Origin of the sequence: Haloarcula vallismortis ATCC 29715, assembly GCF_000337775.1 — an archaeon.
Lineage (GTDB): Archaea > Halobacteriota > Halobacteria > Halobacteriales > Haloarculaceae > Haloarcula > Haloarcula vallismortis.
Window position 1 is genome coordinate 1 of record NZ_AOLQ01000031.1, and the last position, 55,975, is coordinate 55,975.

57 protein-coding genes, 1 tRNA gene and 1 rRNA gene (1 of these 59 cut by a window edge) are annotated in these 55,975 nt (G+C 64.1%); 33 read left to right on the top strand and 26 right to left on the bottom strand.

The features are described 5' to 3' along the window. Positions 1-57: 57 nt before the first annotated feature. From C437_RS07895 to C437_RS07905, 3 genes are all read right to left on the bottom strand, one after another. Positions 58-129 (bottom strand) — tRNA-Ala (locus C437_RS07895). A gap of 105 nt (positions 130-234) precedes the next feature. Next, a 16S ribosomal RNA gene (locus C437_RS07900) occupies positions 235-1,706 on the bottom strand. A 663-nt stretch (positions 1,707-2,369) separates the two neighbouring features. Then, positions 2,370-2,678: a non-histone chromosomal MC1 family protein gene (locus tag C437_RS07905; RefSeq protein WP_004516406.1), complete on the bottom strand. Its 309-nt coding sequence runs from the start codon at positions 2,676-2,678 to the stop codon at positions 2,370-2,372. A gap of 247 nt (positions 2,679-2,925) precedes the next feature. Between C437_RS07905 and C437_RS07910 the strand changes: the two genes are divergently transcribed. The 3 genes from C437_RS07910 to C437_RS21070 all read left to right on the top strand — a co-directional run bounded on the left by C437_RS07910 (position 2,926) and on the right by C437_RS21070 (position 4,446). Then, positions 2,926-3,123 (top strand): hypothetical protein, encoded by a 198-nt coding sequence (locus C437_RS07910; protein WP_004516407.1) that lies wholly within the window; start codon positions 2,926-2,928, stop codon positions 3,121-3,123. 105 nt (positions 3,124-3,228) lie between these two features. Further along, on the top strand, positions 3,229-4,281 hold the full coding sequence (locus C437_RS07915) for a quinone-dependent dihydroorotate dehydrogenase (RefSeq protein ID WP_004516408.1): 1,053 nt from the start codon (positions 3,229-3,231) through the stop codon (positions 4,279-4,281). A 39-nt stretch (positions 4,282-4,320) separates the two neighbouring features. Next, on the top strand, positions 4,321-4,446 hold the full coding sequence (locus tag C437_RS21070; RefSeq protein WP_275040381.1) for a hypothetical protein: 126 nt from the start codon (positions 4,321-4,323) through the stop codon (positions 4,444-4,446). 51 nt (positions 4,447-4,497) lie between these two features. On the opposite strand, the gene pheT is transcribed toward C437_RS21070, so the two are convergent. The 5 genes from pheT to C437_RS07940 all read right to left on the bottom strand — a co-directional run bounded on the left by pheT (position 4,498) and on the right by C437_RS07940 (position 11,637). After that, positions 4,498-6,249, bottom strand: coding sequence for a phenylalanine--tRNA ligase subunit beta (gene pheT, locus C437_RS07920; RefSeq protein ID WP_004516409.1), 1,752 nt, complete (start codon positions 6,247-6,249; stop codon positions 4,498-4,500). Then, the gene (pheS, locus tag C437_RS07925) at positions 6,249-7,760 is read right to left on the bottom strand and encodes a phenylalanine--tRNA ligase subunit alpha (RefSeq protein ID WP_004516410.1); all 1,512 of its coding nucleotides are present in this window, start codon (positions 7,758-7,760) and stop codon (positions 6,249-6,251) included. Before pheS ends, pheT begins: the two co-directional genes overlap by 1 nt. Before the next feature lie 275 nt (positions 7,761-8,035). Further along, positions 8,036-9,685: a tryptophan--tRNA ligase gene (locus C437_RS07930; protein ID WP_004516411.1), complete on the bottom strand. Its 1,650-nt coding sequence runs from the start codon at positions 9,683-9,685 to the stop codon at positions 8,036-8,038. 121 nt (positions 9,686-9,806) lie between these two features. Continuing rightward, a complete protein-coding gene (endA, locus tag C437_RS07935) occupies positions 9,807-10,832 on the bottom strand; it encodes a tRNA-intron lyase (RefSeq protein ID WP_004516412.1) in 1,026 nt (341 codons plus the stop codon). A gap of 82 nt (positions 10,833-10,914) precedes the next feature. After that, positions 10,915-11,637 carry a PDDEXK family nuclease gene (locus tag C437_RS07940; protein WP_004516413.1) on the bottom strand — a complete coding sequence of 241 codons (723 nt, stop codon included), beginning with the start codon at positions 11,635-11,637 and terminating at the stop codon, positions 10,915-10,917. Positions 11,638-11,755: 118 nt separating this feature from the next. Here C437_RS07940 and C437_RS07945 point away from each other — a divergent pair, with 118 nt between their 5' ends. Then, positions 11,756-12,412, top strand: a complete 657-nt coding sequence (locus C437_RS07945; RefSeq protein WP_049919687.1) for an HAD family hydrolase — start codon at positions 11,756-11,758, stop codon at positions 12,410-12,412. 171 nt (positions 12,413-12,583) lie between these two features. Here C437_RS07945 and C437_RS07950 read toward each other — a convergent pair whose 3' ends face one another. Both C437_RS07950 and C437_RS07955 read right to left on the bottom strand, forming a co-directional pair. Then, on the bottom strand, positions 12,584-12,823 hold the full coding sequence (locus tag C437_RS07950; protein ID WP_241431649.1) for a hypothetical protein: 240 nt from the start codon (positions 12,821-12,823) through the stop codon (positions 12,584-12,586). Between the two features lie 205 nt (positions 12,824-13,028). Next, the gene (locus C437_RS07955; RefSeq protein WP_004516416.1) at positions 13,029-15,398 is read right to left on the bottom strand and encodes a DEAD/DEAH box helicase; all 2,370 of its coding nucleotides are present in this window, start codon (positions 15,396-15,398) and stop codon (positions 13,029-13,031) included. A gap of 187 nt (positions 15,399-15,585) precedes the next feature. Between C437_RS07955 and C437_RS07960 the strand changes: the two genes are divergently transcribed. From C437_RS07960 to C437_RS08015, 12 genes are all read left to right on the top strand, one after another. Then, the gene (locus tag C437_RS07960) at positions 15,586-16,419 is read left to right on the top strand and encodes a class I SAM-dependent methyltransferase (RefSeq protein ID WP_004516417.1); all 834 of its coding nucleotides are present in this window, start codon (positions 15,586-15,588) and stop codon (positions 16,417-16,419) included. Positions 16,420-16,574: 155 nt separating this feature from the next. Next, positions 16,575-17,504, top strand: coding sequence for a lipoyl synthase (lipA, locus tag C437_RS07965; protein WP_049919688.1), 930 nt, complete (start codon positions 16,575-16,577; stop codon positions 17,502-17,504). A gap of 172 nt (positions 17,505-17,676) precedes the next feature. After that, positions 17,677-18,783, top strand: coding sequence for a pyruvate dehydrogenase (acetyl-transferring) E1 component subunit alpha (gene pdhA / locus C437_RS07970; protein WP_004516419.1), 1,107 nt, complete (start codon positions 17,677-17,679; stop codon positions 18,781-18,783). Further along, the gene (locus C437_RS07975; RefSeq protein ID WP_004516420.1) at positions 18,780-19,778 is read left to right on the top strand and encodes an alpha-ketoacid dehydrogenase subunit beta; all 999 of its coding nucleotides are present in this window, start codon (positions 18,780-18,782) and stop codon (positions 19,776-19,778) included. The genes pdhA and C437_RS07975 overlap by 4 nt, the downstream gene beginning before the upstream one ends. 3 nt (positions 19,779-19,781) lie before the next feature. After that, positions 19,782-21,410 carry a dihydrolipoamide acetyltransferase family protein gene (locus C437_RS07980; RefSeq protein ID WP_004516421.1) on the top strand — a complete coding sequence of 543 codons (1,629 nt, stop codon included), beginning with the start codon at positions 19,782-19,784 and terminating at the stop codon, positions 21,408-21,410. 51 nt (positions 21,411-21,461) lie between these two features. After that, entirely contained in the window at positions 21,462-21,860 is a 399-nt protein-coding gene (locus tag C437_RS07985; protein WP_241431650.1) for a hypothetical protein, read from the top strand. A gap of 39 nt (positions 21,861-21,899) precedes the next feature. Then, positions 21,900-23,318, top strand: a complete 1,419-nt coding sequence (gene lpdA, locus C437_RS07990; protein ID WP_004516423.1) for a dihydrolipoyl dehydrogenase — start codon at positions 21,900-21,902, stop codon at positions 23,316-23,318. Positions 23,319-23,458: 140 nt separating this feature from the next. Then, positions 23,459-24,088 carry a hypothetical protein gene (locus C437_RS07995; protein WP_004516424.1) on the top strand — a complete coding sequence of 210 codons (630 nt, stop codon included), beginning with the start codon at positions 23,459-23,461 and terminating at the stop codon, positions 24,086-24,088. A gap of 83 nt (positions 24,089-24,171) precedes the next feature. Next, a complete protein-coding gene (locus tag C437_RS08000) occupies positions 24,172-25,011 on the top strand; it encodes an aldo/keto reductase (RefSeq protein ID WP_004516425.1) in 840 nt (279 codons plus the stop codon). 75 nt (positions 25,012-25,086) lie between these two features. Beyond that, positions 25,087-25,902 (top strand): prephenate dehydratase, encoded by an 816-nt coding sequence (gene pheA, locus C437_RS08005; RefSeq protein WP_004516426.1) that lies wholly within the window; start codon positions 25,087-25,089, stop codon positions 25,900-25,902. 62 nt (positions 25,903-25,964) lie between these two features. After that, the gene (locus C437_RS08010) at positions 25,965-26,372 is read left to right on the top strand and encodes an Hsp20/alpha crystallin family protein (protein WP_004516427.1); all 408 of its coding nucleotides are present in this window, start codon (positions 25,965-25,967) and stop codon (positions 26,370-26,372) included. Between the two features lie 2 nt (positions 26,373-26,374). Further along, positions 26,375-26,827, top strand: a complete 453-nt coding sequence (locus C437_RS08015) for a peroxiredoxin (protein ID WP_004516428.1) — start codon at positions 26,375-26,377, stop codon at positions 26,825-26,827. 53 nt (positions 26,828-26,880) lie between these two features. Here the strand turns inward: C437_RS08015 and leuS are convergent, their stop codons facing one another. Beyond that, positions 26,881-29,559 carry a leucine--tRNA ligase gene (gene leuS, locus C437_RS08020; protein ID WP_004516429.1) on the bottom strand — a complete coding sequence of 893 codons (2,679 nt, stop codon included), beginning with the start codon at positions 29,557-29,559 and terminating at the stop codon, positions 26,881-26,883. A 151-nt stretch (positions 29,560-29,710) separates the two neighbouring features. After that, a complete protein-coding gene (locus C437_RS08025) occupies positions 29,711-31,102 on the bottom strand; it encodes a sensor histidine kinase (protein WP_004516430.1) in 1,392 nt (463 codons plus the stop codon). A 234-nt stretch (positions 31,103-31,336) separates the two neighbouring features. Between C437_RS08025 and C437_RS08030 the strand changes: the two genes are divergently transcribed. From C437_RS08030 to C437_RS08035, 3 genes are read left to right on the top strand one after another with little or no spacing between them, the layout of a single operon-like run. Next, complete coding sequence (locus tag C437_RS08030) at positions 31,337-31,522, top strand: hypothetical protein (RefSeq protein WP_004516431.1); 186 nt, start codon at positions 31,337-31,339, stop codon at positions 31,520-31,522. Next, on the top strand, positions 31,522-31,689 hold the full coding sequence (locus C437_RS20570) for a hypothetical protein (RefSeq protein ID WP_004516432.1): 168 nt from the start codon (positions 31,522-31,524) through the stop codon (positions 31,687-31,689). Before C437_RS08030 ends, C437_RS20570 begins: the two co-directional genes overlap by 1 nt. A gap of 43 nt (positions 31,690-31,732) precedes the next feature. Further along, positions 31,733-31,951 carry a DUF7535 family protein gene (locus C437_RS08035; protein WP_004516433.1) on the top strand — a complete coding sequence of 73 codons (219 nt, stop codon included), beginning with the start codon at positions 31,733-31,735 and terminating at the stop codon, positions 31,949-31,951. Here the strand turns inward: C437_RS08035 and C437_RS08040 are convergent, their stop codons facing one another. Continuing rightward, positions 31,952-32,947 (bottom strand): alanine dehydrogenase, encoded by a 996-nt coding sequence (locus tag C437_RS08040; protein ID WP_004516434.1) that lies wholly within the window; start codon positions 32,945-32,947, stop codon positions 31,952-31,954. A 76-nt stretch (positions 32,948-33,023) separates the two neighbouring features. Here C437_RS08040 and C437_RS08045 point away from each other — a divergent pair, with 76 nt between their 5' ends. Continuing rightward, complete coding sequence (locus C437_RS08045; protein WP_004516435.1) at positions 33,024-33,887, top strand: hypothetical protein; 864 nt, start codon at positions 33,024-33,026, stop codon at positions 33,885-33,887. A gap of 451 nt (positions 33,888-34,338) precedes the next feature. On the opposite strand, the gene thsB is transcribed toward C437_RS08045, so the two are convergent. Then, positions 34,339-36,018, bottom strand: coding sequence for a thermosome subunit beta (gene thsB / locus C437_RS08050; RefSeq protein ID WP_049919689.1), 1,680 nt, complete (start codon positions 36,016-36,018; stop codon positions 34,339-34,341). Between the two features lie 174 nt (positions 36,019-36,192). Further along, the gene (locus C437_RS08055; protein WP_004516437.1) at positions 36,193-36,582 is read right to left on the bottom strand and encodes a DUF7383 domain-containing protein; all 390 of its coding nucleotides are present in this window, start codon (positions 36,580-36,582) and stop codon (positions 36,193-36,195) included. Between the two features lie 136 nt (positions 36,583-36,718). On the opposite strand from C437_RS08055, the gene C437_RS08060 reads away from it, so the two are divergent. Continuing rightward, positions 36,719-37,468, top strand: coding sequence for a class I SAM-dependent methyltransferase (locus C437_RS08060; RefSeq protein WP_004516438.1), 750 nt, complete (start codon positions 36,719-36,721; stop codon positions 37,466-37,468). A gap of 332 nt (positions 37,469-37,800) precedes the next feature. Beyond that, the gene (mutS, locus tag C437_RS08065) at positions 37,801-40,638 is read left to right on the top strand and encodes a DNA mismatch repair protein MutS (RefSeq protein ID WP_004516439.1); all 2,838 of its coding nucleotides are present in this window, start codon (positions 37,801-37,803) and stop codon (positions 40,636-40,638) included. A gap of 3 nt (positions 40,639-40,641) precedes the next feature. Here the strand turns inward: mutS and C437_RS08070 are convergent, their stop codons facing one another. Continuing rightward, on the bottom strand, positions 40,642-41,352 hold the full coding sequence (locus tag C437_RS08070; RefSeq protein WP_004516440.1) for a helix-turn-helix domain-containing protein: 711 nt from the start codon (positions 41,350-41,352) through the stop codon (positions 40,642-40,644). Between the two features lie 121 nt (positions 41,353-41,473). On the opposite strand from C437_RS08070, the gene C437_RS08075 reads away from it, so the two are divergent. Next, positions 41,474-41,725, top strand: coding sequence for a HalOD1 output domain-containing protein (locus C437_RS08075; protein WP_004516441.1), 252 nt, complete (start codon positions 41,474-41,476; stop codon positions 41,723-41,725). Positions 41,726-41,806: 81 nt separating this feature from the next. Here C437_RS08075 and nucS read toward each other — a convergent pair whose 3' ends face one another. Further along, a complete protein-coding gene (nucS, locus tag C437_RS08080) occupies positions 41,807-42,526 on the bottom strand; it encodes an endonuclease NucS (protein ID WP_004516442.1) in 720 nt (239 codons plus the stop codon). 9 nt (positions 42,527-42,535) lie between these two features. Next, positions 42,536-42,973: a DUF6735 family protein gene (locus tag C437_RS08085; protein WP_004516443.1), complete on the bottom strand. Its 438-nt coding sequence runs from the start codon at positions 42,971-42,973 to the stop codon at positions 42,536-42,538. 184 nt (positions 42,974-43,157) lie between these two features. Here C437_RS08085 and C437_RS08090 point away from each other — a divergent pair, with 184 nt between their 5' ends. The 7 genes from C437_RS08090 to C437_RS08115 all read left to right on the top strand — a co-directional run bounded on the left by C437_RS08090 (position 43,158) and on the right by C437_RS08115 (position 48,070). Continuing rightward, the gene (locus C437_RS08090) at positions 43,158-43,445 is read left to right on the top strand and encodes a zinc ribbon domain-containing protein (protein WP_004516444.1); all 288 of its coding nucleotides are present in this window, start codon (positions 43,158-43,160) and stop codon (positions 43,443-43,445) included. A 109-nt stretch (positions 43,446-43,554) separates the two neighbouring features. After that, positions 43,555-44,850, top strand: coding sequence for a hypothetical protein (locus tag C437_RS08095; protein ID WP_004516445.1), 1,296 nt, complete (start codon positions 43,555-43,557; stop codon positions 44,848-44,850). Positions 44,851-44,880: 30 nt separating this feature from the next. Continuing rightward, on the top strand, positions 44,881-45,864 hold the full coding sequence (locus C437_RS08100) for a Gfo/Idh/MocA family protein (protein ID WP_049919690.1): 984 nt from the start codon (positions 44,881-44,883) through the stop codon (positions 45,862-45,864). Between the two features lie 118 nt (positions 45,865-45,982). Next, complete coding sequence (locus C437_RS08105; protein WP_049919691.1) at positions 45,983-46,777, top strand: aldo/keto reductase; 795 nt, start codon at positions 45,983-45,985, stop codon at positions 46,775-46,777. A gap of 6 nt (positions 46,778-46,783) precedes the next feature. After that, a complete protein-coding gene (locus C437_RS21185) occupies positions 46,784-46,969 on the top strand; it encodes a hypothetical protein (protein WP_004516448.1) in 186 nt (61 codons plus the stop codon). Positions 46,970-47,043: 74 nt separating this feature from the next. Then, positions 47,044-47,181 (top strand): hypothetical protein, encoded by a 138-nt coding sequence (locus C437_RS20575; protein WP_004516449.1) that lies wholly within the window; start codon positions 47,044-47,046, stop codon positions 47,179-47,181. A gap of 172 nt (positions 47,182-47,353) precedes the next feature. Beyond that, positions 47,354-48,070, top strand: coding sequence for a type 1 glutamine amidotransferase (locus C437_RS08115; RefSeq protein ID WP_004516450.1), 717 nt, complete (start codon positions 47,354-47,356; stop codon positions 48,068-48,070). Positions 48,071-48,093: 23 nt separating this feature from the next. Here C437_RS08115 and C437_RS08120 read toward each other — a convergent pair whose 3' ends face one another. The 3 genes from C437_RS08120 to C437_RS08125 all read right to left on the bottom strand — a co-directional run bounded on the left by C437_RS08120 (position 48,094) and on the right by C437_RS08125 (position 49,649). Continuing rightward, complete coding sequence (locus C437_RS08120) at positions 48,094-48,561, bottom strand: cupin domain-containing protein (protein WP_004516451.1); 468 nt, start codon at positions 48,559-48,561, stop codon at positions 48,094-48,096. Positions 48,562-48,653: 92 nt separating this feature from the next. Then, entirely contained in the window at positions 48,654-48,818 is a 165-nt protein-coding gene (locus C437_RS20580) for a DUF6757 family protein (protein ID WP_004516452.1), read from the bottom strand. Positions 48,819-48,872: 54 nt separating this feature from the next. Further along, positions 48,873-49,649 carry a PHP domain-containing protein gene (locus C437_RS08125; protein WP_004516453.1) on the bottom strand — a complete coding sequence of 259 codons (777 nt, stop codon included), beginning with the start codon at positions 49,647-49,649 and terminating at the stop codon, positions 48,873-48,875. A gap of 146 nt (positions 49,650-49,795) precedes the next feature. Here C437_RS08125 and C437_RS08130 point away from each other — a divergent pair, with 146 nt between their 5' ends. Then, positions 49,796-50,083, top strand: coding sequence for a DUF5789 family protein (locus tag C437_RS08130; RefSeq protein ID WP_004516454.1), 288 nt, complete (start codon positions 49,796-49,798; stop codon positions 50,081-50,083). Positions 50,084-50,195: 112 nt separating this feature from the next. On the opposite strand, the gene C437_RS08135 is transcribed toward C437_RS08130, so the two are convergent. From C437_RS08135 to C437_RS08150, 4 genes are all read right to left on the bottom strand, one after another. Beyond that, complete coding sequence (locus tag C437_RS08135) at positions 50,196-50,606, bottom strand: hypothetical protein (protein ID WP_004516455.1); 411 nt, start codon at positions 50,604-50,606, stop codon at positions 50,196-50,198. Then, on the bottom strand, positions 50,603-51,289 hold the full coding sequence (locus C437_RS08140; protein WP_004516456.1) for an RAD55 family ATPase: 687 nt from the start codon (positions 51,287-51,289) through the stop codon (positions 50,603-50,605). The genes C437_RS08135 and C437_RS08140 overlap by 4 nt, the downstream gene beginning before the upstream one ends. A gap of 73 nt (positions 51,290-51,362) precedes the next feature. Beyond that, positions 51,363-52,070, bottom strand: coding sequence for an Nmad3 family putative nucleotide modification protein (locus C437_RS08145; RefSeq protein ID WP_004516457.1), 708 nt, complete (start codon positions 52,068-52,070; stop codon positions 51,363-51,365). A gap of 66 nt (positions 52,071-52,136) precedes the next feature. Then, positions 52,137-53,042: an acyltransferase gene (locus tag C437_RS08150; protein WP_004516458.1), complete on the bottom strand. Its 906-nt coding sequence runs from the start codon at positions 53,040-53,042 to the stop codon at positions 52,137-52,139. A 130-nt stretch (positions 53,043-53,172) separates the two neighbouring features. Between C437_RS08150 and C437_RS08155 the strand changes: the two genes are divergently transcribed. Together C437_RS08155 and C437_RS08160 are read left to right on the top strand one after the other, a co-directional pair. Beyond that, the gene (locus C437_RS08155; RefSeq protein WP_004516459.1) at positions 53,173-54,186 is read left to right on the top strand and encodes a CPBP family intramembrane glutamic endopeptidase; all 1,014 of its coding nucleotides are present in this window, start codon (positions 53,173-53,175) and stop codon (positions 54,184-54,186) included. A gap of 24 nt (positions 54,187-54,210) precedes the next feature. Continuing rightward, positions 54,211-55,263 carry an aldo/keto reductase gene (locus C437_RS08160; RefSeq protein ID WP_004516460.1) on the top strand — a complete coding sequence of 351 codons (1,053 nt, stop codon included), beginning with the start codon at positions 54,211-54,213 and terminating at the stop codon, positions 55,261-55,263. Positions 55,264-55,641: 378 nt separating this feature from the next. On the opposite strand, the gene radA is transcribed toward C437_RS08160, so the two are convergent. After that, a protein-coding gene (gene radA, locus C437_RS08165; protein ID WP_004516461.1) for a DNA repair and recombination protein RadA crosses the window boundary here: on the bottom strand, positions 55,642-55,975 show its 3' end. 716 nt of this gene lie beyond the right edge of the window; 334 of the gene's 1,050 nt are visible here — the last part of the coding sequence; the start codon falls outside the window, past its right edge; it ends in the stop codon at positions 55,642-55,644.

A 55,975-nucleotide genomic window follows, 5' to 3' on the forward strand; every position in this document is an offset into this window, starting at 1 on the left:
CCATATCCCATCGCCGTCCCACACTTAAGGGGCACGGTTCGGGGCTGGCACGTCGTATGGACCCACTGGGATTTGAACCCAGGGCCTCCGCCTTGCAAAGGCGGCGCTCTCCCGCTGAGCTATGGGCCCGGCAGATCCGCACGGTTGTTAGCCCTGATAGTTCATAGGTGCCCGGTCGACGGAGTTCTCGAACACCGAAAGGTGGGTCAGGCCAGAGGCCTGATCCCGATCAGTAGGAGGTGATCCAGCCACAGATTCCTCTACGGCTACCTTGTTACGACTTAAGCCCCCTTGCGGAGCCCAGATTCGACCGTCGCATGACGGCCTCATCCGGACCCCACTCGGGTGCTTTGACGGGCGGTGTGTGCAAGGAGCAGGGACGTATTCACCGCGCGCTTCTGACACGCGATTACTACCGAATCCAGCTTCATGCGGGCGGGTTTCAGCCCGCAATCCGAACTACGACTCCGTTTGGAGATTAGCTCCGCCTCTCGGCGTCGCATCCCACTGTCAGAGCCATTGTAGCCCGCGTGTTGCCCGGTCCATTCGGGGCATACTGACCTACCGTTGCCCGTTCCTTCCTCCGCTTTAGCAGCGGCAGTCCTCCTAGTGTACCCAACTACCTCAAGGGTATTGCTGGCAACTAGAAGTGCGGGTCTCGCTCGTTGCCTGACTTAACAGGACGCCTCACGGTACGAGCTGACGGCGGCCATGCACCTCCTCTCAGTAGCGTCGGGTAAAGTCGTCAACCTGACCGTCATTACTACTGTCGGGACCGGTGAGATGTCCGGCGTTGAGTCCAATTAAACCGCAGGCTCCTCCGGTTGTGGTGCTCCCCCGCCAATTCCTTTAAGTTTCATCCTTGCAGACGTACTTCCCAGGCGGCTCGCTTCTCGGCTTCCCTAGGGCGCAGCGCAGGCTCGTAGCCTACGGCACACCTAGCGAGCATCGTTTACAGCTAGGACTACCCGGGTATCTAATCCGGTTCGAGACCCTAGCTTTCGTCCCTCACCGTCGGGTCCGTCTTCTTGAGGTGGTTTCCCCATTGGTGGTCCGTCCAGGATTACAGGATTTCACTCCTACCCCAGACGTACCCCTCAAGTCTTCCGGCCCCAAGCCGGACAGTTTCCGCTGGACGCCGACGCGTTGAGCGCGTCGATTTCCCAACGGACTTGTCCGGCCGGCTACGGACGCTTTAGGCCCAATAATATCGGCCATCACTTGGACTGCCGGTATTACCGCGGCGGCTGGCACCGGTCTTGCCCAGTCCTTGTTCCTGAACCACCTTACGGTTCAGAAAAGCGAGGGCTATATGCCCTCGCACTCGGAGTCCCCCTATCGCACTGTCGTGCAGTGTAAAGGTTTCGCGCCTGCTGCGCCCCGTAGGGCCCGGTATCTTGTCTCAGATACCGTCTCCGGGTTCTTGCTCTCACAACCCGTACCGATTATCGGCATGGTGGGCCATTACCCCACCATCTACCTAATCGGCCGCAGCCACATCCTACAGCGCCGGAACGTTTCTCACTCTCGGCACTCCAGCCTGAGAGTAATATCCGCTATTGGCCTCAGTTTCCCGAGGTTATCGCGGTCTGTAGGGTAGTTTGGCCACGTGTTACTGAGCTATATGCCACGGGTCTAAGCCCGTGCGACTAGCATGGCTAAATCGGACTCCGATAGCAATGGCCTCCGGCAGGATCAACCGGAATGTATCCCGGCACAATGCCGGGGGGTTAGGCGGGATCACACCCATATAATGGGTGTGGTCGCTATCGAAGGGTGTTCGAGGACACCCGTCGACCGAGTGTCACCGAACTATCAGGGCTAACATCAGATTCCATCTTGACGGCGGACCGCAGGGGTGGAATCCTCATTTCTTCGGACCTGATCATTGTCTCGAAGCCATCATAAAGGCTTCGAGTTTCGTTGGCGAGTCGGTCCCGCCTGGCCCGTGTCGGCAGGGGTTCGATGCCCCGACCGAACGTCGTTCGCGTTCATTCCGAACACCCTGTTACACTTAAGGGCATCGGATCATAGCCCGCGTCGAACCGCACGACGCGAGCGACCTTCGCGTTCATTCCGAGCGCCCTATTACACTTAAGGGCATCGGAACGAGTGCGTTCGTTCGGGGGGCGTCGCCCCCTGACCGCGTTCGCATTTCATTCCGATGAGTGAGCCACACTTAACCCCGTCGAAGGAAGTCGCCTGCGAGACAGAATTACACGGGTGTGGGTGTCCCACACGTGTACAAACGGAGAGTTCGGCTCACAGGACAGCAGTGACTGAGAAACTGGTACCATCGCTCGCGCGCATGTGAGCGCGCGACCGGGCATCGTCACACGAGAAGCAACCGAAAATGTCGGGACCGCGGCCTAGATTTCGTCTAGGTGTTCGACGCCCTGCTTCGAGACGTTCCCTTTCGTGATGTCGCCGGGCATCCAGTCGGGTTTGTCGTCCGGTGCCTCCTCGACCCATGCCCACGCTTCGTAGATATGGACCTTGTGAGTCCCCTTTTCCCGTAGTCGTATCTCCTCAGGGTCAGCCTGATCTTCACCATCTGCGGGTTCAAGTCGACGTGCTGCCTTCAGTGCAGCCTGTCGAGGTGTTCCGCCCGAGAAGACGCTCGATTCGTCACCGTCTTCGCGCAGTGCGAAGTTGCGCTTGTCACTGTCGGGTGCCATGGATTTCACCGCTCCATGCCAATTCAGCACATGGCAGAACATAAATATACCCCCCAATCCGCCCTCCGTCAGGGGGTGGTTTTTATACACTGGTTCCGTCGCGTGACGCTTCGACCCTCCAAACCGACCGATTCAAGCCGAATATTCGGGCTGGAATCGTCACGCGCGTTCGAAACCGCCAGCCAGCGACCGGCGGCACGGTAGACTTAAGTGTATCCTGCAGTGAAGTGCGGAGTAGGATAGCGCGATGGTGCGAAAGAAGAAGCTCAGCCCGAGTGGCGCCAAAGATGAGGACGGCGAGTACCACAACGTACATATCAACATTCACGAGGACGAGCTGGCCGTCGCCGGGATGGAGATCGGCGACGAAGTGTTCGTTCGCGTCCGCGATAACAAGATTATTATCCAGAAAGCCGACCCCGAAGAGGTCGAACACGACTTTTGAGGCACCATCGACGGTGACACAGTGCCACTGGGCGGGGCTATTGGGACCAACGCCCGATATCGGTCGTTCACCACCGTTCCTCGAGCCAACCGGAACACCCACACAATGAGACCCTACGATATCGCGAAACCACTCCTGTTTTCACTGCCAGCAGAGACCGCTAACCGGAGCGTCCACCGACTGCTGGAGACAGTCGACGGAACGCGGGTCGCCGACGTGATGGCCGACCGCTACACCGTCGCTGACGACCGACTCGCAGTGGAAGCGTTCGGCTACACGTTCGACAACCCCGTCGGCGTCGCCGCCGGCTTCGACAAAAATGCCACCATCCCCGAAGCGTTGGCCTCACTCGGCTTCGGCTTCGCCGAAGTCGGCGGTGTCACTGCCGAGCCACAGACCGGGAACGCTCGCCCGCGGATGTTCCGGCTCAGGGAGGACGAGGCAATCATTAATCGGATGGGGCTGAACAACGACGGAGCCATCGTCATCGGCGAGCGGCTGAAAAACGTCGACGCGCCGTTCCCGATCGGCGTCAACATCGCCAAGACGGAACACGTCGGAACAGACGAGGCTCCCGACGACTACCGGACCACGTACGAACACGTCGCCGAAGGCGGGGACTTCTTCGTCGTCAACGTCTCCTGTCCCAACTCGGAAGGATTCGAGGAGCTCCAGAACCGCGACGCGATGGAGGCCATCCTCGGCGAGTTGCAGGACGCGGGCGCGGCCCCGCTGCTCGTGAAGCTCTCGCCGGACCTCCCCGAGCCGGCAGTCGAGGACGCGCTGGACATAGTGACCGAACTCGGTCTAGACGGCGTCGTCGCGACGAACACGACGACGGAACGGCCAGCCAGCCTACGCTCGCCAAATGCCGTCGAGACCGGCGGCCTCTCGGGCAAGCCAATTGAGAACGAGGCGACCGAGATGGTCAGGTTCGTCGCCGAACGGGTCGACGTACCCGTCGTCGGCGTCGGCGGCGTCTCGACGCCGGAGGGCGCGTACAGAAAGATCCGCGCCGGGGCCTCGCTCGTCCAGCTGTACACCGGCCTAGTCTACCGCGGTCCGTCCATCGCCCGCGAAATCAACGAGGGGCTGCTGGACCTGCTCACAGAGGACGGCTTCGACTCTGTCGAGGACGCCGTCGGCGCGGACCTATAACTGGCGAATCGTGAATTACGCTTGCGGCAAACTAGCGGTATGGCTGCCACTCCCCGCACCCACCACATCCTCGCCTTGGACGACCGCTTTCTCGCGTGGCTCCTCGACAGACTACTCGTCAGTGCGAAACCGACGAAGCAGACACGACAAAACCGAGCGACGTAGAGTATGTGTTCCGAACGGCAAGTAGAACAAAGCGGAGAGAGCCGTCGGCCGCTATTCTAGCGCGTCCAGCCGGAACTCGAACGCCGCTACAGGCAGTTCCAGATCGTGTTCGACGAGCACCTTCGGATGAATCTCGCCGATAACGCCGACCGACTCACCGTCGAGGACTACTTCGGCGGCGCGGCCGTCGATGAACGACGGATGCGTGGTCGGCGGCGTTTCGAGGTCCTTGTCGAAGGCGTCCGCGAGCGCCTGCAGGCGGGCCTTGGCGTCCTCGTAGGAGGCGTCTGTCCGCGCGAGCGCGGCAGCGACGGTGCGGTGTTCGGCGACACCGGTGTTCTCGGAGTCGTCGAGACCCGCGGCCAGCCCGATCTCGGCGAGGTCCTGCGGGTAGCTCCGGTGGGTGTTGCTCTCGAGCACCATCATGATCGAGGGGAGCGCCCACGTCCGGAGGATGGTGTAGTCCTCGCTGTAGGGTTCCTGTATGGTGATTGGGTCGGCCAAGCCGACGGCGTCGGCGGCCTGCTCATCGGTCCCCGGGACCGGCAGCCCCATCCGCTCGAAGTTCTCGACCTCGTTTATCATGTGGAAGTTCAGCAGGTCCTCGAAGCCCAAGCCGACGAGTGCGTCCCGAGCGGCGTCCTCCAGTCTGGACCGTTCGTGGCGGCCGCCGACCGTCGATACGTCGGGATAGGTCGGTTCGAGGCTGTTGAACCCGAGCGCCCGGCCGATGTCGTCGATGATATCGAGCGGGTGGATGACGTCGACGCGGTAGGGCGGAACCTCAACCTCGTAGGCCACGCCGGCATCGGATTCCGTCTCGGTCGCATCGAGGCCGGCACGCTCGGCGTAGTCAATGACCTCGCGGCTGTCCAGCGAGACGCCGAGGATGGATTCGATGCGGTCGTGTGTAACCGTCTTCGTCCGTACCGAGAAGTCCGGCCGCTCCAGGGTCTTACCGGCGTACTCACCGGGCGCATCGTCGGCGTAGGACACGTCGACCCTCTCGACCTGGCCGCCGCGGGCGGCGAGCGCGTAGCAGACGATGTTACACATGTGATCGATGGTCCACTGGTCGGTCCCGGTCATCTCGATGAACAGGTCCCGGGAGTCAACGCTGACCTCGGTCCGGCGGCCGTTGATGACCGGTGGGAACGAGAACAGGCCGATGGCGTCGTAGATGGCCGGCACACGGTCGAAGTCAGCCACGAGGTCGCCGTAGGTCTGGCCGGTCTCGTGGGACGCCATGACCTCGCTGGGGGTCATCTCCGCGTCGGCGTCCAGCGGCACGAACGTCGCCTCGTCGGGGTCGGCGCTGGTGTAGGTGATTGACTTGCCGGTCTCACCGGTGGCGGAGTCGCCTTTCAGCATCGTGAGGTCGTGGACCCCAATCGCGCCTTTCGCCCGCTTGCGCCCCATCGTCGCGTGAAGCTTCTCCTGAAGCTGGATGAGCGACTCCAGTGCAGCCTCGTCCATATCCAGACCGCGGACGATAGCGCCGGTGACGTACGGGCGCTCGTCGGGCTGATCCTCGACCTCGATAGTCCAGTCGGCGCTGTTCGTGTTGGGAACCTCGACCCCGCGGTCGTCGCCGTAGTGGTAGCGCAGCGACCGCGCGACGCCTTCGACGGAGAGGCGGTCGAGTCGGTCCGGCGCGAACTCCAGTTGGAACTCGTCGTCCTCGGTCCAGCCCTCGAACTCAAGGCCGAGGTCGAACAGGTCCGACTTGAGTTCGTCGTCGTCTTTCTCGTCGTGGCCGGTCAGATACCGCAGTTCGTCCGGGTCGACATCGACGACCGGCATTAGCGCATCACCTCCGTCTCCCGCAGCAGTTCAAGGTCACACAGCGTCCCGTGCACGTCGCGGATGTCTTCGAAGCCGTACATAAGCATGAGTAGTCGTTCGAGCGAGAGGCCCCACGCCATCACGTCACAGTCAACCCCAAGGGGCGTGAGCACCTCGTCGCGGAAGATTCCGGAGTTGCCGACCTCGACGACCTCGCCGGTCTCGGGGTGGGTGCCGAACAGCTCGAAGCTCGGCTCCGTGTAGGGGTTGTAATGGGGCTTGAACTCCAGGTCGGTGATGCCGAACTGCTCGTAGAACTCCGTGAAGGTGCCCATCAGGTCCCGCACAGAGAGGTCCTCGGCCATCACCCACCCCTCGATCTGGAAGAACTCCAGCAGGTGGGTCGGGTCAAGCGTGTCGTTGCGGTACACCTTTTCGACGCTGAAGTAGCGTTCGGGCGGGTCGAGTTCGCCGACCTGATGGCCCGAGAGATAGCGCATCGACAGCGAGGTGGTGTGACCGCGCAGGTCCATCCCGCGGGCGATGTCCTCGGTCCACGGCGAGTGATACCCCTCGCCGTCGGGGCCGACGCCCTCCTTGTGTGCCGAGCGGACCCGTTCGACGAGGTCCGGGGGGAGGTGGCCGATCTCCTCGGGTTCCTCCAGAGCGAACTGGTCCCAGTGGGTCCGGGCCGGGTGGTCCTGGGGCATGAACAGGCAGTCGTTGATCCAGAACTGCGCGTCGGCGTGGGGGCCTTCCATCTCCGAAAAGCCCATGCCGACGAGCGTGTCCTTCACGCGGTTGGCCGTCTGGCGGAGGATATGCTCCTTGCCGTGGCTCACGTCCTCGGCGTCGGCCTCGACGTTGTACTCGGTGAAGGCCACGTCTTCCCACTCGCCGCTCGTGAGCAGCTCGGGGGTGAGCTGGTCGACGGTCTCGGCGGCTTCGACGCCCTCCATCAGCGCGGTGACGCCGTCGTCAGTGAGTTGGATCGAACGAACAGTCTCCTCGCGGAGGTCGACGAGTCCACGCCGCGCAAGCTGGTCGAGCGCGTCCGCGTCGGCGTCTTCGACGCGTCCGTCGGCGACGGCTTCCAGCGCCAGCATTTCAGGGTCGGAGCCGGGGTCCGCGTCGGCGTTAGCCGTGATTTCGCCGCTGTCGATATCGCCGTAGGCCTTGCGAGCGTAGTTCGAGAGCGCGATGTCGACCGCGCCGCCTTCAAGACCGGATGCGCCGATGACCTGTCCCATCTGGACCGGGGCGTCAGCCGCGCCAGCGTCGATAGCGGCCTCGTAGAGGTCCTGTTCGGGCAGACTCTCCCGAACATACCGGTCGCCTTCCTCAGTCAGTTCGTAGTGTTCCAGCGTCTCCTCGGAGACGGCAAGCAGTCCGTCAGCTTCGAGTTCGAACGCCGCTCTGGTGGCCGCTTCCGGCTTGAGGTCAGCCTCCGCAGCCACGTCGTCGATGCGCCTGTCTTCCTGTGCGTCGGCGGCCTGCAGGACGGCCACCTGTGCCTGTGGTCGTTTCATACGGGTGTCTCGGTCTTGTGGGGATAACCGCGGGTCGCTCAGTTAACGGTTCTCACTTCCCGCTCGCGGTTTCGTCCGAGGAGCGTCTCTCGACGCCGTCGAAGTCCACGCGCGGTCAGGGAGCGAAAAAGAAGCCGAACCCCGGACAGTCTGGTGGCTGGCGAGCAACAGCGGCACAGTGGGATTCGGATGCCATGTCTGAGCGGTTGTGACTGGTGAATATAAACGTTGTGCGTGTACTTCTCTCGACACGAGAAGGGGTCTCGGCCCGGTTCTTAGTCCGCGCTCGTCGGCGCGCGGTCGGAGTCGAGATCGATGTCGAGCTCGTCGAGCTTGTCCGCCCACTCCTCGCGTTTCTCCTGATGGTCTTCGAGGAACTCGGCCATCAGTTCGGCGGCCTGCTCCTTGCAGCCGCCACAGAGCCGTTCGCCGCCGACGCACTCGTCGTACACTTCCTTGGCGAACTCGTCGTCGTCGCCCGACAGCAGGTACGCGTACAGTTCGTACACCGGGCACTCGTCAGCCTTCCCGCCCTTCTCGCGCTGTTCCTCGGCCGTGGAGCGGCCGCCAGTGGTCGCCGACTTGACTTTGTCGTAGCCGTCCTCCGGGTCGTCCAGCAGGGAGATGTGCGAGGCCGGAATCGAGGAGGACATCTTGCCGCCGGTGAGGCCGGTCATGAACCGATGGTAGATAGACGACGGTGGCTGGAAGCCGTAGCCGCCGTTGTCGAGTTCGACCTGCCGGGCCAGTTCCTCGGCCTCAGCGTGGTCCAGGTCGAACGTGTCGATGTGTTCGTCATACACCCGCTTCTCCCCGTCGATAGTCTCGATGAGCGCCTCGAAGGCCTCGGCAGTCGCGTTGCGGTCGAGGAACCGGGTGCGGGGGCGAAGCGGTTCTTTCCCTGCCTCGTCGAGTTTGGCGACGACGGACTCGCGGGCGTCGGCGGGCGCTGGCTGGTGGTCGCGCAGCCAGTCGGCGGCCTCGCCACAGCGGGGCCGGTCTGGCTCCTCGGCGTACTCCTCGCGGGCGTCGTAGGCCTGCCGGAGCAGCGTCCGTTCAACAGCGTCGGCCTCGAAACTGGCGAAGGCCTCCGTCACGCCGAAGTACCGCATCCGCGCGGCGAGGTCTCGCGCCAGCCGCATGTGCGGGTCTTGGTCCGGACCGACGGGGATAACCGTCGGCTTCGGCCCATCCAGTTGCGGGTAGAGGATGTCGGCCATCTGTGTGACGACCGACTGCATGTGGGAGACATCCGTCTCGCCGTCGAAGTCGTAGATGGCCTGCAGCTCCGAGAAGTTCGCCTCCGCGCCGAGTTCGAACGCGAGGTCCTGCACTTCACGGTTATCCGACTGACGGTACAGTGTGCCCTCATCGGGGTCGAAACCGAGCGCAAGCAGCGAGAGGATGTAGTTCGTCGCGTGCTCGTCGATTTCGTCCCACGAAAGCCCGCGGGCGCTGTGGGCTTCGAGGTCCGCGATGAGCGCGAACGCGTCCCCGCCCTGCTGTTGGTGCCAGATGATCTCGTCGAAGACGAGCTTGTGGCCGATGTGCGGGTCGCCGGTCGGCATGAACCCCGACAGCGCGGCGAAGGGGTCGTCGTTGCGCATCGCCTCGGCGACGGGTCGGTAGTCCCGGTGGCCGAAGATGACGCCTCGCCGCATCAGGTAGTGCGGGTTGGGGACTTCGGGCAAGACCTCGTCGAACGCTTCGATGCCGAACTGCTCAAACAGCTTGCGGTAGTCGGCGATGGTCGATGAGCCCCACGGGTCGAGCGTCGCCTCGTCAGCGCCTTCGGCCTCGGTGCCGCCGTCCGGAAGCACCGGCTCGTCGACGGCGCGAGTGTCGGACTCCCGCCACTCTCCGCCCGACTGGCGGCGGTCCTCGTCGGGCGATGCGTCGTCGTGATGGGAGTCGTCCGTTGTCATGGATGTGCTCGGCTCGCGGTGAGCCACGTTACAGGTGCTTTGGTTCCGGTCGGCGCAAAAAGGGTTCGTTTCCGAGCGCCGCCCGCGAGACGGTCGCGGGCTCTGACCCCGCGTGCGCCACTCAGGGCGTCAGTCGCTCGACGGCTATCCACTCGATACTGTCGCTATCGGTACCTTCACCGCCGCTATCTGCCGTTAGCGCAAACATCATCGTCTTCCGGACGCCGTGGGCCAGGCGCACGTCCAGCGCGAGGTCCCGCGGCTCGAATCGGTGGCCGGCCGGCAACACCCGAACCAGAAGCTCCGAGTGACCCAAGTTCTCGGCGCTCTCGACGTCGGCGTAGGTCCGGAAGTCAGCGCCGAACTTGAACCCAGTCTTCGGGGCGACGCCACTCCCTCGCAGGGCCGCATAGACAGCCAGCCGGCGGTCGAATCGGTCACCTTCGACCTCGCGGCCGCGCTCGACGACGGCGGCGGCCCCGCCCTCAACCGTGAGCAGTCCCTCCCGGGCGAGATAGGCGGCCTCGACGAGCGAGAGCTGGACCGCGCCTTCGTCGTCGAGTCGCTGGCCGTAGAACGCCTGTTCGTACAGCTCCGCCGGCGGTTCCCAGCACACCACCCGCTCTTCCAGCAGTTCGCCCTCCGTTGTCGGGACGACAGCGTCGCTGGTCCCCGCAACGTCGCGCCGCTCGGTGTCGAGATAGGTCACTTCACTCTCCTCGTCGACGACCGCCAGCACGCAGTTGCCCAGACCGGTGGCTCCAACGGTGTCGCGCTCACCGACGACCCGGACGCGATAGGCCACCTCGTTGTCCCACGGCCCCTTACCGCGGGGGTAGACCACGAAGTCCGTGCCTGCGGCGTCGTCGACCCATCCCTCGCGGGCCGGCGTGAGGTAGAAGCCGCGGTCCCGGAGGTCTTTGTAGACGGCGAAGGCGACCTCAGAGACGGCCGCCGACCCGAGAAACGCCCGGAAATCCATCCCGTCGATGCTCTCAATATCCCCACGGTAGAGGAGGTGTGCGGCCTCCACCGGAGCCAGGTCGATGTCGCCGTTTCGGACCTTCCCGTACCCGCGCGAGTCGTAGAACCGCTCGCGCGCCTCGTAGCCGGCCCGCACGACATCACCGTCGAGCGTCAGTTCCATGCTCTGACGTGGCCCCCGCGGCGACAAAGCCCCTGCGGGTCCGAACCGGGAGCGAAGGTGGACGGGTGTGGAGGGTGAGTGCTCACTCCCGTTGTGTGCATGAACTGTCCAGACACCGCGTTCCGCCGGCGGTTTCGAACAGCGGCAGGCCACAGTCACAGTGACCGACGACGACGCCGGACGGCATCGAGAAGCCGGTGTCACAGTCGGGGTAGTGCTCACAGCCGGCAAGCAGGCCGCCCCGGCGGAGAATCAGCAGGTCGCCGTCGCAGTCCGGACAGTCCCATTCGCGGTCAAAGGCCGCGGTGACAGCGTCGTCTAGTGAGTCACAGTCCCGGTCGAGACACAGTTCGAACGCCCGCCCACGTTCCACCCGAAGCGTAGGGAGTCTACAGTCGTCACAGCGGCCGCCAGTAACTGCGGCATCGCTCGGAATCCCGTAAGCGGCGTCACAGCCGGTACAGGTGACCTCACTCCGGGTGCGGACCAGCGTCCCGGCGCAGTCAGGGCACTCGCGCACTGGAACGCCGGCGTTCGAGGCCGGATAGCGACCACTGCCGTGTTCCTCGTGAGTGACCACCCGGAGAAGTTCATCACCGTCGCGGGCGGTCACCGCTCCGTCGTCGATAGTGACGCTTTCAGCGCGGGTGAGCCACGCGACCGGCTGATATCCCTCGGCATCGTGAACGAGAACAGTGTTGTCCGGTTTGATGACGACAAGCACGTCGCCGCGTTGCTCCCGCTCGCGGGTTCCCTCGAATACGGTCGTACACTCACCAGCTATCACACGGGTTCCGTCGTGCATGGGCCGACCTGACCGTGCTCCGGTATTTAAACCCTCAGACGGTGGACGGGGCTTCACAGAGTGGTCGTCAGTGCCGGAGTCGGAACAGCCAAAGCCGTCGGCGAGTGACAGCAAGGCAATGAGTGAACCACCGGTCGGGGTCTGTTTCGATATGGACGGCGTGCTCGTCCAGTCCGAAGATTACTGGGTCCGTGCCCAGCGCGATGATATCCTCCCGACAGCCGCACCGAACGATGACATCCCGCTCTCGGCAATTACCGGTCGGAACTACCGGGAGGTGTATCCGGATCTGGACGGCGAATACGACCTCGAAATCAGCCGCGAGGCGTTCGAGGAGCTGTTCGAGGAGCACGGGGAGCGGATCTACGGCAACGAGGCGACGTTCCTCGATGGGGCGCACGAACTGCTTGACGAGCTGCGGGAGGCCGGCGTGGCGCTAGCGCTGACGACCTCCGCACCGTGGGCCTGGATCGACGTGGCCGACGAGCGCTTCGACCTCCTCTCGAAGTTCGACGTTGCGATCAGCGCAAACGACATCGACGGCCCCGGTAAGCCGGAACCGGACATCTACGAGCAGGGCGCGGCGGAGTTGGGCGTCGCGCCCGGAGACTGCTGGGCGGTCGAGGACTCCACCGCGGGCGCACGCGCCGCCGTCGCCGCCGGGATGACGACCGTCGGGTTCCGTGGCGACGGCGACGAGACGGATCTTTCGATGGTGCACGAGATCGCGGACGACGCTACGACACTGCGCGAGGTACTGTTAGGCGGTGTATAACAGCCGACTATCTGTGCGGAGTGAGGAAGACAGACTCAGCAGCGGTGCGTAATGCTCACCGAGACAGGATTGAGCCAGAAACCGTCTGGTGGTAGTGCGGTGTGCAGGCGTTCGAGAGCAGCAAAACAGTGTACAGAATGCCAGCGTGGAGGGGAGGAAGACCCGGCCAGGTCAGGCAGGGTCACCGTATCCACGGCCCGCGAGGAGGCCGAAGACGTTGAGGGCAACGACACCCACGAAGATGAGGAAGCTCTGACTGTCCAGCCCGCCCAGCAGCAGCGGCGGATATGCCAGTGGTGTGATGATAGCCAGCCAGAACGCCATGAACTGCAGGGGACGAGTGAGTGATCGGAGGGTGACGCTACTGGGGGCGGCTTCCATCGGGGAACGGAAGGGCGATGCACTGGACATTGTGGGCTTCCTCAGTTCTTCGTAAGAACCCATACCCCCATATAAACGCCAGACCCTTGAGGAGAATTCGTACTCTTTTCGGAATGGTAACCGGATTTCAGCACCTTTCAGCGATATTTCACGGATTGGTATAACGCTTCGAAAGACGTTTATAAATTTTATCGAGCGGTCTGAGAGTGTTTCAGAGCAGTAGCCGAAGCGGCAGTTATCGGACAAGCACGGACCGGGTTTCGGTAATCGTCGGGAGCGGCAGCGCGGGGAACGCGACCTCGACGGTGAACGTGAGTTCCTCCGCGTCCGCGCCGAAGACGGCTACCGGAAGCGTGGCTTCGCCGAGATACGACGGCTTGGCGGTCATCTCACGACCGTTAACCGTAACACGCAGGCCCGCACGGGCACTGCCGCCGGTGTTCCTGACCGTTACCTCCCGCATATCGTTGTCGCCGGGCGCGATAGTCTCGGGGAAATCGCCCCAGTCGATAGAGACGACGGGGAGGTCCCGCGCGTTCGCGAGCACCTGTTCGGCGACACCATCGGAGAGTCCGGCACGGACGAGACCGTCTTCGCCGGCTTCGACCACGTCGGCGGGCGAGGAGAGCCCCGCAGCGGCGAGTTTGCCAGCGCGACCGCTGGCGACGCCGTCGATGGCCGTCAACCCGACCGCGTCAGCACTGATGCCGTGTTCGACTCTGGCCTCAACGCGACAGGCGAGATTCGCGTAGCGGGCTGGTCCCAACGTGTCGACGAATTCCCGCATCGCCGCGAGCAGGCGAAGGGCATTCTGCCGGATAACCCACGCGTCGCTTTTGAGTTCCGTCGGCGTCGTCCCGGTCATGCCCGAACGGAGGATGGCCAGCACCTTGCGCTGGCCGGCGTCGAGGCTCTCGTCCACGCTGTCACCCAGAACGGCGTGGACAGCGTCCTCCTCATCAGACCGGGCGCTGACGCTGTCGAACTCGGTTGCACCCGCCACCGCAGTCAGCAGGTCGTCCGCGTCGACGGTGACCCCGGAGTCGGGGTCAGCAGCCTCCTGACAGCGCTCGGCGACGTCCGCGAACCGGCGCGCAGTCGAAAGCCGGAGGTAGAACTTCGACGCCAACTGGCCCAGCCGCGTCGGTTCGACGTTGAGGCCGTCCTGTTCGACAAACCCCTCATCGACGAGCGCTGAAAGCGTATCGCTGACCCGACTCCGGAGGTCGCTACCAGCGTCGTACTTGTCAGGGGCCGACTGTGAGCGGGCATAGTAGAAGGTCGTCGCGAGCCAGTCCATCACGTCGTCCACGTCGTCGATGGTCCCGAGCGCAATCTCGGCGTTCAGGTGGGCGTCGAGTTCCGCCGCGAGCCGGGACTCGATCTCCTTCCCGTCCCGGAGCAGGCGGCGGTACTTGTCGGCGTCCGAGCGGTCACAGACCACCCAGGCATAGCCCATGTCGTCGTAGCCGGGCCGGCCCGCGCGGCCGAGCATCTGGAGCACGTCGAGCGGGCTCATGTCGACCTCGCCCTCCAGCGGGTCGTGGAGTTTGGTGTCGCGGATGACGACACAGCGAGCGGGGAGGTTTACACCCCACGCCAGCGTCGACGTCGAGAACAGGAGCTGAATCTTGCCCTGCTTGAACCACTGCTCAATCTTATTTTTGTCCTCGCGTGCGAGACCAGCGTGGTGGAAGCCGACGCCGTCCAGCACTGACTGGCGGAGCGTGTCGTTCGAGAGGTCGGCGGCGTCGTTGTGGAAATCGTAGTCCCCGCGTGCGCCCATCGGAATGTCGCGCTCGACAATTTCGTCGCGGGCCTTCTTTGCTGCCTGTACCGTGTCCTGACGCGAAGAGACAAACACGAGCGCCTGCCCCTCCTCGCAGATGTGTGGCTCGGCGAGATCAAGCGCCCGGTAGAGCCGGCGGTACTTGTCGGCGAAGGCGTTCTCGCCGTGGGAATACGTCTTCACGTCGGCGTTCAGCGGCACGGGCCGGTACTCCTCGCCGAAGGCGAAGGTCGTTTTGTCGGGCGCGTCGAGCCAGTCAGCCACGTCGTCGATGTTCGGCATCGTCGCCGACAGCGCCACCACGCGCGGGTCACAGAGCCGGCGGAGTCGCGAGACAGTGACTTCGAGCACCGCCCCCCGTCGGTCTGAGTCAAGCAGGTGGACCTCGTCGATGACACAGCAGTCCACGTCAGTGATGAAGGAGTAGCGGCTGGTCTCGTGTTTCCGGGTGGCCGAATCGGCCTTTTCCGGTGTCATCACGAGAATATCCGCCCGCTCGGCGCGGCGAGGGTTCAGGTCCCGCTCGCCGGTGACGACGTAGACAGAGTACCCCAGCTCCTCGAACCGCTCCCACTCGCTCTCCTTCTCGTTGGTGAGCGCGCGAAGCGGCGCGAGAAACAGCGCGGTCCCGTCCTCGGCGAGCGTTTTGCAGATGGCCAGTTCGGCCAGCGCCGTCTTCCCGCTGGCCGTCGGCGCGCTGACGACGACGTTGTCGTCGCGGTTCAGCAGGGCCGGCAGGGCCGCCGACTGCATCCGGTTGAACTCCTCGAAGGGAAAGGCATCGGCAAAGTCGGGGAGCACCTCCGCGACCGCCACAGTCGGCTCGCTGTCGGTTCGGGATGGCACGTCACAGTCGCAGTTCCGCGACGGCAAAGGCGTTTCTATGGGGGAGCGAAAGTGCATGAGCGAGGCCATGTGTTTCAGGGCCACGGTGTGGCTGCTCATTGGGGCTGTCCCACATTCCTGCCCAAAGATTAACTCAGCCGGCTGACAGTGCGCAAGCATGCCTATCAGCGACCCTGAGGACTATTACGACGAGAACAGCCAGAGCGAGTGGGACCGCCTGACGGCCACGCTGCACGGGCAGCTAGAGTGGACGGGGACCGTTGCACAGCTCGAAGCGACCCTCCCCGAGGCGGGACACGTCCTCGACGTGGGCGGCGGCGCTGGTCGGTACGCCGTCTGGCTGGCCGAACAGGGGTACGATGTCACGCTCGTTGATCCCAGCAGGGGCCAGCGAGCTATCGCACGGGAGAAAATCGCCGAACACGGGCACGAAGGGCAGGTGACCGTCGGGGCGGGCGACGTACGCGACCTCGGGTTTGACCGGGACGCGTTCGACGCGACGCTGTGTCTGGGTGGGCCGCTCTCGCACGTGCTCGACGCCGGCGAACGGGCGGCCGCCGTGCGGGAACTCCGCCGGGTAACAAAAGCTGGGGGTCCAGTGTTCGCGTCCGTTATGGGGCGGCTCAACTGGCTCGTTCTCTCACTTGTCGGCGAGTCCGAACACCTCACGGATGCGGCCGAACTCGCCCAGACAGGCGATTACGACCGTCAGTTCGTGGCCCAATCCGGGCACGACGCGGCGTTCACAGAGACACACTTTTTCCGCGCCGCCGAGTTTGAGGCGCTGTTAGAGGCGAATGGATTGACCATCGAGACGCTGGTCGGACTGGAAGGACTGGCGTCAGTGCTCGCCGCCGCCCCACTCCGGCAGACGGCTGACGAACTATCAGCAGACGAACGGGCCGGTGTTCAGGCGCTCGTAGACGAACTCCGCGAGGATCGGACTGCCGTAGACATGTCTGCACACATGCTTGCCGTCTGTCGTGTGTGAGCCGGCAACGCGGACAGTTGGGTGGGCACTCGCAAGTGCGCGGGTGGTTGTTAGTTCGATTCGGCCGCCGGACCAGCCGATTGTCCGTCCGGACGCTACGCGGGAAACCACGCGACCCCCGCACGTTTTTGACCGGGCGAACCTAACTCCGAGTAATGAGTCGTTCGCGCAAGCCTGACTGGCTGAAGATGCGGCCACCGTCGGGCGAGCGGTTCACCGACATCAAGCAGTCGCTCCGGGATCGGAACCTCAACACGGTCTGTGAGGAAGCCAACTGCCCCAACCTCGGGGAGTGCTGGAGCGGGCGTGACGGCCCGGGAACAGCGACGTTCATGCTGATGGGCGACCGTTGTTCGCGGGGCTGTAACTTCTGTGACGTGGAGACGGGCGGGATGGACCCGCTAGACGCCGACGAGCCACAGCAGGTGGCCGACGCCGTCGCGGAGATCGGGCTGGACTACGTGGTGCTGACCAGCGTCGACCGCGACGACCTGCCCGATCAGGGCGCGGGCCACTTCGCCGAGACGATCCGGGCCATCAAAGAGCGTGACTCGTCAATCCTGGTCGAGTGTCTCATTCCCGATTTCCAGGGCGAGTCGGACCTCATCCGGAAAATCATCGACGCCGACCCGGACGTTATCGCCCATAACATCGAGACGGTCGACCGCCTCCAGTGGCCGGTTCGGGACCGCCGGGCAGGGTACGAGCAGTCCCTCTCGGTGCTTCGGCAGGTCGACCGCGAAAGCGACTGTTACAGCAAGACCAGCCTGATGCTGGGCGTCGGCGAGTACGCCCACGAAGTGTACCAGACGCTGTCGGACCTCCGACAGGCCGGCGTCGACGTAGTGACGTTCGGCCAGTATCTCCAGCCCTCCCGCTCACATCTGGAGGTCTCGGAGTACGTCCATCCCGACGCCTTCGACACCTGGCAGCAGGTCGCCGAAGCGGAGTTCGACTTCCTGTATTGTGCCTCGGGACCGATGGTCCGGTCGTCCTATCGTGCCGGTGAACTGTTCGTCGAGAGCGTCCTGCGTGAGGGTCAGAGTGCAGACGAGGCGCGGGCGGAAGTTCGTGCGAACGACTGATACGTCGGAGTTATCGGTGATAAATTAGGTAGAATTAAAGCCGACTTAGAATTGCTGAAACACCCATATTTTCAGTAATACCCACGTCGGATACATTCTGTAGCGCCGCGAAAGCTCTAAACGTAGTGCGAGTGAACAGTCGTCGTATGCCACTTCGAGGGAGGCGGTTTCTATGAGTGTCCTCCAGCGCGACCCAACAGATAAGGTACAGATTCTCGATGAAGACGGGACGGTGGTCGACGGCGCAACAGTGCCGGACCTCTCTGACGACGAACTGGTGAAGATGTACCGACATCTGAAACTCGGCCGGCACTTCGACCAGCGGGCGGTGAGTTTGCAACGACAGGGTCGGATGGGGACCTACCCCCCAATGTCGGGACAGGAAGCCTCGCAAGTCGGTAGTGCCTTGGCCCTGCGAGACGGCGACTGGGCCTTCCCAAGCTACCGGGAGCATCTCGCCATGTATGTCAAAGGGTGGCCGTTGTCCGATGACCTGCTGTACTGGATGGGGTCCGAGGCAGGGAATTCGCCGCCGGAAGACGTACAGGCGTTCTCGTTTGCGGTCCCGATTGCGACACAGATTCCGCACGCGACCGGAGCCGCGTGGGCATCGAAGCTCAAAGGCGATGACACCGCTGCCCTCGTGTACTTCGGGGACGGTGCGACCTCCGAGGGCGACTTTCACGAAGGACTGAACTTCGCGGGCGTGTTCGACGTGCCAGCGGTGTTTTTCTGTAACAACAACCAGTGGGCGATTTCGGTCCCGCGGGAGCGCCAGACGGCCAGCGAGACGCTCGCCCAGAAGGCCAACGCCTACGGCTTCGACGGCGTGCAAGTCGATGGAATGGACCCGCTGGCGGTGTATCAGGTGACTCGTGAGGCCGTCGAGAAGGCTCACGACCCGCCCGAGGATGGGCTTCGACCGACGATGATCGAGGCCGTGCAGTACCGCTTCGGTGCGCACACGACTGCTGACGACCCGTCGGTGTACCGCGACGACAGCGAGGTCGAACACTGGAAGCAGAAAGACCCCATCCCGCGGATGGAGGCATTCCTCAGAGACCAAGGCCTGCTCGACGACGAGCGGGTCGACGCCATCGACGAATCGGTGCAGGAGGAGGTCGCCACAGCCATCGACGAGGCTGAGGCGACCGAGCGACCGAAACCGGAAGAGATGTTCGCTGACGTGTACGCGGAGATGCCACAGCGACTCGAACAGCAACTGGACTACCTCGAAGAACTGCGCGAGCGACACGGCGACGAGGTGCTACTGGAATGAGTACACAGGACGCAGACACACAGAGTTTGACGCTCGTACAGGCCGTCCGTGACGGGCTCTACGGCGAGATGGAGCGAAACGAAGACGTGGTCGTAATGGGTGAAGACGTCGGGAAGAACGGCGGCGTCTTCCGGGCGACACAGGGACTTCACGAGGAGTTCGGTGACCAGCGAGTCATCGACACGCCGCTCGCGGAGGCCGGCATCGTCGGAACGGCCATCGGCATGGCCGCTTACGGGCTTCGACCGGTGCCGGAGATGCAGTTCTCCGGGTTCATGTACCCCGCGTTCGACCAGATTGTCAGCCACGCCGCCCGGCTTCGGAACAGGAGTCGCGGCCGGTACAACTGTCCGCTCACCGTTCGCGCGCCCTACGGCGGCGGCATCCGTGCGCCGGAACACCACTCCGAATCCAAGGAGGCGTTCTACGTCCACGAGGCGGGACTGAAGGTGGTCGTCCCCTCGACGCCAAAGGAGACCAAAGGACTGCTCACGGCGGCTATCCGTGACCCGGACCCCGTCATCTTCCTCGAACCGAAGCTCATCTACCGGTCGTTCCGCGAGGAGGTCCCCGACGACCCCTACACCGTCGAACTGGGCACGGCAAAGACCCGGCGGGAAGGGACTGACGTGTCCGTGTTCACCTGGGGCGCGATGGCACAGCCGACAGTCGAGGCCGCCGAAGAGCTGGCCGAGGAGGGCATCGACGCCGAAGTGATAGACCTGCGAACGCTGTCGCCAATGGACACCGACGCGATTGTCGAGTCATTCAAGAAGACCGGGCGAGCGGCCGTCGTCCACGAAGCGCCCAAAACCGGTGGGCTGGCCGGCGAGATTATCGCCACCATTCAAGAGGAAGTCCTGCTGTATCAGGAGGCCCCGGTCACGCGGGTGACGGGCTTCGACGTACCCTACCCGCTGTACGCTCTAGAGGACTACTACCTCCCCGAACCCGCCCGCATCAAAGACGGTATCAGAGAGGCAGTCGAGTTCTGACATATGTTTGAATTTAATCTCCCGGACCTCGGTGAGGGGGTCGCAGAGGGTGAGGTGCTGACCTGGCACGTCTCGCCCGGCGACACCGTCACCGAGGACCAGGTCCTCGCAGAAGTTGAGACCGACAAGGCCGCCGTCGACGTACCGTCGCCGGTCAACGGCATCGTACGGGAACTGCACGCCGAAGTCGGCGAGATGGTCCAGACCGGCGAGGTGCTCATCACCATCGAGGAAGAGGGCGACGCCGAAGCGGCCGACGCGGCGGCTGGCAGTTCGGAGGGTGCCGAATCGGCAGAAGCCGATACAGCGCAGACCGATAGCGATGCAGGCGAAACCACAGCGGTCGATACGTCGGACCAGTCGGACGCCAGCACGGCCGACGGTCGTGTATTTGCCTCCCCGAGCGTACGTCGACTCGCCCGTGAGAAGGGGGTCGATATCGCGGCCGTCGATGGCAGCGGGCCGGGCGGCCGCGTCACCGAGGGAGATGTCGAGGCGGCCACGACAGCAGCCGGCGAGACGACTGACAGTGACGAGAGCCCTACGTCGGTTGTCTCGAAGGCGTCCGACGACGGGGACGGCCCGACCACAGTAGTTTCGCAAGTCGACGATGCGGGCGACACAGACGACGGAGGCGCTGTCAAGTCTGTCTCCGGGGACGGACAGGCGGCGGCCAGTCGCGACCAGACGCTGGCGACGCCGGCCACCAGAAAAGCCGCCCGCGAGCTCGACGTGAACATCGACGCTGTCCCGACCGACCAGACGCGGGACGGCCAGCCCTACGTCGACGAGGCGGCCGTTCGGACGTACGCGGAGGCACAGCAGGCCGCACAGGCGGCCGATGCCGAAGCCATCAGCGACGAAGGAGGCGCAACAGGGACGGCGGCCGAGGCGGGCGGCGCTAGAGCCGAAGCGACGGCCGTTGAGACAGGTGGCGGCGAGCGCCGCGAGCCGTACCGCGGCGTCCGTCGGTCCATCGGCGAGCAGATGGCTCGCTCCCGCCGAGAGGTGCCCCACGCGACCCACCACGATCAGGTCGTCGTATCCGGCCTCGTTGAGGCCCGTGAGCGACTCGCGCCACTCGCCGAGGAGCGCGATGTCACGCTGACGTATACGCCCTTTGTAGTGAAATGCGTCGCCGCAGCGCTGGAGCAGCACCCGGTACTCAATACGGCGCTGGACACCGAAAACGAGGAAATCGTCTACAGGGACGTTCACAACATCGGCGTGGCGGCAGCGACCGACCACGGACTGGTCGTCCCGGTTGTCAACGACGTGGACGGGAAGGGGCTGGTCAAACTCGCCGACGAGATCAACGACCTCGTCGGGCGGGCACGCGAGCGCGACATCGAGCGGTCGGAGATGCAGGGCGGGACGTTCACCGTCACGAACTTCGGCGTCATCGGCGGGGAGTACGCCAGTCCGATCATCAACGTCCCAGAAACAGCGATTCTCGGCATCGGGGCGCTGAAAGAGCGCCCGGTTGCCGAAGACGGCGAAGTCGTCGCGAAACCCACGCTCCCGCTCTCGCTTGCAATCGACCACCGCGTCATCGACGGGGCCGACGCCGCGCGCTTCGTCAACACGCTCAAAGAGTATCTAACGGACCCAACGCGACTCCTGCTGGAGTAGCCCCCTGCGCAACCGAAACCGAAACAAGTCGCTGGAGCGACAGGAGACGTAATGCCCTCCGCGAGAGACACATGGATCTGGTACGGATTAGCCGCGCTGTTCGTCCTGTCGCCGGTGTGTGTAGCCCTCTCACAGATGTCAATGCGACTGTTCATTTCGGCCACCTCAACGGGGGAGGTGAATGCCGGTACGTCCCTCGGCATGTTCGCCCTGACTGTGCTCACAAACTGGGCGGCGGTGCTGTTCAGCGTCCTTCTCACAGTCGGCCTCTTCCTCGATAGTCGGCGGCTCCGGCGGACCGATGGGGGCTGGCAGCCGACGCCGCTGTATGCGCTCGCCGGCATCGTCCACGGGGTGGGGTCGACACTGCTCGCAGCGTTTGCGGTGTCGGTACCGGTCATGGGGTACTACCTGTATCGGCGGCGCAGGCGAGACACGACAGCGAGGTGAAGGGCGATAGCTTTTCACGGACCCGGACGAGGCACCGCTATGGTCGTCGGAGATGTCACGACGGGAACGGAACTGCTTGTTATCGGCGGCGGTCCGGGCGGCTACGTCGCCGCGATCCGGGGCGCACAGCTGGGACTGGATACGACGCTTGTCGAGCGGGACGCCTACGGCGGGACCTGCCTGAACCACGGCTGTATCCCCTCGAAAGCGCTCATCTCGGCCTCCGACGTGGCCCACGATGCCCGGCAGGCCGAGTCGATGGGCGTGTTCGCGGACCCGGCCGTCGACATGGCCGGGATGACAGAGTGGAAAGACGGCGTCGTCACACGGCTGACACGCGGCGTCGAGTCGCTGTGTAAGAGTGCTGGCGTCAATCTGATTGAGGGGACCGCCGAGTTCGTCGACGACGGGACGGTCCGGGTCGCCCATGGCGGCGAGGGGCAGGGCTCAGAATCGCTGTCGTTCGAACACGCTGTCATTGCAACGGGGAGCCGGCCGATGGCAGTCCCGGGCTTCGAGTTTGACGGCGAGCATATCCTCTCCTCGAAGGACGCGCTCGCACTCGAATCGGTCCCCGAAAAGCTGCTCGTCGTCGGGGCGGGCTACATCGGTATGGAGCTCTCGACGGTGTTCGCAAAGCTGGGTGCGGAAGTCACCGTCGTGGAAATGCTCGATGACGTGTTGCCCGGCTACGAGGACGACATCGCGGCGGTCGTCCGCGACCGCGCCGAGGAGCTGGGGATCGATTTCAACTTCGGCGAGGCGGCCGACGACTGGGAGGAGACAGACGAGGGCATTCGCGTCCAGACCGTCAACGAAGACGACGCAATCACCGAGTATAACGCCGAGAAATGCCTGGTCGCGGTCGGCCGAGAGCCGGTCACGGACACACTTGCGCTGGAGAACATTGACCTCCAGACGGACGAGAACGGATGCCTCCCGACTGACGACCAGTGCCGAACTGCGTTCGAATCGGTGTTCGCCGTCGGAGACGTGGCAGGCGAACCGATGCTTGCCCACAAGGCGATGGCCGAGGGTGAAGTTGCCGCGGAAGCCGCCGCCGGTGAGCCGGCCGCGTTCGATCATCAGGCGATTCCGGCGGCAGTGTTTACCGACCCCGAAATCGCCACCGTCGGCATGACAGAGAGCGAAGCCGAGGCGGCGGGCTTTGCCCCAGTCGTCGGGCAGATGCCGCTACGAGCTAACGGCCGCGCGCTCACCGTCAACGAGAAGGACGGGTTCGTCCGCGTCGTCGCCGACGCCGACGAGGAGTTCCTGCTCGGGGCCCAGATCGTCGGCCCGGAGGCGTCAGAGCTCATCGCCGAACTCGGGCTGGGCATCGAGATGGGTGCGCGGCTCGAAGACATCGCTGGAACGATTCACACGCATCCGACGCTCTCCGAGGCAGTCCACGAGGCGGCCGCGGCCGCTCGCGGCGAGGCCATTCATACGCAGTGAAATCGTTCCGGGGCGGTTCGTGAGGGGTCAGTAAACACAACTCAATCGGTGTTCACAGACAGCGAATCTGAATCTTGCGCCGTGCAAAAAGGTTATATCGCGGATTGAGTAAACTCCCGGTAGACAGGAACCGGTAACGTATGTCTACTGATTCACAGCCCGACGACACCATCGCTCAGGCGATCATTTCAGGGTCGACCTACGAGCGACTCCGCTACGAACGCCATTCGTATCTCAGACAGACCGTGCCACGGACGCTTGCGCTCCAGAGCGCCCTGCTCGGCGCGCTGGCACTGTTGTTACCGATCTACGGTCTGTATCCGGACAGCACCGCAGCGTATCTCCCATCGGTCGATCCCGCCGTCGCCTCGCCGAAGGTACTGTTGCTCGGGCTGTTCGGCGGGGTCCTGGAGCTTTTCGGTGCGATGTTGCTCGTCGGCTCAGTCCTCTACCGGGTCCGGCTCGCTCCGCTGACTGAGCGACAGGCACATGCGGCCCTCAACGCTGAGGACTTCGCGCGGTACGTCGGGCTCGGGACGGGCGGCCTGGCCATCGGCATTTCGCTTTGCCTGTTCGCTGTGGGGCTGGGCGGCGGTGACGCAGTGTCCGCATACATCGCGTTCACAGGTCGAAACCCGCTCGTTGACTCCGGGTTCGGCCTGTCGGTTGCGACCGTCTCGCTGCTCGCCTTCGTCGCCAGCGTGACAGTTTTTTACGCCTCGCGATATCTCCTCGTTCACCTCGCGCTGTTCCATCTTAGCGAGGAGTAAGCTGGCAGTGCGAGGCGTTGACAGTAGCAGCACCGGCTGTAACATGCGCGGCTGTTTTCAGGGGTGCGGACGACCGTGTTCATATGGTCACAAACGAGAGTGACACCTTCGATATCGGCGGGGAACTCACCGTTCACCGGCTCGGCTTCGGCGCGATGCGGCTCACCGGCGAGGACATCATCGGAAAACCGGACGATGAATCCGAGGCCCGCGCGGTGCTGGAGCGGGCGGTCGAACTCGGCGTCGATTTCATCGACACGGCGGACTCGTACGGCCCGGGCGTCTCCGAACGGCTCATCGGCGAGGCACTGGACACCGAGCGTGAGGACCTCGTCATCGCGACGAAGGGCGGCCTGCTCCGCAACACCGACGCCGACTGGCTGGCCCACGGCGACCCGGACTACCTCCGCAACGCACAACTGTGCTCGCGGGACCGACTGCGGATGGACCCCATCGACCTGTATCAGTACCACCGGCCGGACCCTGACACGCCGTTCGAGGACTCGATACACGCACTCGCCGAGATGAAAGACGAGGGGCTGATCCGCCACGTCGGCGTCTCGAACGTCTCCGTCGAGCAACTGGACCGCGCCCGCGATATCGTCGACATCGCGACGGTCCAGAACCAGTACAACGTCGCCCACCGCGACGACGAGGACGTGCTGGAAGCCTGCGAGGAGTACGGTATCGGCTTCATCCCGTGGTTCCCGCTGGGCGCTGGCGACCTTGACGGCGTCGACGGTATCGACGAGATAGCTCAGCGCAACGACGCCACGCCCTACCAGATTGCGCTGGCGTGGCTACTGGGTCATTCGGACGTGACGCTGCCGATTCCTGGCACGAGCAGCCTCGACCACCTCGAACAGAACGTCGCCGCAAGCGCCATCGACCTGACCGACGAGGAACTGGCGCGGTTGTCCTGAACTACGGTAGACCGCAACGCGACAGCGCTTGCCGATGACCACCGTTCTTTTGGTTCCTACCGCTGTACCCCGGGTATGACCACTGTTACCCTGGGTCCTGAGGGGACCTACTCCCACCGCGCCGCACAGGCAGTCACCGACGACGAAATCGGCTTCTCTGAGTCAGTGACCGCCATCGTCGAGGCGGTCGCGGAGGGCGAGGCCGAGCGTGGTGTCGTTCCCGTCGAAAACAGCATCGAAGGCTCCGTCACGGAATCACTCGACGCTTTCGCGGAGTACGATATCGCCGTCGTCGAGGAGATCATCACGCCCATCCGTCACGCCCTGCTCGCACAGGACGACTCCTTCTCGTTGGTGGCCAGCCACGCACAGGCGCTGGCACAGTGTCGCGGCTGGCTCGACGAGCACTACCCTGGCGTCAATGTGGAGGCCGTCGCATCGACCGCCCGCGGCGTCGAGCGCGCCCGCGCCGACGCGGACATCGCCGCTATCGGTCACCCAGAAAACGCGACCAACGGCACCGAACTGAAGGTGCTCGCCGAGGACATTCAGGACCGGTCTTCGAACGCGACCCGCTTCGTCGTCGTTGCCCCGACAGGCGAGCGCAGCGAGGCCGGCGGGAAGAGTTCCTTCATTGTCTATCCCGACGTTGACTACCCCGGCCTGTTGCTCGAACTGCTGGAGCCCTTCGCCGACCGCGATATCAACCTCACCCGCGTCGAGTCCCGGCCAAGCGGCGAGCGACTGGGCGACTACGTCTTCCACATCGACATCTCGGCGGGGCTGTACGAGCAGCGCACGCAGGCGGCACTCACCGATATCGAGGAGATCGCCGAGAAGGGCTGGGTCCGCCGGCTTGGATCGTACGACTCGCGGACGGTCGTCAACTGAGCCGGTGGGACATCGCCGACCGCGGTTCAAGCGTTAAGTTCCGGGCACGTGTACCCCCGCGTATGTCAGATCGCGATCCGTTCAGCGAAATCGAGCGCGCGTTCGATATGCTGGGAGAGCAGTTCGGCGTCGACATGGGCGCTGTCCCGGTCGACGTCGTCGACGAGGGCGACGCCTTCGTCGTCCACGCAGACCTGCCCGGCTACGACAGCGAGGACATCGACGTCCAGCTCGTCGAGGAACGGGAGCTCACCATCAGCGCTACGTCAAGCCAGGAGCAAGAATCGAGCGACGGCCAGTACGTCCAGCGCGAGCGCCGCCAGCAGTCACTGAGCCGGTCGGTCCGCCTCCCCGAAGCCGTCGATGACGAGGGGACTACTGCGAGCTACGATGACGGCGTCCTCACGGTCCGGCTGGCGAAGGTCGTACACAGCGAGGACGACGACGGCACAGATATCCCAGTGAACTGACGATGGTGCTCGAACCCGGCACGGACGTGCCGACAATCAGAGCGACGAACCAGCGCGGCGACGCGGTCCAGCCAAGCTTCGAGCAGCCGACGGTACTGTACTTCTATCCGGCGGACGACACCCCTGGCTGTACGACAGAGGCTGCACAGTTCGAGGAACATGCACAGCGGTTCGCGGACGCCGGCGTCTCGGTGTACGGCGTCTCGACGGACGGGGTGGAGAGCCATCGTGACTTTGCCGAGGCCAACGACATCAGCTTCGACCTGCTGGCCGACCCCGAAGGGCGGCTCTGTGAGGCCTTCGACGTGCCGCTCGTCGACGGGCGGAGCCAGCGGACGACGTACATCATCGCAAACGGGCGTGTCGTCGGCGTCTACGAACGGGTCGCTCCCGATGGGCACGCGACGAACATCTTCGAAGATCTTGTCGACACCGGCGTTATCGCTGTCGAGTAAATAGTCAGCAAGCGGTCAGCAGGCGACACCAGCCCGTAGCTGGCGTCGACAGGCTATTCTTCGATATCGATAGCCGGGCGGCCCGGTCCGGCCTTGCCGACGAGGTCGGGGTCTGCCTCCTCGGGACCCTGAACGACGACGTCAGCGCCGAACTCCCGTTCGACGAGCCACGCGGCCCGTTCGAGCGCGTCCTGTTCGCGCTCGGGCGGTAGTTGCTCGTCCAGCGACTGTGCGCGGCCAGCCAGTTCCTTGGCGAAGTCCGCGGCCGCCTCGCCCTGCTCGCGCAGGTCCTCGTCCTGCATGACAGTGCCGACGACGTTGCCGTCGGCGTTTCGGGCGAGGTCGAGGACACGATGCTTCCACTCCGGCGCGACCGCGAGCGTGATAGTCTGTGGGTCCTCGATGCCGACCGTGTCGACGATGTCGCGGATGTCCTCGCGGGTGTTCTCGACCAGTTGGCGCTCCGTCTCGTAGTCTTCGGGGGCCTCGGCTGCCGGCCACTCGGCCTCCGCGAGGAGGTCGTCGTGGCCCAGTTCGGCCCACATCTCCTCGGCGGCGTGGGGGGCGACCGGGGCGAGCAGCTTCGCCGCCGTCGCCAGCCCGCGCTCGAAGGTGTCGGCGTCGGGGTCGGTGGCTTCCTGATACCGGCGCAGCAGCGACACCAGCTCTCGCACAGCTTGCAGCGCGTGGTTGAACCGGAAGTCCTCGAACTCCGCCGTCGCGTTCGCGGCGGTGGCATCGATTTCACGGGCGACGTAGTCGGCGATGTCGCCCCCGTCCGTCGTGGTCCCTGCCTCATCATCCGCGTACTCCGAGACCAGCGTGTACACGTTCTGGAGGAAGCTGTGGGCGGACTGGACGCCTTCGGGACTCCAGGCGAACTCCTTCTCGGGCTGGGCGGCTTCCATGATGAACAGCCGGGCCGTATCGGCCCCGTACTCCTCGATGATGCGCTGCGGTGAGACGCCGTTGCCCAGGCTCTTGGACATCTTGTTGCCGTCCTCGCCCAGCACCATCCCCTGGTTCGTGAGGTTGGTGAACGGTTCGCGGACGCCGTCGACCATGTCGAGGTCGTCCAGCACTTTGGTGAAGAAGCGGGCGTACAGCAGGTGCATCACAGCGTGTTCGATGCCGCCGACGTACTGGTCGACCGGCATCCAGTCGCTGGCCCGCTCGGTGTCGAAGGGAGCGTCGTCCATTTCCGGCGAGGTGTAGCGCAGGAAGTACCACGAGGAGTCGACGAAGGTGTCCATCGTGTCCGTCTCCCGCACCGCGTCGGCCCCGCAGTCGGGACAGTCGACGTTTTTCCACTCCTCAGCGGCGTCTAGCGGGTTCCCGGTGGTGTGAACGAACTCCGGTAGTTCGACGGGGAGGTCCTCGTCGGGGACCTCGACGTAGCCACAGTCCTCGCAGTGGATCATCGGAATCGGGGTGCCCCAGTAGCGCTGGCGGGAGATGCCCCAGTCCCGGAGATTGTACTCCGTGCGGTGTTCGCCGTCGAACGCCTCGACGAAGCGGTCGCGAGCCTCGGCGCTCTCCAGTCCGTCGAACTCGCCGCTGTTGACCAACAGGCCGTCCTCGGGATAGGCCGCTTCCTGCACGTCGATGTCCTCGGGATCTGCGTCGGCGTCTTCGGTCGGTTCGACGACCTGCACGATGTCGATGTCGTGGTGCGTAGCGAACTCGTGGTCACGCTCGTCGTGGGCCGGCACGGCGTACAGCGCGCCGGTCCCCACGTCGGTCAGCACGTAGTCGGCGACGTAGACCGGAATCTCCTCGCCGGTGGCGGGGTTTTGGGCGTACTCGCCGGTGAACACGCCGGAGGTCACGTCGAGGTCGTCCTCGTCTGCGTCCTCGGCCATCTCGATGTACTCGGCGACTTCGTCGTTGTCCGCGGCGATTTCCTGCGCGACAGGGTGGCCCGGGGCCAGCGAGAAGAAGGTCGCCCCGTGGATGGTGTCCAGCCGGGTCGTGAAGATGTCGACCTCGCCGTAGTCGCCGACCTCGAAGGCGACGCTCGCGCCCTCCTGCTTGCCGATCCAGTTGCGCTGCATCTCCCGGACGTTGTTCGGCCAGCCGTCGAGGCCGTCGAGTGACTCCAGCAGTTCCTCGGCGTAGTCGGTGATGGTGAAGAACCACTGGTCCATCTCGCGGGCCTCGATGGGCGTGTCACACCGCCAGCAGAGTTCGTCCTCACCCTCGACCTGCTCGTCGGCCAGCACTGTCTCACAGGAAGGACACCAGTTCAGTTCGGCGGCCTGTCGCTCGACCAGGCCTTCCTCGCGGAACTGTTTGAACAGCCACTGGTTCCACTGGTAGTACTCCGGCTCACAGGTCGCGAGTTCGCGGTCCCAGTCGTAGCCAAAGCCCATCTCCGTGAGCTGGTCGCGCATCGAGTCGATGCACTGCATCGTCCAGTCCCGTGGGTTGGTGTCCCGTTCCTCGGCGGCGTTCTCCGCCGGGAGGCCAAAGGAGTCCCAGCCCATCGGATGAAGGACGCTCTCGCCACGCATCCGCTCGAAACGGGCGTAGGCGTCCGTGATAGTGTAGTTCCGGACGTGGCCCATGTGAAGGCTTCCGGAGGTGTAGGGAAACATCGCCAGAACGTACTCCGGGTCGGTCTCGTCGTCGTCGATCCGGAACACGTCGGCCTCGTCCCACGTGCGCTGCCACCGAGGTTCGATCTCCGTGTGATCGAACCCCCGCTCGCGTTCCTCACCGGTCGTAGTCATGATATCGGAACATCCGGCAGCGACCGTGCTATACCTTTCCCTTCGGGAGGCTACCGGGATCCGGCGTGCGAGCGCCGAGCCGAGCAGGCGCGACGCCGGGGAGGATGTCAGTACAGAGCGGTAGCGTCGCCACAGGTCGAGGGGTCGCCCGCTATGCCTGACAATCGACGTTTCCGATGTCGAACCGAGCGCCGCCCGACTCGCTCTCTGACATAGATATCGTCCAGCCGTGGTCTGCGGCGACTCGACGGGCGACGTAGAGTCCGAACCCGGTGTTCTCTGGGACGGCAGTGTGGCCCGCGTCAAACACGCGGTCCGGTGGTTCGACATCGATACCCGGACCGTCATCGGCGACGAAGAAGCCGTCGGCCGTCGTGCCGACGGTGACAGTGACCGACGGTCCAGCGTGTTCGAGCGCGTTCTGGAACAGTATCTGGAGCAGTAGCCCGGCGGATTCCTGATCGGCGACAATACGGGTGTCCCCGTCGAACGTCAGGCGCGCCTCGCTGTCGGCGAGCGTGTCCCACACCTCTCGACTGAGACGAGAGAGCCACACGTGTGTTTGCTTCGGGATCTGCTCGATCTCGTCGTGCTGGACAGACCCACCCGGATCGCTCGTGGAGAGTTCGACCACGGTATCGATAATCGCAGAGATCTGGGAGAGCGACTCCTCGATGTCTGCGGTCGGGCCGTCGCAGTCGGCCAGTTCTTCGAGTCGGCCGTATGCGATCTGGAGTTCGTTTCGAAGCTCGTGAGACGCCACGAGCGCGACTTTCACCATCCGTTCGTTCTGGCGGCGAAATGCGTGTTCGCGGAGCTTTCGCTCGGTGATGTCCTGGGTGTGCCCGACGATACCCTGGACGTCCCCGGTGGAATCGTACCACGGCATCTTGCGGGTGCGGACGTACGACGCGTCGAGGTCGAGGAACTCCTCTACTTCGATCTGGTCCGTGTCTTCCTCGATGACGTCCAGTTCATCACGCAGGGCCGCTTTTGCGTGTTCATCAGCCAGTTCCGGGACTTCGACATCGGTGAGGCCGAGTCGGTCAGTCGGCTCGTTGAACCCCCGACCCAGCAGGACGTGTCGGGCCTGCTCGTCTTTCGCGTACAGGTGATCTGGCATCTCGTTGAACAACGAGAGCAACAGCGTCTCCATCGGGGACGGTGGGCGTCCGGCAACAGTCGGTGGCTCAGCGTCGAGACAGTCTCGAACGGCCTCGGCGACGGCATCTTCGAGGTGTGTCGACGACTCGACAGCCGTCACGTCGAGAGCATCCGAAACCGCCGCCGGGTCCGCTCCGGCGACGATCACCGGCAGGTCGGGAAACAGCTTTCTGACGCCGTACGCGATATCAGCTCCGGACTGGTCGTCGACTGTTTCGGGCAGAACGAGCGCGTGGAACGCCGAATGGGTGAGCGTGTCAAAGAGGTCTGTGACGTCCGGCAGTTGCGTGATCGACGCCGGCGTCTCGGCGAGGGCGGATTCGAGCGTCGCTGTATCCAGCCCATCAGTCGTGACGACTAAGACAGGTTTGCTACCCATGGTGCGTTCCCAGTGAGCGTACTGTTGCGTGTGACGGATAGTCACTGTTTCGGGCGTTTCGACAGTCAACAGTGATTCAGGGCAGACAGTGTGGTGGTTTGGCCGAACACTCAAGCAGCGGGTGGACCGGGTCAGCACAGGCGAAACGAGAGCGTTCGAATCAGCAGTAGCGGAGTCCGAGAGAGCGGCTCCCCACACAAGATTTTTGTCGGACTCGGAAGGTGTCAGGAGTGTATGGTACACTGCCCTGATTGTGAGACCTCGCTCGAAACGGCCGACGACATCGAGTTCGTCGAAGTGGACGCTGTTACCGGGTTCATCAAGGCCTCCAAGCGGTTTTACACTGCGAACTGCGCAACGTGCGGTGTGACTATCGGGAGCGGCGTCGCTGGCGCGAAGTCTAACGGAGGTGCGGCCTGATGGTTCACTGTCCAGAGTGCGACGCGGAGATGGCCGACCCGGACGACGTGGAGTTCCTCGACATGGAATCGACGACCGGCTTCTTTACGGCCTCTAAACGCTTCTACCTCGTGGCCTGTGATAACTGCGGGGCCGCCATCGGCAGCGGCGTCGCCGGTGCCAAGTAGCCGCCGGGCCTAGGCTTATACACGTCTCAGTGCAAGAGAACGTATGTCGAAATCACCTGACGACGACACGAAGGACAGCGGACGGCTGCCGGCACCGCTCCGGTCGGTCACGCCGGGGACGCGTAGCGGTCCCAACGAGGGCATGGATATGATCGGCTGGGGCATGCTCGCCGGCCTGCTCGTCCTGCTTTTCCCGCTCCTGCCGTTTATCGTCATCGTCTGGGGCATCTCGAAGGTCACGGACGCCCTCACGCCCTCGTAATCAGGTCGCGTCGGTGTCGACCAGCGGGAACGCCGTCCCGTCGCCGTCGGCGCTCGCGTTCTCGTAGACGACATGGGCAGTGGCCACGTCCTGGATGGCTAGCCCTGTCGAGTCGAATACGGTGATGCCGTCGTCGTCGGTCCGCCCCGAGAGTTTGCCGGCGACGATATCGCCGAGTTCCCCATAGAGGTCGCTGTCGGTCAGGACGCCCTCGCCCCACGGGACGTTGATTTCACCGGAGTGGGTACACTGTTCGTAGTTGTCGATGACGACTTTCGCGTCAAGGAGCGTGCGCTCGTCGTGTTCTTGCTTGCCGGCGGCGTCGGCCCCGATAGCGTTGACATGGGTTCGCTCGCCGAGCCATTCTCGGTCCACGATGGGTGATTCGACGGGTGTAATCGTCGACAACACGTCACAGCCGGCGGCGTCTTCGATGCTACCCGCCCGGACGTCGAACCGGTCGGTAAAGGCGTCGACGAACGTCTGCTGTTTCTCCGCGTTCTGGTCAGCAACGACCACCGTCTCGATGTCCCGGACCGACGAGATGGCTTCCAGTTGCGTGTGGGCCTGCGTGCCGGCCCCGACCAGTCCGAGCGAGTCCGCGTCCTCGACGGCAAGGTGGTCGGTGGCGACCGCCGCGGCCGCCCCGGTCCGCAGGCGCGTCAGGACAGTGCCGTCCATCACGGCCAGCGGGAACGCCGTCTCCGGGTCCGAGTAGATGAGCGTCCCGAGGACGGTCGGCAGGTCGTGGTCGCGGGGATTGTCCAGATGGACGTTGACCCACTTGACCGCGGCGGCGTCCCACGTCTCCGCGTTGACGTAGGCCGGCATCGACCTGAAGTCGCCGTTGTACTGCGGCAGGTCGATGTAGGACTTGGCCGGCATAATGGTGTTCTCCCTGGCATCGGCGGCGAAAGCCGCGGCAACCGCGTCGATGACTGCCGGCATCGCCGCGTGGTCCTCGACCGCGTCCGCGCCGAGAAGCAGCGTCTGCATACAAAATATTGGGACTCGGTAGCACTTATACCTCCGCCGTCACAGGGGTTATATCACCACACGACCAGACACCGGTATGCGTCGCGGGGCGGCGATTGCCGCGGTCTGTCTCTGTCTGCTGAGCGCCGGGTGTGCCGGTCTGTTCGGGGGCGAGACGACCGCCAGGGAGACAGTGACACCAGCTCCGGTCCCGACTGCTGACGGACCGACGAGTCCGGCACAGCGTGCTCCGGGCGTCGTCGGCAACCGCGTCGTCAACCCTCCCGCGCTCGGCCGCGCCCACGTCAGCCAGCTCTCGAACACCTCCTATCGAGTCCACCACACCAGAACCGTCATGAACGGGAGCGGCTTGCACAGGCGCGTCCGGACCCGTGCCAGTATTAGCGCGGGCTACGGGTCGTACACAGCCACTCGAACGATATCCGGACAGAGTGTGACACCCCGTGAGATCCACAGTACGTGGCGGGACGGCCGTGCGCTCAGGCGGACGACCGTCAACGGGTCGACGGCGACGGCGGTGGTCGCGGACAGCCGCGGTATCGGTGGCCCACCGCGCTCACCCCGGGCCGCACTGTTCTTCGAACCCACGTTCAACGCGCGTGTCATAGCGCTGTTTTCCGCCACCAACATCACATCCATCCGCCCCGGCGATGAGGTCATCAAGCAACTGTACGGGGTTTCGCTGTATCGCGTCAAGGGAACCGGGTCAACCGACGACAGCGCGGTTGCCACCCATCCCGTCGACCGCGTGACGAATGTCTCCCTCTCGGCGACCGTGACGCCAAGCGGCATCGTTCGGAGCTACGCGCTCCAGTACACGGCAGTCAACGGAACCGATACCCACCGAGTGACCGAGATTCTCCGCTACAGCGACCTCGGGACGACCGACGTGGTGTTCGAGGACCAACGCCACCGAAACCAAACAACGCGACCCGATTGATGCGACCGACGGCTGGCCGCCGTCAGATGCGCTCCAAAACGGAGAGCGGCCCCACCCGCTGTCACCAGTCCGTCCCACCAAACGGACTGGGACAATCGATACTCTGCAGAGAGATACCTAACTGTTCCTCCAGTTTCACGTCTCGATATCGACGGTATCACCGCGTCTCCGTCGCCGTGAGAAACTGAACGGAACCGGCCAAAATATCGTCTGCAAGTCGTCAATGCGTCGAAGCACGCCCAGCGGGGCTGCTTCGGGGTTTGTTCAGAAAGGCTTCTTCAAGTCAGCTACGTTGCTCGCGGGTCATTCAGTTCCCCGCTCGGCCTTACCCTGCTCGCGTGTCGCTACGCTCCCGCTCGCTCGTTCGGAGGTCTCCCTCCGGTCGACCGCCTGACTCACGGGCTTCGCCCGTTCGTCTTTCCGAGGTTCTTCGCGTTGCTCAGAACCTCGCTTACATCATGCCGCCCATACCGCCGCCCATGCCGCCCATACCGCCAGGGGCGCCACCGGGGCCGCCGGGGCCGCCTTCGTCGCCGCCGGAGGTGGAGAGCTCACCAGCAGCGATGATGTCGTCGATCTTCAGGACCAGATTCGCGGCCTCTGCAGCCGAGGAGATTGCCTGTCGCTTGGCGTGGGCTGGCTCGACAACGCCGGTGTCGAGCGTGTTCTCGACATCACCGGAGAAGACGTTCAGGCCGGCGCTGACATCGCCGTCCTCGTGGGCGGCGCGCAGGTCGACCAGCGTGTCGATGCTGTCGAGACCAGCGTTCTCGGCGAGCGTGCGCGGGATGATCTCCAGCGCGTCGGCGAAGGACTCGATAGCGAGCTGTTCGCGGCCTTCAACGCTGTCAGCGTAATCGCGGAGCCGGCGGGCGACTTCCACTTCGGGTGCGCCGCCGCCACCGAGGACGCTGCCGTTAGCGACGGTGGACGCGACGACGTCGAGCGCGTCCGTGACGCCGCGTTCGAGTTCGTCGACGACGTGGTCGGTCGAGCCACGGAGCAGGAGCGTGACGCCGTGGGCCTCGTCGCCGCTGCCCTCAACGTAGAACAGGCCTTCGGCGTCGTCGCGGGTGACGGAGCCGTGACCGAGGTCCTCCGCGGTCGCGGAGTCGAGGTCCGAGACGATGCGAGCGCCGAGAACTTCCTTGAGGAACTCGATGTCGGACTTCTTGGCGCGGCGAACGGCCAGGATGCCCTTCTCGGCGAGATAGTGCTGGGCCATGTCGTCGATGCCCTTCTGACAGAAGACGACATCAGCACCGGTGTCCGCAATCTGGTCGACCATCTCTTCGAGCTGTGCTTCTTCCTTGTCGAGGAAGTTCTGGAGCTGGCTCGGGTCGTCGACGGAAAGCTGGGCGTCGACTTCGGTTTCGTCGAGTTCGATGGCTGTGTCGACGAGCAGGACGTCGGCGTCGTCGACTTCGGTCGGCATCTCCTCATGAACCGGGTCCTTGTCGATGACCGCGCCTTCGAGGAGTTCGGAGTTGCCGGCAGAGCTGCCGGTCTGGGTCTCGATGTTGAGGTATTCGAGGTCAGCGATGACGGAGCCGTCCTCGGCCTCGACGGTTACAGCGTTGACCGCGTCGACGATGAGCTGGGCGAGCAGCTCCTTGTTGAGCTCTGCGCCCTTGCCCGTCATCGAGGTTTCGGCGACCTTCTTCAGGAGTTCCTCGTCGTCGGGATCGACTTCCGTGGCGATGTCGTCGAGTTCGTCCTTGGCCTGCGTGGCGGCCATGTTGAACCCTTTGATGATCGCCGTCGGGTGGATGTCCTGTTCGAGGAGGTCCTCGGCGTTCTTGAGGAGTTCGCCTGCGATGGCGACGGCGGAGGTGGTACCGTCACCGGCCTCGTCTTCCTGTGTCTCGGCGACCTCGACAATCATCGAGGCTGTCGGGTTGTCGATGTCCATCTCCGTGAGGATGGTGACGCCGTCGTTGGTGACGGTGACGTCACCCATCGAGGAGACGAGCATCTTGTCCATTCCCTTCGGCCCGAGCGTCGAGCGTACTGACTCGGCGACCGCGCGAGCGGCCGAGATGTTGTGTTCCTGTGCAGACTTGTCCTTCATCCGCTGGGAGTCCTCTCCCAGGATGATCATCGGCTGGCCCTGCATCTGGCGTTGGCTCATAATCAAGCGAAGATTGCATGTGGTTCTATATAAAAGTAGGGGTTATGGGCTGCTCGGTGCTTACCCGTTGACGCAATCAGAACGGGTGAAACCACCCGACTGAGGAGGTACTGACCACTAACAGTGGTAGCTGTTGGCACGCCCCATCAGGGCAGCGGCGGGCTGTTTATATATTCACTCGACGGGTTCGGTCCAGTGGACCGTGACCGACCCGACGACGAAAGCGTCCTTCGAGTCGGTGTCGCGTCGGAACTGCATCGTGTTCTCACCGAGATGGAGTCGCTCGGGCGCAATCGTATCCATCCAGAGCTGCCAGCCCTCGCCCGGCGCAATGTCGAACCCCGACAGCGGTTCGCCGTTGACGACGATTTCGTGGTCGAAATCCTCGACGTCGTAGACCTGCATCTGCACGTACGGGTCCGCCGGCGACGCGGTCGGGAGGTCAAAGGTAACTGGGTCGGTCGCATCGCCGGTGTATTCAGCCCAGGGCACGTCGAGCGAATCCGCCGACGGGCCGAGGTGCTGCTGGAACTGACAAAGCGCATAGTTGGCGCGACGTGACATAGTAAACTGATTGTACGGCTGTCATAAAAAGCAGTACCCAACCGATAGAGCCCTGTTCGGTCCCCGTGTCGCTGGCCGGGAGATGTAGTCACACGGTGGCGGTAAATTGATTCGCATCTGTCACGATTGCAGTAGTATGCATCCCGCGAAGGAATTTTTCGACACATGGGCGGACTTCTACGATACCGACCAGCAGGCACAGGACATCGGAGACGTGTCGTTCTATGTCGATATAGCGTGTGAGGCCGACGGCCCGGTACTTGAGGCCGGCTGTGGAACCGGCCGCATCTATCTCGAACTACTGCGTGCCGGCGTGGACGCGGACGGGTTTGACATCTCTGAAAGCATGCTAGCAGTGCTGGAGGCGAAGGCCGCCGAGGAGGGACTTTCGCCGTCGGTCTGGGAGGACGACATGACCGAGTTCGACCCCAGACGGGAGTACGACCTCGTCATCATCCCGTTTCGCACCTTCCTCCATAACACCACGCTGGCGAGCCAGCGGGCCGCGCTCCGGAACATCTACGACGCACTCGCGCCGGGCGGACAGCTCGTGCTCAACGCCTTTGTTCCGGCTTTCGACCGTATCTGCGAGACATACGGCGAGCCGGAAACCACGACCACGACCCGAGACGACGAAGAGTTCGTCGTAACGGACCTGACAGTCATCGAGGACGAGCCGGAGCAGATAATCAGGGTGGAGCGGACAGTCGAACGGGATGGCGACATCGTTCGGGAGGGGATCTTCCGGCTGTCGCTCATCACGAAAAACGAGTTCGAACTGTTGTTCGAGGTGACTGGGTGGAGCGAATGGACGTGTTACGGCGGCTTCGACTGGGACCCACTTGAGGACGGGTCCCACGAGATGGTCTGGGTTGTCGAGAAGTGATATCGGGTCAGTCTACTCTTTTTCCTACGGCTGACCTGAGGGGAGCCTGAACCGCGAATCTATCGACGACAGCCAAGCTGACCTCCAGAGTAAACGCGATGACAGCGGCGTCGGTGGCTTTCGCGGCGATATCGAGTAGCGGCTCCATCGGCTTGCAGAGGGGACAGCTGGTGGTTCTGTGTCCGCATGTTCGTGCTCTCGATACGCGCTGTGGAGGAAAGAGCCCCTGACTGAATACGTGTCCCATCGGACGGCAGGAGATTCGGTGCCACGATTGGGCAACAGAACAGGAGAGCGGAGCGCCTATCAGGAGTCGGCTGTTGCCAACAGCTATGGACGCTGCGCTTGGCCCGCCCGAGCAGATGGCCGAGCTCGAGGAGGAGCTGACGCCGATGATGGCACAGTACTACGAGCTGTGCCGACAGTACGACGACGCGCTGGTCCTCTTTCAGGTCGGGGACTTCTACGAGGCCTTCTGTGCGGCCGCACAGCGGGTCGCCCGGCTGTGTGAGATTACGCTGACCCAGCGCGAGGACTCTACCGGCGAGTACCCGATGGCCGGCATCCCCATCGACAATGCCGAGTCCTACGTCGAGACGCTGCTGGACGCGGGCTACCGGGTCGCCATCGCCGACCAGGTCGAGGACCCCGACGAGGTCAGCGGCGTAGTCGAGCGGGCGGTGACGCGGATCGTCACGCCCGGCACACTCACCGAGAGCGAACTGCTGGGCGGGGCGGACAACAACTACGTCGCCGCCCTGACCGAAGGTGAGCGGTACGGGCTGGCGCTGCTGGACGTGTCGACCGGGGACTGCTACGCCACGAGCGTCGGCTCTGAGAACGCCGTCGCCGATGAACTCAGCCGGTTCGGGCCGGCGGAGGCAATCGTCGGCCCCGAGGTCGACGTGGACCGGGACGCCGTCTTCGGCCCGGCCTGTCTGGTGACGCGCTACGACGCGGACGCCTTCGCCCGGGAGCGCGCCGCAGACCGCGTGGGACAGTACTTCGGCCCGCCGGAGCGCCTGCTCGCCGGCGACGCGGAGATCCGGGCCTGTGGCGGCCTGCTGGCCTATGCTGAGTACACCCGCGGCAGCAGCGGCGCGGTCGGCCCCGACGGCGAGCCGGTCGACCCCGACGTGGACCCCGCCGGCACGCTCGACTACCTCAATCACCTCACGCGCTACGACCCGCGAGAATACATGCTGCTGGACGCCGTCGCCGTCGAGAGCCTCGAACTGTTCGAACGGCGCTCGGTGCGGGGTCACGAGAACCGCACGCTCGTGGATACGGTCGACGAGACGGCGTGTGCGCTGGGGCGGCGGAAACTGACCGACTGGCTCCGCCGGCCGCTGCTTGACGCCGACCGCATCGAGGCCCGCCACGGCGCGGTCGCGGAACTCCAGCGCGATCCCGCGACCCGCGAATCGCTCGCCGACCTACTCGCGGAGGTGTACGACCTCGAACGGCTCATCTCACGGGTCTCACGCGGCCGGGCGAACGCACGGGACCTCCGGTCGCTCGCCGCCACGCTGTCTGTCGTCCCGGATATCCGGGACCAGCTCGCAGACGCTGACGCCCGCCTGCTCGCGGATCTGCACGCCACGCTGGACCCGCTAGCTGAGACTCGCGAGGAAATCGAGGCGGCGATCCGCACGGACCCGCCACAGCAGGTGACCGAGGGCGGCGTCATCAGCGAGGGCTACGACGAGGAACTGGACCGGCTGCGCTCGACCGAGCAGTCTGGCAAGCAGTGGATCGACGACCTCGAAGCAAGCGAGCGCGAGCGCACCGGCATCGACTCGCTCAAGGTCGGCCACAACTCGGTGCATGGCTACTACATCGAGGTGACCAACGCCAACCTCGATTCCGTCCCCAAGGACTACCAGCGCCGCCAGACGCTGAAAAACAGCGAGCGCTACTACACACCGGAACTCAAGGAACACGAGGAGGAGATTCTGCGCGCCGAGAGCGCGGCCGACGACCTGGAGTACGACCTGTTCTGTGCGGTCCGGGACGAGGTGGCCGGCGAGGCCGAGCGCGTACAGGCACTGGCAGACCGACTGGCCCGCCTCGACGTGCTGGTCTCTTTCGCCGAGGTCGCGGCGCAGTACGATTACTGCCGACCGACCGTCGGGAGCGACGGCATCGATATCACCGCCGGCCGACACCCCGTCGTCGAGCGCACAGAGGACGCCTTCGTCCCGAACGATACACACCTCGGGAGCGGTCCAGTGCCAGAAAGCGGAGACGGAAGCGGCGACGGCGTCGCCGCGGACGATATACAGCCCTTCCTCGCTGTCGTCACGGGACCAAACATGAGCGGGAAGTCGACGTACATGCGCCAGGTCGCACTGATTTGCTTACTGGCACAGGCCGGCGGCTTCGTCCCTGCGAAGGCGGCCGACCTCCCGATTCTCGACCGGGTGTTCACCCGCGTCGGGGCCAGCGACGACATCGCGGGCGGCCGCTCGACGTTCATGATAGAGATGACCGAACTGGCGACGATTCTGGACGCGGCCACGGCCGATTCGCTGGTCCTGCTGGACGAGGTGGGACGGGGCACGTCGACGGCCGACGGGCTGGCTATCGCCCGCGCCGTCACGGAGTTCCTCCACGACGAGGTCGGCGCGTACACGCTGTTTGCGACCCACCACCACGACCTGACCGCCGTCGCCGCCGACCTGTCCGGCGCGACCAACCGCCACTTCGAGACCAGCCGCGAGGACGGCGACGTGGCGTTCGACCACGAACTCGCGCCCGGTCCCGCGGCGGCCTCCTACGGCGTCGAGGTGGCGAGCATGGCCGGCGTGCCCGAATCCGTCGTCGAGCGCTCGCGGGACCTGCTGGGGGACGCCGAGGCGGCCGACGGGGACGAGCGGAATACCGGCGGAGCGGCAGCCGATGCCGGCGCAGATTCGACGGGGACGGTAACGAGTGAGGTGGCGGGGAACGGGGCAACGGCGGAGAACGGAGCGATGGCAGAGAATGGGGCGGCGGCCGGCGAGACGGCGACGGACGGCCACCGCGAGGCGCGACGGACGAACGGTACCGAGGTCGAGGGAGAACCTCCGGAGTCAGTGACGGCGCAGTTGGCCTCCCTCGACGTGGCGACGATGACGCCGATAGAGGCGATGAACGCGCTCGCGGCTCTGCAGGACCGGGTCGAATAACGGTCAGTTGCCGTCGGCCAGTTCCTCGTGCGGGCAGGCGAACATGGCCGCGACGAGTTTCTCCTCGGCGGCTCGCAGGTGCTTGTGGAGCGTCGGCTCCGAGATGTCGAGCCGGTCGGCCAGGTCGGCGGCCGTCGCCTCGCGGGGCCAGCCGTAGTACCCCGATTCGTGGGCCGTCTCAAGGACTTCCCGCTGGCGGTCGGTCAGCGTTTCGGTGAGGGCGGCATCGTGCCGGAACCCGAACAGCGGCACGATAGATTCGCGGTGCTGTTTCGCGGCGAGTTTGGCGTTGGAATGAACCGAGAGGAACTCCTCGATAACCGCCGCTGTCTCTGTCTGACTCGGTACGTCGGCCACGACAGTCCCTTGGCCGTCGACGCCCCTGGCCGTCTGTGGCACCGCACCGGCGTCCGCGAGCGAGACAATCGGACAGCTGTGCTGGACATCTATCTCGACGAGCCCGCCGTTGCTGGTGCGGTCAAGCACCCGCCCCTCGCACTGGACCGTCTCCTCGGCGAGATCGACAAGCCGGTGGGGCTGAGCACCCTCGATTGAGAAAAACTCCGCATACGTGTCGTCCGTCTGCGGGAGGCATTTCTCGAGAATTACGGAACACGATTCGGCTTCAGATATCGATACAAACGGGTACGTCCCATCAGAAAGTTCAAACTCAACGCGTGTCACCGGCCGACCGTCACCGGGCTGTTGAGACATACACGGCTGTACACTGTTCTCTATGATGAATGTTGGCATGAAACGTCATTCAGCGTTCATCATGCTAGCCATACTGAATTTTACTACCTGAGAATGTATCTACGGTGAGGGACAGAGACCTGTGTCTGGAATATCACCACCCGTTATAGAGGCGCACGATAGCGACCGCTCCGTCGTCACCACGGTCGTACAGGCCGTGGCGGCCACGGAGGGGCGACCGACCGAGGACCTCCCACCGCTGGGCGAGACAATCAATCCAGATGCACTGACGGCGTGCATCACCGATTCGAACACCGACGGCCACGTCGCGTTCGATTACAGCGGTCACCGCGTGGTCGTCGATACCGACGGGACAGTCACCGTAGACGGATAGCCCGCGGTCCATGCCCGGACGGTACAATAACTGGCGCGGTCAGTTCATCGACACGCCCACGTCGCCGGACCGAGACAGCAGTCACGGCGGTTCGAGCGAGACGAACTCCAGTCCCTTCTCGGCGAGCAACTGGCGCGCCCGGTCGGTCACCGACGGGGCCACGAGGATGCCACGGACCTCGGTCTCGGCGTGCAGGTCACGCTTCAGAGCGTCGACATACCGACCCAGCTGGCCGACCGCGTCGGGACCCACGCGGCGGCGTTTGAGCTCCAGAACCGTCGTCCGGCCCTCGGCATCCTCGCCGTAGATGTCGACCGCGCCGGCGGGAGTCTCGCGTTCGGTCGCAAGCGGGGTAAAGCCCGACTCGACCAGCGCCGGCTCGTCGAGAATTCGGTCCTTCAGGTCGGCCTCCGTCCCCGTGAGCGCGAGGTCTTTGGAGTCCGTCACGTCGAAGGCGGCGGCGTGGGCGACCATCTCGAAGACCACCTCCAGCGATTCTTCGGGGGACGACCGCGTGGAGCGAACGACCAGCGAGCCGTCATCGACGCTGACGCTGTGCTCACACCCCGGCGGCTGCCAGTTCACCGGCTGTTGGCCCTCGTCAGTGTGGACCAGCGCGGCCCCGTCGGGCTTGAGCATCACGTGGCGGTCGCCAAGCCCCAGCGAACTGGCCGCTCGCCCCTCGTACTCGACCGTACAGGTGCCCACGAGCGTCACCAGTGCGTCGCGGTCGGTGGCCCGCGACGCGAGGTCCAGCGCGTCCGCGGGGTCGGGGTAGGTCAGCGTCTCGACGGCAGTCACGGATGGCGATTAGCGGTCCCCGCGTAAAAAGGACGCGTCGTCGAGGCAGTGGACGGACGAAGCGCGGTTTCGGAGCGACGTGAGCAGGGCACGCCGGACAGTCGCCGGGTCACAGCCGTCGCTGTCGAGAGCGCGACAGGCCTCGTCTTTACGCTCGACCCACCACCGCCGGAACGCATCGGGGTCGGCAGTGCGGGCGAGGACAACGTCGTCGAGGTCCGACAGCGTCGGGTCGAGCCAGCAGACGACGTAGGTCCGGACCGCCCCGTCGAGTACGACCAACTGGTCGTAGGTGGCATCGATGACAGTGCGGGCAGCCGACGCTGTCAGGCCAGTCCCGAGCGGCCGAGACTGGGCGATAGGGTCGGCGCCGACGCCCCAGTGTGCGATTCGGCAGTCGTAGCGGCCGTCGGGACGGGCGACAGCCACGAGCGTTCGACGGCCCATCAGGGACCACCGAGCGTGTAAGCGGGCATGGATACCCCTGGCTGCGTGGTCCTATTTGAACGCTGGCCCACAGGACACCCCTTGCTCCGCACTCAGAACGGGAAACGGCTCCAGACCCGTCGAAATCATCGCCCATTGGTAACCCGGCACAACCCTCAAGTAGTACGTTCACGTACCGTTACATATGATGGTGAGCGAGTGGCTCTACGGCGCAATCGCGCTTCTCGTGGGGCTCCACGTCCTGACCATGCTGTACGCGTACCGGCACCGGGGTGACCCGGCCGGGGCGACCGGGCAGGGCGACGCTGAAGGGCGCCGTGGCAGCGCCATCGACGACAGCACTGAATCCATCGACTGTCCCCACTGCGGGGCGAGAAACGAGCAGGACTATCAGTTCTGCCGGCAGTGCGTCGCCGACCTGACGAGCGGTAGCCCACAGCGCCAGCCGACGGACCGAAGCCAGCCGTACTGAGACCGTTGCAGGGCTGGGGTCGAAACGGCCGGTCTGAGCGTTGCTATCGGCCAAAGGATTTATTTCTACGAAGAAATATTTGAATATACTGTCACGAACGGGGTGGACAATGGGGAACATCATAGACCTGCAGTCCGCTGACCGGCCGGAGATATTCGACCGGGCGAACACCGACGGGCTGTTCGGGCGCAAGCGCCGCCTTCAGCGGCCGCTGGGGCAGTATCTCCGGGAGGCAGAGACGCCGAGCTATCTCGCGTCCAACGACCGGTCCGGCGTCATCGCTGCCCAGAGGGACAGCGGGTCGCTCACGCCGGCCGGCGACTACCGCGCGTATCTGCTCGCAACGACCGTTCGAGTCCTGTTCGTCGTCGGCGACGACGACAGCGACCGGACTATCTCACTTCCCCACGAAGACATCGTTGCTGTACACTGTACGTCGGGACTCCGCACGTCGACACTCGAAATCGTCACCATCGACGAAGACCGCTGGGCGTTCGAGTGCAAGGGCGACCTGACGCCGGTTCGGTCGTTCGTCGACGAAGCCACACAGGTCTGGACGCGCACGCTAACCGAACTTGACCGGGCAGAGTCCGCGGTCGAGGCTGCTCTGGCGGCACTGGAGACGACAGACCTCGAGACAGCAGCGACGCATATCACGGCCGCACAGGAAGCGCTCGACAACGGGCGCGAGCGAGTCGAAGCACTGGGGGAGGGAGCAAGAGCGGCCATCGATGGACGCCTCCAGTCGACGCAAACACGGATTGACACCTGCCAGCGCCGACGCCACGTCGACGCTGGCGATGAGCACCGCGACACAGCCCGCCGCGCGTGGGAGAACCGGGCGTACGAACGGGCCGCGGACGCGTACGCACAGGCCGGCGTCGAGTACGAGCGAGCGCTGGCTGTAACGGCATCGGAGCCGCCCACAGAACTCATCAGGGACGCTCGAAACGCAGTCGAAGCGGAGTACACCGAACTCCTGTCAGCCCCAGTCGACGCGGCGCAGGTGGCTGCAAGCGCGGCCAGAGCAACGGCAGACCCGGCGAAGCGAGCGAGACATTGGGAGGACGCGCTCGACCGATACCGAACGGCGTACGAGCTGGACTGGGGCCGTGACCGCCGCTTCGACGGCAACCGGGCGTCGCTCCGACAGGCGCTCGCGGACATCGCCGTCGAACTGGTCGATGCACATCGTGAGGCGGGACGACAGGCGCTACAGGAGACCGGCGACGAGTCAGAGCGAGAGCCGTCCGGGACCGCGTGTGACAGCGCGGCGGCACACTTCGAGCGCGCACGTCAAATTGCCACCGAGCTTGTGCCCGACAGACGCGAGCCGCCGGCAGACGAACTGGCCGCCGTATCCGGACAGGGAGCCAGCGTCGAGGCAGAGCAGAAAGGTCGGTAATTGTTTATCAGCGGGGAGCCGGGTATCGGTATGCGCTTTGGGATTATTTCAACGGCAAAAATCGCACGCAAGGACGTGATTCCGGGCATCCAGAAGTCGGACCACACGGTCGCGGCGATCAGCTCCAGAACTCGAGACCGCGCCAGCGAGGTAGCTGACGACCTCGGTATCGACAGTGTCTTCGGCGACTACGAGACGATGTTCGCCGAGGCGGACATTGACGCGGTGTACAACCCACTTCCGAACGCGCTCCACGCCGAGTGGAGCCAGCGAGCCGCCGACCACGGGCTCGACGTGCTCTGTGAGAAGCCACTGACAGTCGACACTGCCGGGGCGGTGGACCTCTTCGACTACTGTGCCAAACAGGGCGTCACGCTGATGGAAGCGTTCATGTATCAGTTCCACCCGCGGACCCGGCGGGCCAGGGAAATCGTCGAAAACGAACTGGGCGAGGTACACACCGTCGACGCATCGTTCAAATTCGCGCTCTCGGATTCCGAGGATATCCGTCTGGACCCGGAGCTGGCCGGTGGGAGCCTGATGGACGTGGGCTGTTACGCTGTCAGCGCGGCCCGGGGCTTCCTCGGCGAGCCGGACCGCGCGTTCGCCCACAGTCGGGATTCCCGGGACAGCGGCGTCGATACGAACCTCAGCGGCGTCCTCTCGTACGACGACGGGCGGGCCGCCTCGATTTCCTGTGGATTCGACGGACCGAGACGGGAGTACTACCGGGTCGAGGCCGACGACGGCTGGCTCGAAGCGCCGAACTGCTTCGGCCCGGATCACGACCAGTCTGTCTCGCTGACCTACAGCGTCGACGGCCGCGAGGTCACCGAGACGTTCGACCCGGTGGACCACTATCAGCTGCAAGTCGAGGCGTTCGCGGACGCCGTCGAGAGCGGCGAAACGCCGCCAATCAACCGCGCCGAGACGCTGGGGAACATGCGCGCCATGGACGCGCTGGCCCGGAGCGCGGACACCGGCCAGCCGGTCGACATCACCAGTCCCGAGTGAAACGTAAACCGGACGCGTGCCGCGACACGCCGGGCGCGAAACGGTTTTGACTGCGGCGGATGAGGCACGTACTGTGACACCCCCAACAGTGACGCTTCCGAGTGGTGACGAGCTACCGATGGTTGGCGTCGGGACGTGGGACATCGACGGTGCTACCGTTCAGGAATCGGTTCAAGCTGGGCTCGACGCGGGTTACGCCCACGTCGACACCGCCGAAGGCTACCGGAACGAGGCCGAAATCGGCGAGGCCCTGGCCGACTACGACCGCGAGGACGTGTTCCTCACGTCGAAGGTGCTGCCCAAGCATCTCGACTACGAGTCCGTCATCGAGGCCTGCGAGGCGTCGCTCGACCGCCTCGGAACCGATTATCTCGACCTGTATCTCGTCCACTGGCCCAACCCCGCGACCTCCATCCGTGAGACGATGAACGCGATGGCCACACTCCACGATCAGGGGAAGATTCGCAACGTCGGCGTCTCGAACTTCAACGCGTACCAGCTCGGGGCCGCCCAGCACGTCGCCGACGTGCCCATCGCCGTCAACCAGATCGAGTACCATCCCTGGAACACGCAGGACCAGGTCGTCGAGTTCTGCCGTGATACCGACACTGTCGTCGAGGCGGCCGCGCCCCTCGGTCGAACAGAGGTCTTCGCCGACGATGTCATTCAGGACTTGGCAGAGAAATACGACACGTCGCCGGCTCAGATCGTCCTGAAGTGGGCAGTCGAGAACGGCGTGGTTGTCCTGCCGAAGTCCTCCTCGCCCGAACACGTCCGGCAGAACTTCGACCTGTTCGACTGGGAACTCGATGCCGCCGACCACGAGCGCATCGATGCCATCGAACGCGAACAGGCGGTCTACGACACCGGTGTCTACGACTGGAGCAACGACACCTACGGAATCTCCCACTAGGTCCCGATGGTCGAACCGCCCGCACTGGACCGCTGGGACGCCACGGCCGCGGCGAGCATCGCCGTCTTGCTCGTCGTGGCATACGTTCTGATTCCCGACCCGACAGTCCAGTACGGGACGTGGCTAGTTGTCTTTTGCATCTGGATGGCCTGGTTCGTCTTTTTCGGTGCCAAATGGTTATACGGCCCCTAGAGTGGAGTGTTGAAGCTTTTACTCGATTCCGTGTCAGCGGAGATTTATTTACTCCCACTCTCTATACACACCTGATGCCCCGTATCGAAGTCTCGGAAAACCTGTACCGGCAGATCGAGAGCGAAGCCAACAACGACGACTTCAACGACACGCTGTGGAAGATGGTGGGCTCCTATCGGCGGACGAACAATCCGGAAGCGGATCAGACGTAAACAGACGTATCGCAGTCGTCGACGACCCGTAGCGAGACAGTTCTGAGTGGTCAGTCGTTCCCGACAGCCGCTGTACCCGAGGACACTTCGACGCCGGTGTCCCGTCACTGTGCGCGGCAATCACTGCCGTCGATACGCATATTTTTACGATTTGAGCCGCTGCGTACTGGTAATGAGGCCACGAATCGCCCTGCTGAACGCAGCCCACGACGGCGACGACAATCGCCGGAACTTCCGGCGGGAACTCGATGCCGACCTCGTGGAATACGACGTGACCGAGCGCGAACTGCCCGACACCTTCGCGTTCGACGGCTGTCTGGTCACAGGCAGTCGCGCGTCGGTCTACTGGGACGACCCATGGATCCGCGATCTCGAATCCTGGGTCACGGACGCAGTCGACCGCGATATCGCGTTCCTGGGCGTCTGTTTCGGCCACCAGTTGCTCGCACATGCGCTCGGCGGCACCGTCGAGCCGATGGACGAGTACGAGATCGGCTACCGGACGGTCGACCACGACGGCGAGAACGAACTGCTCGCCGGCGTCGACGAGTCGTTCACTGTCTTTACGACGCACTCGGACCGCGTCGCCGAGGTGCCACCTGGCGCGACCACATTCGCCGAGAACGACTACGGCATCCACGGGTTCCGGAAGGAGAACGTCTTCTCGGTGCAGTTCCACCCCGAGTACGACCCTGAGACGGCCAAGACAGTGACGAAGGGCAAGGACGACCAGCTCGCCGACGAGCGCATCGAAGCGGTACTGGACGGCGTCACTGACGAGAACTACCGCGCCGCCTGCGAGGCCAAGCGGCTGTTCGACAACTTCACGGAGTTCGCTGTGCGTCACGCAGGTGATAGGACGGGCGCCACCGCTGCCGCCGACGACTAACCTATCGAAGTCGCTGTTACCGGTCAGGTGAACCGGCCCGTCTCGGCGTCACATTCTGCACAGCGTGTCACCAGCGCGTCCCGATTATCAGTCATCTCGACGTAGTTGTGCGTGCGGCCGCCGCAGTCCTCACAGTGCCGGAGCATGTCCGTATCGCCCATTTCCTGTGGTGCGCCGAGCGCAAGCGCGACGACGCGCTCGTCGCCCTCGTTGCAGCCGCGTTGCCACTCACCGGGACCGAAGCGGATAGCCTCGCCAGCACCGACGGACACGTCGCCGTCCTCCGTTTCAAACGTCGCTGTACCCGACTGGACGAGAAACACTTCTTCCTGATCCGGATGGCGGTGGTAGCCAAAGCCGAAGGATTCGCCGGGAGCCAGTTCATAGTAATTCAACGCGATATCGTCGGTGCCGAGTGGGCCGGCGAGCGCCCGCTTGACCGACGCCGGCCCCATCCGCGATTCGACGGCGTCGATGCTGACTTTCTCCATAGTTGCCATGTGCGGCGGACAGTCCTTAATCGTTAGTCAGGGTAGGGCCCGCGGAGACGCGCCACAGCAAAAGCACGAAAACAGCGCGTCAGTCACTCGCGTCGGTCGATATCGAGTTCTTCGTCGAGATCTTCGAGCCAGTCGGCGTCCTCCAGTTCCGCCATCTGTTCACGGAAGTGCGTCTTGCAGACACCGACCTTGACGCCGTCGTTCTCGACGGCGATGTCGGCTTCACGGTCGCAGTAGTGACACTGCATATCTAAGGGTTAGTCCCCGACAGCATTGAACCCTCGGGTTCCGTCTGCCGGTTGTCAGACATTGAGCGCTGTTTCGACCCGGTTCCAGGCAGTCGTATCCAGACCGGTGTTGCCCAGTGTCTCGCCGTGGGCGTCACTACCGCCCGTCGGAACAAGGTCGTATCGCTCGATAGCGTCGTCAACGAGGCTGGCGTCGACCGCGCGGCCGTAGGGATACCACCGTTCGACAGCGTTGAGCGAGTCACACCGGGACAGCGCGGCCGCCGTATCAGGGTATCTGAACGGGTGAGCGAGGCCGACGAGCCCGCACGCATCCGAGAGAACTGCACAGCCGCGCTCGAAGGACGGGACCTCTCGAGGGACGTAGCAGGGACAGTCGTCGCCGATGAGTTCGTTGAACGCGGACTGGAAAGTGTACTCGGACGCCTCGGCGATGGCGCGGGCAATGTGGGGGCGACCGAGGCCGTCGCGTGGCTCAACGGGCAGCGACACGCTCAGGCGGTCCTCAACACGTTCGATGATGCGCGCGCCGCGCTCGCGGCGGTTCCGCTGGATGCGCTCACACTCGGCCCGAAGTTCGTCGGTCGGGTCGACGCCGTAGCCCAGCAGGTCCAGCCGCTGAGTCTCAGTTTCGACGCGAAGCTCGATACCGTGGAGAAGCGTCACACCGTCGCGCTCGGTGACAGGACCGTCGAGTGTAGGCTGGAGCCGGTCGTGGTCCGTAACAGCAACAACCTCAACGCCCGCTTGTTTCGCGGCGGGCGGGACCTCGTCGAGAGAGAGCGTCCCGTCAGAGCGGGTCGTGTGTACGTGCAAGTCAGCAACGACCATACAATAGCCACAATCCCCAGCAGGAAGCCGCTTCCGGCTAAATCATGAGTCGTGGACACACGAGACGTGAGTTCCTTATACGCATTAAGGGATATTATGATTATCTATAGTGAAGGTTTATTAGGAACCATGAACTTTCGATAGGTATGCGAATGCTAAGCAACGCAACGGACGCCTTCCAATCGTACGACTACCCGGTTTCCGCCGAAGAAATCATCGAGGGCGACGGCGACATGGAACTCGAATTGCCAAACGGCACCGAGCGGCTGGGTGACGCGCTCAGCCGGTCGGCCCCGGAAACCTTCGAAAGCGCGGAAGACGCCGAGTTCGCGGCGTTCTCGGGCGTGTCGAGCAAGGCCATCGGCCGGAAGGGCTACTCCGACCGCGACCCGATCTGCATGGGCGAAGACGGGCCGGACCAGGTCTCCTTCTAACGGCCTAGAACGGCCTGCAGTCACCCCAGCTCTGGACGGATTTTCCGTCTTTTCGTTTTTTACGCAGGTGAGCAGCAGCGCTATCGCTGTCGGTGAGTGAACACACCAGAAGCTACCGGTCGAGAAAGTCCGGCTTGTCGACGGCGTCAGTGCTGTCGATGGACTGCCTGTCCAGCAATTCTGAGGAGTCGAGCGCCGACGGCAGGCCGTCGCGACCGCCGGTCGGCAGGTCGTCTTCGTCGATGTAGGTCTTCTCGCCGTTAATCAGGTCGGCCCAGAGAGCGTCCCGGTCAACACTGGTCGTCTCCGCCGCTTCCTTCGCTTCGTTGCGACCTTCGTCGTACGCGAGTTCGACCATACTTTTGTGGTACGCCGAGTTCATCTCGGCGTAAATGGCTTCGAGCTCTTCACGGTTGAACTCCCCAAGGCGCTCGGCGACGCCGATAGCGTATGCCCGGTCGGTAGCTTCGTCTTTGTCGAGAGCGTCCCAGTCAGTGCCGAACTCACGCTCGTAGCGGCTCATGTCTCCACTTTCATATCAGGGTTGACCCGTAATCCCGCGTCAGAAAAGGAGATTTCACGGATGTCACAGTCGATAGCGGTACCCCGCATCTTGATGACCTGAACGCCGCGGGTCATGCTTCCGTTTTCGAGGAAATTGTGGAAGAAAACGACGCCGTGGGCGAGGTAGTGTTCGTCGCTGTAGGAAGACGGGTCGGTCATCTCGGAGATGAGCAGCGTCGTCGCGTCCGTCTGTTTCAGCGCAGAGAGAAAGCCCGTGATCTCGTCTTCGACGTCGTTCATGAAGTGCTGTAACAGCATCGTCGAGTCGATGACGACCCGCTGGATGTCGTTCTGTCTGATGTAGGCGACGAGGCGGTTCGTCAGGCCGCCCTCGCTACCGAACTGCGTGATCGTTCGTTTCCCGCTCTCGGTGACGAGGTTCAGAAATTGGATGGCGTCGGACTGCATCGCGCGGTCGAAGCCGAAGTCGTAGCCGGCCATGTCCTGCATGAGCTCCGATTTGGTCTCGTGCATCGTCACGTAGAGGCAGGTCTCACCCTCCTTGACGCCCTGCGTGATGAACTGCGAACAGAAGGTCGTCTTCCCGCTGCCCGGCGGGCCGCTGACCACGTAGAGACGATTCGGGAGTAAGCCCCCCTCAATGAGTTCGTCGAATCCGGGGACCCCACTAGAGAGACGCATATCAGCTATCTGAGTCCGTCTGGACATATGCTTTCACATTCTATTTTCACCGGTGATAACTCATTCGGCTGCGTCAGCGTTCGATAGCGCTGGGGTGGCTATCGGCCAGTTCGAGCAGTTGCTCCGTGCCGGCCTCGTCGAACCGCATCGGCCGTCGCCACCACGGCCCTTTCCCCGAGTCGGATGACAACTCCGTAACCAGCTCGTTCGCATCGGTGCCGCCGCTCGGCGCTGACAGCGGGATAACTGTGTTGTACAGTTGTGACTCCTCGGCGTTGCCGCGAATGAGAACGCGAGCGTCGAATGGGTCACGTTTCACGTGGGCGTTCGAAGAAAACTGGGCCTGTTCCTCGGACGGGAGGTCCCGATACTCGTCGCCGGTCACCGCGTCACGAGCGAGCTGGAAGTGACCGACGACGTAGGCCCCCCACTCCGGCGACGCCCAGGCCGGGCGCTCGCCAGCCACTGATAGCGTCGCGTAAAAGAAGAGGTAGTCACCGGCCGACAGTTCAGAGAGCGGGCCCGCTTTCACCCCGTGTTCGTCGCCGTACGTGTAGCGTTCGCCGCCGGCTTCCGGAAACTCCGGGTCGAAGTGAACCGGCTGATCGGCCACCGCGGACACGTCAGTCTGGAGGTCGAGGTCGCCGTAGGTCGGCACAGGCTCGCTGGTCGGTTTCGATTCGGGAATCGGGATGTACTCGAAAGAGCCGTCGGGAAACAGCGGGCCCCGGAAGCCGGGTTCGTTCGTGTTGGCTCCGATGTTAATGGCGACGCTTCGCATAGCCGTTGTTGGTCGGTTCCAGAGAAAGGACTTCGGTTGCGAAGAAGGGAGATACGCTGTCGGTTCCTACTCGCGGTCCGGCGGCGAGAGGTCGCGCTGGAACTCGTCGAACTTGTCGAGGTCGTCGGGGAGGTCATACGACAGTTGCCGCTCGGCGCGGCGGTCGACGTTCGCCCCCTCAATCGGCTCCGCAACGGACTCCCAGCCGTCCTTGACGGTCAGGGATTTCGCCGGTGTGCCGGCGGCGATGTGGTGGGCAGGAATGTCCTTCCCGGCGATAGACTTCGCTGCAAGGATGGCGTTTTCTCCGACCTTCACGCCGGCCCGGACCATCGAATCGTAGGTCAGGCGCACGTCGTCTTCGATGATGGTGTGGTAGTTGTCAACGTGGGTCTGGTCGACCGCGTCGTGGTCGTGGCTGTAGACGTGGGTGTCATCAGAGATAGAGACACGGTCGCCGATGGTGAGCTTCCCGCGGTCGTCAAGATGGACATCGTCGTGGACCACGACGTTGTCGCCGATCTCGATGTTGTGGCCGTAGGTAAAGGAGATGCCCTTGAAGAATCGACAGCCCTCGCCACAGGACTCGAAGAGGTGGTCTGCGAGCATCCGACGGAACCGGAGCGCGAACTCGACGTTGTCCGCCATCGGCGTCGCGTCGAACTGCCGCCAGAGCCACTGGAGGTGCTTCGAGCGTTTGAACCGCTCCTCGTCTTTCTCGGCGTAGTACTCGCTTTCGAGGGTGGTGTTACAGGGGTCATACCCCTGGAGCCGGACCCGCTCGGCTGGAGAGATATCCGCGCCGTCCTGCCAGCGCTCGTAGGCCTCCCGGTCGCCGTGGAGGTCGACAAGCACGTCAGTGACAACATCGCAGGTGTCCTCGTCACCGGAAAGGCGTTCGTCGACCTCGTCGATGAACCCCCTGAGCCCCTCTTCGGCGAGCGGTGGCAGCGACACGTGACGCTTCGTCATGTCGAGTACGTGGCCTCGCGGGCAGATAGGGGTTTCCGTTACGTGAAACCTACCCAGCAACATCCGTGTCACGACACCGTGTAGCACAGCAGCAAGCTACAGTTAAGACGACGCCGTTCCAGACGACGACATGGTCAGGTCGGACTTCATTATGGAGATACGGCGCTACATTGTCAATCCCGCAGAGCGCCGATTGCGAGCGCCGTGGCGGGTCACGGTCTGGGTGTTTCTAGCCGGGTTCAGCCTTATCCTGCTCTCCGGGGTGGTCGCAGTGGTGTCGTCTGTGGTGCGCATGACGCCAGCGGTTGGAGTCGCACGCCAAATTGCGCTCTTTGCTGCCGGACCCATCGTTGCTGTCGGGATCGGCTATCTCCTCGATCGACGAACACTCTCTGACTACGGGCTGGGATTCGACCGGCAGTGGTGGCGCGACGCAGCGTTCGGCCTCGCACTCGGGGTGGGGCTTCCGACGCTCGTCTTGTTTGTCGAACTGGCCGTCGGATTCGTGGAAGCCAGCGTCGCCTTCGCTACTGTCGACAGCGGGCCGCTTCCACTGACCGCGTTCGGGCCGCTGGTCGCCATCCTCCTTCTGGGGGCGTTCTTCCTCGTACAGGCAACTGCCGAGGAGGTGCTCGTCCGCGGGTATCTGCTGACGAACGCGGCCGAGGGGCTTGCCGGGTGGGTCGGGAAGCGACGCGCGGTCATCGCCGCGACGGCGCTGACAGGCGCGTTGTTCGGTGTCCTCCACTGGACGAACCCCAGCGCGTCACTACTCAGCGTGACTAACATCACCCTCTACGGCCTCCTGCTCGGTGCGTGCTACGTTCTGACCGGACGGCTCGGTGTCGCCAGCGGCTTCCATGTGGCGTGGAACTACACGCTGGCACTCCTTGGCTTTCCCGTGAGCGGCCTCCGGATGGGTGTCACCCTGCTCTCGACTGACGCGACCGGCCCGGCGCTGGTGACCGGCGGCGAGTTCGGCCCCGAAGGCGGACTCATCGCCCTCCCCTTGCTCGGCGTCGGTGGGGCCGCGCTGTACTGGTGGGTCCGCCGCGAGTACGGCACGGTCGAACTGCTCGATGCCATCGCCACTCCCGAACTCCGGATTCGGACGCGGTCCGACACCGCAAACCAAGACGGCTAAGTGGACAGCGCCGCTACGTCGGATATGGAATACGCGACACTCGGAAACTCCGGCGTCGAGGTCTCGGAAGTGGGGTTCGGTGCCTGGGTCGTCGGCACGGACTGGTGGGGCGACCGGACTCGCGACGATGCTATCGACATGGTCCAGCACGCGCTCGCGGAGGACGTGACGTTTTTCGACACTGGCGACGTGTACGGTCACGGCGACAGCGAAGAGATCATCGGCGAGGCGCTGGCGGAGCACCGCGACGAGGTGACGGTCTCGACGAAAATCGGCTACGACTTCTACAACAACCCACAGGCCGGCCATGGCGAGCTCCCGAAGAAGGTCACGCCCGAGTGGGTCCACACCGCCGTCGACCGCTCGCTCGACCGCCTCGGCATGGACCACGTCGAACTCCTGATGCTCCACAACGCCAACGTCGACGAGGTCGACGAGGACGTGCTGGAGGCGCTTGACGAACTCCGCGAGGAAGGCAAAGTCGAGGCCATCGGCTGGGCGCTTGGCCCATCTATCGGCTGGCTCGCCGAGGGTGACGCCGCCGTGGCGAACGAGTTCGATGCGCTCCAGACCGTCTTCAACCTCTTCGAGCAGACCCCCGGTCAGCACTTCATCGACACCATCCGCGAGCAAAACGCCGACACGTCGGTTCTGGCTCGGGTCCCACACTCCTCGGGCCTGCTGAACGAGCAGGTGACTCCCGAGACGGAACTCGGCAAGGGCGACCACCGCTCGCATAGACCGACCGAGTGGTACGAGACCGGCTGGGAGAAGGTCGAAGAAATCCGGTTCCTCGAACGTGACGGGGCACGGACGATGGGACAGGCCGCCATCCAGTGGCTCCTCTACAACGACGAGGTAGCGTCGGTCACGCCGACGTTCCGGACGAACGCCGACATCGACGAGTGGGCCGGTGCGCCCGACACGCCGCCGCTCAGCGACGAGGAGTACGACCGCGTACAGGACCTCTATCAGGACAACTTCGGCATCGACCGCGACGACGGGATGGACGCCCTGCGCTCGTCGGTCGGCGGCGCAGACCTCGAAGAGACCGGGATGAAATCAGCGGGCGACTGATTTTACGCCGCTCACTCGGTTGTCGCTTTGTCCGAACACCGGGGGTCGGGCACTGGAATCTCCAGTCGACGGTTTACCCTTGGAGAGCATCGACGACCAGACAGCCGTCTGCCGGTTCTCGGCTACTACCCCCCTGTTTCAACAGGAGATGTATCGCCGTCTTGCGATTGGGGTGGCGAAGTTTCACATTCACCACGGTGCGTCTGACGGCTGCAAGACGCAAGACGGGAGTCGGTTCGAGATGAAACGAAGGGGTTCGAGGTGCGGGACCAGTCAACATACCAGCTCGGATAAAATCCGTAGCAGGTGTCAAAGACTGGTAGAGGAGCTGATCTGCAATCAATCGGATCGACGATAGCCGCTACTGCCAGACCCGACCTACTCGTTCAACAGCCCGTCCTCTTCGACACGCATGACGCCTTCGCCGTCCGGGAGGTTCGGCGCGTCGACGAGTTTGACGATGCGCTTGTTCCCCTTGGACTTGCGGAGGTACATCCGGAACGTGGAGGTGTGGCCGAGGATGTTGCCACCGATGGGCTGGGTCGGGTCGCCGAAGAAGGAGTCCGGATTCGAGGCGACCTGGTTTGTGACGACGACGGCAGTGTTGTTGAGGTCGCCGACCCGCATCAGGTCGTGGAGGTGCTTGTTGAGCTTCTGCTGGCGGTCGGCGAGTTCGCCACGGCCGACGTACTCGGCGCGGAAGTGGGCGGTC

Bases quoted from the DNA above. Each gene is read 5' to 3' on its own strand.
- C437_RS07910 (WP_004516407.1), top strand. From the start codon at position 2,926: ATGGTGCGAAAGAAGAAGCTCAGCCCGAGTGGCGCCAAAGATGAGGAC.
- C437_RS08000 (WP_004516425.1), top strand. From the start codon at position 24,172: ATGGTCACAAACGAGAGTGACACCTTCGATATCGGCGGGGAACTCACC.
- C437_RS08060 (WP_004516438.1), top strand. From the start codon at position 36,719: ATGCATCCCGCGAAGGAATTTTTCGACACATGGGCGGACTTCTACGAT.
- C437_RS21070 (WP_275040381.1), top strand. From the start codon at position 4,321: ATGGCTGCCACTCCCCGCACCCACCACATCCTCGCCTTGGACGACCGC.
- C437_RS08015 (WP_004516428.1), top strand. From the start codon at position 26,375: ATGGTGCTCGAACCCGGCACGGACGTGCCGACAATCAGAGCGACGAAC.
- lipA (WP_049919688.1), top strand. From the start codon at position 16,575: ATGAGTCGTTCGCGCAAGCCTGACTGGCTGAAGATGCGGCCACCGTCG.
- C437_RS20580 (WP_004516452.1), bottom strand. From the start codon at position 48,818: ATGCAGTGTCACTACTGCGACCGTGAAGCCGACATCGCCGTCGAGAAC.
- C437_RS08010 (WP_004516427.1), top strand. From the start codon at position 25,965: ATGTCAGATCGCGATCCGTTCAGCGAAATCGAGCGCGCGTTCGATATG.
- C437_RS08135 (WP_004516455.1), bottom strand. From the start codon at position 50,606: ATGAGCCGCTACGAGCGTGAGTTCGGCACTGACTGGGACGCTCTCGAC.
- C437_RS07945 (WP_049919687.1), top strand. From the start codon at position 11,756: ATGAGTGAACCACCGGTCGGGGTCTGTTTCGATATGGACGGCGTGCTC.
- C437_RS08155 (WP_004516459.1), top strand. From the start codon at position 53,173: ATGGTCAGGTCGGACTTCATTATGGAGATACGGCGCTACATTGTCAAT.
- pdhA (WP_004516419.1), top strand. From the start codon at position 17,677: ATGAGTGTCCTCCAGCGCGACCCAACAGATAAGGTACAGATTCTCGAT.
- C437_RS20570 (WP_004516432.1), top strand. From the start codon at position 31,522: ATGGTTCACTGTCCAGAGTGCGACGCGGAGATGGCCGACCCGGACGAC.
- C437_RS07975 (WP_004516420.1), top strand. From the start codon at position 18,780: ATGAGTACACAGGACGCAGACACACAGAGTTTGACGCTCGTACAGGCC.
- C437_RS08055 (WP_004516437.1), bottom strand. From the start codon at position 36,582: ATGTCACGTCGCGCCAACTATGCGCTTTGTCAGTTCCAGCAGCACCTC.
- mutS (WP_004516439.1), top strand. From the start codon at position 37,801: ATGGACGCTGCGCTTGGCCCGCCCGAGCAGATGGCCGAGCTCGAGGAG.
- C437_RS08100 (WP_049919690.1), top strand. From the start codon at position 44,881: ATGCGCTTTGGGATTATTTCAACGGCAAAAATCGCACGCAAGGACGTG.
- thsB (WP_049919689.1), bottom strand. From the start codon at position 36,018: ATGAGCCAACGCCAGATGCAGGGCCAGCCGATGATCATCCTGGGAGAG.
- C437_RS07940 (WP_004516413.1), bottom strand. From the start codon at position 11,637: ATGCACGACGGAACCCGTGTGATAGCTGGTGAGTGTACGACCGTATTC.
- C437_RS08120 (WP_004516451.1), bottom strand. From the start codon at position 48,561: ATGGAGAAAGTCAGCATCGACGCCGTCGAATCGCGGATGGGGCCGGCG.
- C437_RS08105 (WP_049919691.1), top strand. From the start codon at position 45,983: ATGGTTGGCGTCGGGACGTGGGACATCGACGGTGCTACCGTTCAGGAA.
- pheS (WP_004516410.1), bottom strand. From the start codon at position 7,760: ATGAAACGACCACAGGCACAGGTGGCCGTCCTGCAGGCCGCCGACGCA.
- C437_RS08160 (WP_004516460.1), top strand. From the start codon at position 54,211: ATGGAATACGCGACACTCGGAAACTCCGGCGTCGAGGTCTCGGAAGTG.
- C437_RS08090 (WP_004516444.1), top strand. From the start codon at position 43,158: ATGATGGTGAGCGAGTGGCTCTACGGCGCAATCGCGCTTCTCGTGGGG.
- C437_RS07980 (WP_004516421.1), top strand. From the start codon at position 19,782: ATGTTTGAATTTAATCTCCCGGACCTCGGTGAGGGGGTCGCAGAGGGT.
- C437_RS08095 (WP_004516445.1), top strand. From the start codon at position 43,555: ATGGGGAACATCATAGACCTGCAGTCCGCTGACCGGCCGGAGATATTC.
- lpdA (WP_004516423.1), top strand. From the start codon at position 21,900: ATGGTCGTCGGAGATGTCACGACGGGAACGGAACTGCTTGTTATCGGC.
- C437_RS08150 (WP_004516458.1), bottom strand. From the start codon at position 53,042: ATGACGAAGCGTCACGTGTCGCTGCCACCGCTCGCCGAAGAGGGGCTC.
- C437_RS07950 (WP_241431649.1), bottom strand. From the start codon at position 12,823: ATGTCCAGTGCATCGCCCTTCCGTTCCCCGATGGAAGCCGCCCCCAGT.
- C437_RS20575 (WP_004516449.1), top strand. From the start codon at position 47,044: ATGCCCCGTATCGAAGTCTCGGAAAACCTGTACCGGCAGATCGAGAGC.
- pheT (WP_004516409.1), bottom strand. From the start codon at position 6,249: ATGCCGGTCGTCGATGTCGACCCGGACGAACTGCGGTATCTGACCGGC.
- C437_RS07905 (WP_004516406.1), bottom strand. From the start codon at position 2,678: ATGGCACCCGACAGTGACAAGCGCAACTTCGCACTGCGCGAAGACGGT.
- C437_RS08035 (WP_004516433.1), top strand. From the start codon at position 31,733: ATGTCGAAATCACCTGACGACGACACGAAGGACAGCGGACGGCTGCCG.
- C437_RS07995 (WP_004516424.1), top strand. From the start codon at position 23,459: ATGTCTACTGATTCACAGCCCGACGACACCATCGCTCAGGCGATCATT.
- C437_RS08115 (WP_004516450.1), top strand. From the start codon at position 47,354: ATGAGGCCACGAATCGCCCTGCTGAACGCAGCCCACGACGGCGACGAC.
- C437_RS08085 (WP_004516443.1), bottom strand. From the start codon at position 42,973: ATGGGCCGTCGAACGCTCGTGGCTGTCGCCCGTCCCGACGGCCGCTAC.
- C437_RS08070 (WP_004516440.1), bottom strand. From the start codon at position 41,352: ATGTCTCAACAGCCCGGTGACGGTCGGCCGGTGACACGCGTTGAGTTT.
- pheA (WP_004516426.1), top strand. From the start codon at position 25,087: ATGACCACTGTTACCCTGGGTCCTGAGGGGACCTACTCCCACCGCGCC.
- C437_RS08125 (WP_004516453.1), bottom strand. From the start codon at position 49,649: ATGGTCGTTGCTGACTTGCACGTACACACGACCCGCTCTGACGGGACG.
- C437_RS08030 (WP_004516431.1), top strand. From the start codon at position 31,337: ATGGTACACTGCCCTGATTGTGAGACCTCGCTCGAAACGGCCGACGAC.
- C437_RS08140 (WP_004516456.1), bottom strand. From the start codon at position 51,289: ATGCGTCTCTCTAGTGGGGTCCCCGGATTCGACGAACTCATTGAGGGG.
- C437_RS07915 (WP_004516408.1), top strand. From the start codon at position 3,229: ATGAGACCCTACGATATCGCGAAACCACTCCTGTTTTCACTGCCAGCA.
- C437_RS08040 (WP_004516434.1), bottom strand. From the start codon at position 32,947: ATGCAGACGCTGCTTCTCGGCGCGGACGCGGTCGAGGACCACGCGGCG.
- C437_RS07960 (WP_004516417.1), top strand. From the start codon at position 15,586: ATGCCTATCAGCGACCCTGAGGACTATTACGACGAGAACAGCCAGAGC.
- C437_RS08130 (WP_004516454.1), top strand. From the start codon at position 49,796: ATGCGAATGCTAAGCAACGCAACGGACGCCTTCCAATCGTACGACTAC.
- C437_RS21185 (WP_004516448.1), top strand. From the start codon at position 46,784: ATGGTCGAACCGCCCGCACTGGACCGCTGGGACGCCACGGCCGCGGCG.
- C437_RS08025 (WP_004516430.1), bottom strand. From the start codon at position 31,102: ATGGGTAGCAAACCTGTCTTAGTCGTCACGACTGATGGGCTGGATACA.
- leuS (WP_004516429.1), bottom strand. From the start codon at position 29,559: ATGACTACGACCGGTGAGGAACGCGAGCGGGGGTTCGATCACACGGAG.
- C437_RS08045 (WP_004516435.1), top strand. From the start codon at position 33,024: ATGCGTCGCGGGGCGGCGATTGCCGCGGTCTGTCTCTGTCTGCTGAGC.
- C437_RS07985 (WP_241431650.1), top strand. From the start codon at position 21,462: ATGCCCTCCGCGAGAGACACATGGATCTGGTACGGATTAGCCGCGCTG.
- endA (WP_004516412.1), bottom strand. From the start codon at position 10,832: ATGGAACTGACGCTCGACGGTGATGTCGTGCGGGCCGGCTACGAGGCG.
- C437_RS07930 (WP_004516411.1), bottom strand. From the start codon at position 9,685: ATGACAACGGACGACTCCCATCACGACGACGCATCGCCCGACGAGGAC.
- C437_RS08145 (WP_004516457.1), bottom strand. From the start codon at position 52,070: ATGCGAAGCGTCGCCATTAACATCGGAGCCAACACGAACGAACCCGGC.